At 64.6% G+C, this 53,616-nt stretch carries 65 protein-coding genes (1 of these 65 only partly in view); 46 read left to right on the plus strand and 19 right to left on the minus strand.

The window, feature by feature from the left end:
• The 13 genes from rplF to VGD10_RS05655 form a co-directional block, all read left to right on the plus strand.
• Window positions 1-412 (plus strand): 50S ribosomal protein L6 (gene rplF / locus VGD10_RS05595; RefSeq protein ID WP_331039818.1); only part of this gene is annotated, 412 nt, incomplete at its 5' end.
• A gap of 3 nt (window positions 413-415) precedes the next feature.
• Window positions 416-769 (plus strand): 50S ribosomal protein L18, encoded by a 354-nt coding sequence (gene rplR, locus VGD10_RS05600; protein WP_331039819.1) that lies wholly within the window; start codon window positions 416-418, stop codon window positions 767-769.
• 3 nt (window positions 770-772) lie between these two features.
• Window positions 773-1,540 carry a 30S ribosomal protein S5 gene (rpsE, locus tag VGD10_RS05605; RefSeq protein WP_331039820.1) on the plus strand — a complete coding sequence of 256 codons (768 nt, stop codon included), beginning with the start codon at window positions 773-775 and terminating at the stop codon, window positions 1,538-1,540.
• A gap of 5 nt (window positions 1,541-1,545) precedes the next feature.
• A complete protein-coding gene (rpmD, locus tag VGD10_RS05610; protein ID WP_331039821.1) occupies window positions 1,546-1,722 on the plus strand; it encodes a 50S ribosomal protein L30 in 177 nt (58 codons plus the stop codon).
• 74 nt (window positions 1,723-1,796) lie between these two features.
• A complete protein-coding gene (gene rplO, locus VGD10_RS05615; protein WP_331039822.1) occupies window positions 1,797-2,327 on the plus strand; it encodes a 50S ribosomal protein L15 in 531 nt (176 codons plus the stop codon).
• 105 nt (window positions 2,328-2,432) lie between these two features.
• A complete protein-coding gene (secY, locus tag VGD10_RS05620; RefSeq protein ID WP_331039823.1) occupies window positions 2,433-3,797 on the plus strand; it encodes a preprotein translocase subunit SecY in 1,365 nt (454 codons plus the stop codon).
• A 32-nt stretch (window positions 3,798-3,829) separates the two neighbouring features.
• Window positions 3,830-4,486: an adenylate kinase gene (locus VGD10_RS05625; RefSeq protein WP_331039824.1), complete on the plus strand. Its 657-nt coding sequence runs from the start codon at window positions 3,830-3,832 to the stop codon at window positions 4,484-4,486.
• A 37-nt stretch (window positions 4,487-4,523) separates the two neighbouring features.
• On the plus strand, window positions 4,524-5,045 hold the full coding sequence (locus VGD10_RS05630; protein WP_331039825.1) for an SRPBCC family protein: 522 nt from the start codon (window positions 4,524-4,526) through the stop codon (window positions 5,043-5,045).
• 21 nt (window positions 5,046-5,066) lie between these two features.
• The gene (locus tag VGD10_RS05635) at window positions 5,067-5,285 is read left to right on the plus strand and encodes a hypothetical protein (RefSeq protein WP_331039826.1); all 219 of its coding nucleotides are present in this window, start codon (window positions 5,067-5,069) and stop codon (window positions 5,283-5,285) included.
• A 178-nt stretch (window positions 5,286-5,463) separates the two neighbouring features.
• Window positions 5,464-5,832 carry a 30S ribosomal protein S13 gene (gene rpsM, locus VGD10_RS05640; RefSeq protein ID WP_331039827.1) on the plus strand — a complete coding sequence of 123 codons (369 nt, stop codon included), beginning with the start codon at window positions 5,464-5,466 and terminating at the stop codon, window positions 5,830-5,832.
• An 84-nt stretch (window positions 5,833-5,916) separates the two neighbouring features.
• Window positions 5,917-6,306: a 30S ribosomal protein S11 gene (gene rpsK / locus VGD10_RS05645; RefSeq protein ID WP_167104510.1), complete on the plus strand. Its 390-nt coding sequence runs from the start codon at window positions 5,917-5,919 to the stop codon at window positions 6,304-6,306.
• 94 nt (window positions 6,307-6,400) lie between these two features.
• Window positions 6,401-7,462 carry a DNA-directed RNA polymerase subunit alpha gene (locus VGD10_RS05650; protein ID WP_331039828.1) on the plus strand — a complete coding sequence of 354 codons (1,062 nt, stop codon included), beginning with the start codon at window positions 6,401-6,403 and terminating at the stop codon, window positions 7,460-7,462.
• 195 nt (window positions 7,463-7,657) lie between these two features.
• Window positions 7,658-8,257 carry a hypothetical protein gene (locus VGD10_RS05655; protein ID WP_331039829.1) on the plus strand — a complete coding sequence of 200 codons (600 nt, stop codon included), beginning with the start codon at window positions 7,658-7,660 and terminating at the stop codon, window positions 8,255-8,257.
• A gap of 54 nt (window positions 8,258-8,311) precedes the next feature.
• Here the strand turns inward: VGD10_RS05655 and VGD10_RS05660 are convergent, their stop codons facing one another.
• Together VGD10_RS05660 and VGD10_RS05665 are read right to left on the minus strand one after the other, a co-directional pair.
• Window positions 8,312-8,725 (minus strand): SEL1-like repeat protein, encoded by a 414-nt coding sequence (locus VGD10_RS05660; protein WP_331039830.1) that lies wholly within the window; start codon window positions 8,723-8,725, stop codon window positions 8,312-8,314.
• Between the two features lie 75 nt (window positions 8,726-8,800).
• Entirely contained in the window at window positions 8,801-9,172 is a 372-nt protein-coding gene (locus VGD10_RS05665) for a hypothetical protein (RefSeq protein ID WP_331039831.1), read from the minus strand.
• A gap of 463 nt (window positions 9,173-9,635) precedes the next feature.
• On the opposite strand from VGD10_RS05665, the gene VGD10_RS13350 reads away from it, so the two are divergent.
• The 4 genes from VGD10_RS13350 to VGD10_RS05680 all read left to right on the plus strand — a co-directional run bounded on the left by VGD10_RS13350 (window position 9,636) and on the right by VGD10_RS05680 (window position 12,023).
• Window positions 9,636-10,235 carry a Rid family hydrolase gene (locus VGD10_RS13350; RefSeq protein WP_414639505.1) on the plus strand — a complete coding sequence of 200 codons (600 nt, stop codon included), beginning with the start codon at window positions 9,636-9,638 and terminating at the stop codon, window positions 10,233-10,235.
• Between the two features lie 243 nt (window positions 10,236-10,478).
• On the plus strand, window positions 10,479-10,751 hold the full coding sequence (locus VGD10_RS05670; protein WP_331039832.1) for a LytTR family DNA-binding domain-containing protein: 273 nt from the start codon (window positions 10,479-10,481) through the stop codon (window positions 10,749-10,751).
• A 352-nt stretch (window positions 10,752-11,103) separates the two neighbouring features.
• On the plus strand, window positions 11,104-11,715 hold the full coding sequence (locus VGD10_RS05675) for a murein L,D-transpeptidase catalytic domain family protein (RefSeq protein ID WP_331039833.1): 612 nt from the start codon (window positions 11,104-11,106) through the stop codon (window positions 11,713-11,715).
• An 80-nt stretch (window positions 11,716-11,795) separates the two neighbouring features.
• Window positions 11,796-12,023 carry a hypothetical protein gene (locus tag VGD10_RS05680; RefSeq protein WP_331039834.1) on the plus strand — a complete coding sequence of 76 codons (228 nt, stop codon included), beginning with the start codon at window positions 11,796-11,798 and terminating at the stop codon, window positions 12,021-12,023.
• On the opposite strand, the gene VGD10_RS05685 is transcribed toward VGD10_RS05680, so the two are convergent.
• The gene (locus VGD10_RS05685) at window positions 12,020-13,321 is read right to left on the minus strand and encodes an MFS transporter (protein WP_331039835.1); all 1,302 of its coding nucleotides are present in this window, start codon (window positions 13,319-13,321) and stop codon (window positions 12,020-12,022) included. The two genes, VGD10_RS05680 and VGD10_RS05685, sit on opposite strands and share 4 nt — an antisense overlap.
• A gap of 28 nt (window positions 13,322-13,349) precedes the next feature.
• Window positions 13,350-14,924, minus strand: a complete 1,575-nt coding sequence (locus tag VGD10_RS05690; RefSeq protein WP_331039836.1) for a leucyl aminopeptidase — start codon at window positions 14,922-14,924, stop codon at window positions 13,350-13,352.
• Window positions 14,925-15,043: 119 nt separating this feature from the next.
• Here VGD10_RS05690 and pgsA point away from each other — a divergent pair, with 119 nt between their 5' ends.
• Genes pgsA through VGD10_RS05705 form a run of 3 tightly spaced genes read left to right on the plus strand, consistent with a single transcriptional unit; the run spans window position 15,044 to window position 16,277 of the window.
• A complete protein-coding gene (gene pgsA / locus VGD10_RS05695) occupies window positions 15,044-15,610 on the plus strand; it encodes a CDP-diacylglycerol--glycerol-3-phosphate 3-phosphatidyltransferase (protein ID WP_331039837.1) in 567 nt (188 codons plus the stop codon).
• A 2-nt stretch (window positions 15,611-15,612) separates the two neighbouring features.
• Entirely contained in the window at window positions 15,613-15,879 is a 267-nt protein-coding gene (locus VGD10_RS05700; protein WP_331039838.1) for a MoaD/ThiS family protein, read from the plus strand.
• Entirely contained in the window at window positions 15,876-16,277 is a 402-nt protein-coding gene (locus tag VGD10_RS05705; protein WP_331039839.1) for a molybdenum cofactor biosynthesis protein MoaE, read from the plus strand. Before VGD10_RS05700 ends, VGD10_RS05705 begins: the two co-directional genes overlap by 4 nt.
• Here the strand turns inward: VGD10_RS05705 and VGD10_RS05710 are convergent.
• Together VGD10_RS05710 and VGD10_RS05715 are read right to left on the minus strand one after the other, a co-directional pair.
• A complete protein-coding gene (locus VGD10_RS05710) occupies window positions 16,242-17,192 on the minus strand; it encodes a retroviral-like aspartic protease family protein (RefSeq protein WP_331039840.1) in 951 nt (316 codons plus the stop codon). The genes VGD10_RS05705 and VGD10_RS05710 overlap by 36 nt on opposite strands.
• Window positions 17,193-17,255: 63 nt before the next feature.
• Window positions 17,256-18,161: a hydrogen peroxide-inducible genes activator gene (locus tag VGD10_RS05715; protein ID WP_331039841.1), complete on the minus strand. Its 906-nt coding sequence runs from the start codon at window positions 18,159-18,161 to the stop codon at window positions 17,256-17,258.
• 111 nt (window positions 18,162-18,272) lie between these two features.
• On the opposite strand from VGD10_RS05715, the gene VGD10_RS05720 reads away from it, so the two are divergent.
• Both VGD10_RS05720 and VGD10_RS05725 read left to right on the plus strand, forming a co-directional pair.
• A complete protein-coding gene (locus tag VGD10_RS05720; RefSeq protein ID WP_331039842.1) occupies window positions 18,273-18,812 on the plus strand; it encodes a peroxiredoxin in 540 nt (179 codons plus the stop codon).
• 79 nt (window positions 18,813-18,891) lie between these two features.
• Window positions 18,892-19,410 (plus strand): carboxymuconolactone decarboxylase family protein, encoded by a 519-nt coding sequence (locus VGD10_RS05725; protein WP_331039843.1) that lies wholly within the window; start codon window positions 18,892-18,894, stop codon window positions 19,408-19,410.
• Window positions 19,411-19,419: 9 nt separating this feature from the next.
• On the opposite strand, the gene VGD10_RS05730 is transcribed toward VGD10_RS05725, so the two are convergent.
• Entirely contained in the window at window positions 19,420-20,349 is a 930-nt protein-coding gene (locus VGD10_RS05730) for a serine hydrolase (protein ID WP_331039844.1), read from the minus strand.
• Window positions 20,350-20,575: 226 nt separating this feature from the next.
• On the opposite strand from VGD10_RS05730, the gene VGD10_RS05735 reads away from it, so the two are divergent.
• Window positions 20,576-21,019 (plus strand): DUF2382 domain-containing protein, encoded by a 444-nt coding sequence (locus VGD10_RS05735; protein ID WP_331039845.1) that lies wholly within the window; start codon window positions 20,576-20,578, stop codon window positions 21,017-21,019.
• A 3-nt stretch (window positions 21,020-21,022) separates the two neighbouring features.
• On the plus strand, window positions 21,023-21,733 hold the full coding sequence (locus VGD10_RS05740; protein ID WP_331039846.1) for a YsnF/AvaK domain-containing protein: 711 nt from the start codon (window positions 21,023-21,025) through the stop codon (window positions 21,731-21,733).
• Window positions 21,734-21,749: 16 nt separating this feature from the next.
• Here VGD10_RS05740 and VGD10_RS05745 read toward each other — a convergent pair whose 3' ends face one another.
• Entirely contained in the window at window positions 21,750-22,076 is a 327-nt protein-coding gene (locus VGD10_RS05745; RefSeq protein WP_331039847.1) for a hypothetical protein, read from the minus strand.
• A 196-nt stretch (window positions 22,077-22,272) separates the two neighbouring features.
• On the opposite strand from VGD10_RS05745, the gene VGD10_RS05750 reads away from it, so the two are divergent.
• Window positions 22,273-24,189: a PAS domain S-box protein gene (locus VGD10_RS05750; protein ID WP_331039848.1), complete on the plus strand. Its 1,917-nt coding sequence runs from the start codon at window positions 22,273-22,275 to the stop codon at window positions 24,187-24,189.
• Here VGD10_RS05750 and VGD10_RS05755 read toward each other — a convergent pair.
• Window positions 24,184-24,555 carry a hypothetical protein gene (locus VGD10_RS05755; RefSeq protein WP_331039849.1) on the minus strand — a complete coding sequence of 124 codons (372 nt, stop codon included), beginning with the start codon at window positions 24,553-24,555 and terminating at the stop codon, window positions 24,184-24,186. The two genes, VGD10_RS05750 and VGD10_RS05755, sit on opposite strands and share 6 nt — an antisense overlap.
• A 123-nt stretch (window positions 24,556-24,678) precedes the next feature.
• Window positions 24,679-25,254 carry a hypothetical protein gene (locus tag VGD10_RS05760; protein WP_331039850.1) on the minus strand — a complete coding sequence of 192 codons (576 nt, stop codon included), beginning with the start codon at window positions 25,252-25,254 and terminating at the stop codon, window positions 24,679-24,681.
• Between the two features lie 231 nt (window positions 25,255-25,485).
• On the opposite strand from VGD10_RS05760, the gene VGD10_RS05765 reads away from it, so the two are divergent.
• A complete protein-coding gene (locus VGD10_RS05765) occupies window positions 25,486-26,694 on the plus strand; it encodes a hypothetical protein (protein WP_331039851.1) in 1,209 nt (402 codons plus the stop codon).
• 11 nt (window positions 26,695-26,705) lie between these two features.
• Window positions 26,706-27,515: a glycoside hydrolase gene (locus VGD10_RS05770; protein ID WP_331039852.1), complete on the plus strand. Its 810-nt coding sequence runs from the start codon at window positions 26,706-26,708 to the stop codon at window positions 27,513-27,515.
• 217 nt (window positions 27,516-27,732) lie between these two features.
• Here the strand turns inward: VGD10_RS05770 and VGD10_RS05775 are convergent, their stop codons facing one another.
• Together VGD10_RS05775 and VGD10_RS05780 are read right to left on the minus strand one after the other, a co-directional pair.
• Complete coding sequence (locus VGD10_RS05775) at window positions 27,733-28,272, minus strand: CAP domain-containing protein (RefSeq protein ID WP_331039853.1); 540 nt, start codon at window positions 28,270-28,272, stop codon at window positions 27,733-27,735.
• 29 nt (window positions 28,273-28,301) lie between these two features.
• Window positions 28,302-28,667, minus strand: a complete 366-nt coding sequence (locus tag VGD10_RS05780; RefSeq protein ID WP_331039854.1) for a hypothetical protein — start codon at window positions 28,665-28,667, stop codon at window positions 28,302-28,304.
• A gap of 149 nt (window positions 28,668-28,816) precedes the next feature.
• Between VGD10_RS05780 and VGD10_RS05785 the strand changes: the two genes are divergently transcribed.
• The 5 genes from VGD10_RS05785 (at window position 28,817) to VGD10_RS05805 (ending at window position 33,089) form a co-directional block, all read left to right on the plus strand.
• Window positions 28,817-29,164: an ArsC family reductase gene (locus VGD10_RS05785; protein WP_331039855.1), complete on the plus strand. Its 348-nt coding sequence runs from the start codon at window positions 28,817-28,819 to the stop codon at window positions 29,162-29,164.
• Between the two features lie 62 nt (window positions 29,165-29,226).
• Complete coding sequence (locus tag VGD10_RS05790; protein WP_331039856.1) at window positions 29,227-30,021, plus strand: DMT family transporter; 795 nt, start codon at window positions 29,227-29,229, stop codon at window positions 30,019-30,021.
• Window positions 30,022-30,057: 36 nt separating this feature from the next.
• Window positions 30,058-30,915 (plus strand): 3-methyl-2-oxobutanoate hydroxymethyltransferase, encoded by an 858-nt coding sequence (panB, locus tag VGD10_RS05795; RefSeq protein WP_331039857.1) that lies wholly within the window; start codon window positions 30,058-30,060, stop codon window positions 30,913-30,915.
• A gap of 84 nt (window positions 30,916-30,999) precedes the next feature.
• A complete protein-coding gene (locus VGD10_RS05800; protein WP_331039858.1) occupies window positions 31,000-31,725 on the plus strand; it encodes a tetratricopeptide repeat protein in 726 nt (241 codons plus the stop codon).
• Entirely contained in the window at window positions 31,725-33,089 is a 1,365-nt protein-coding gene (locus VGD10_RS05805) for a PQQ-binding-like beta-propeller repeat protein (protein ID WP_331039859.1), read from the plus strand. Before VGD10_RS05800 ends, VGD10_RS05805 begins: the two co-directional genes overlap by 1 nt.
• A gap of 47 nt (window positions 33,090-33,136) precedes the next feature.
• Here the strand turns inward: VGD10_RS05805 and VGD10_RS05810 are convergent, their stop codons facing one another.
• Together VGD10_RS05810 and VGD10_RS05815 are read right to left on the minus strand one after the other, a co-directional pair.
• Window positions 33,137-34,117: a TerC family protein gene (locus VGD10_RS05810; protein WP_331039860.1), complete on the minus strand. Its 981-nt coding sequence runs from the start codon at window positions 34,115-34,117 to the stop codon at window positions 33,137-33,139.
• A 122-nt stretch (window positions 34,118-34,239) separates the two neighbouring features.
• A complete protein-coding gene (locus VGD10_RS05815; RefSeq protein WP_331039861.1) occupies window positions 34,240-34,413 on the minus strand; it encodes a DUF465 domain-containing protein in 174 nt (57 codons plus the stop codon).
• Window positions 34,414-34,646: 233 nt separating this feature from the next.
• On the opposite strand from VGD10_RS05815, the gene der reads away from it, so the two are divergent.
• Both der and VGD10_RS05825 read left to right on the plus strand, forming a co-directional pair.
• Window positions 34,647-36,002 (plus strand): ribosome biogenesis GTPase Der, encoded by a 1,356-nt coding sequence (gene der / locus VGD10_RS05820; protein WP_331039862.1) that lies wholly within the window; start codon window positions 34,647-34,649, stop codon window positions 36,000-36,002.
• Window positions 36,003-36,066: 64 nt separating this feature from the next.
• A complete protein-coding gene (locus VGD10_RS05825) occupies window positions 36,067-36,504 on the plus strand; it encodes an Hpt domain-containing protein (protein WP_414639504.1) in 438 nt (145 codons plus the stop codon).
• Here VGD10_RS05825 and VGD10_RS05830 read toward each other — a convergent pair.
• The 5 genes from VGD10_RS05830 to VGD10_RS05850 form a co-directional block, all read right to left on the minus strand.
• Window positions 36,501-37,754 carry a DUF418 domain-containing protein gene (locus VGD10_RS05830; RefSeq protein WP_331039863.1) on the minus strand — a complete coding sequence of 418 codons (1,254 nt, stop codon included), beginning with the start codon at window positions 37,752-37,754 and terminating at the stop codon, window positions 36,501-36,503. The genes VGD10_RS05825 and VGD10_RS05830 overlap by 4 nt on opposite strands.
• A 59-nt stretch (window positions 37,755-37,813) precedes the next feature.
• The gene (bfr, locus tag VGD10_RS05835; RefSeq protein WP_331039864.1) at window positions 37,814-38,293 is read right to left on the minus strand and encodes a bacterioferritin; all 480 of its coding nucleotides are present in this window, start codon (window positions 38,291-38,293) and stop codon (window positions 37,814-37,816) included.
• Between the two features lie 93 nt (window positions 38,294-38,386).
• Window positions 38,387-38,557, minus strand: a complete 171-nt coding sequence (locus VGD10_RS05840; RefSeq protein WP_331039865.1) for a (2Fe-2S)-binding protein — start codon at window positions 38,555-38,557, stop codon at window positions 38,387-38,389.
• 62 nt (window positions 38,558-38,619) lie between these two features.
• Window positions 38,620-40,866: a phosphoribosylformylglycinamidine synthase subunit PurL gene (gene purL / locus VGD10_RS05845; protein ID WP_331039866.1), complete on the minus strand. Its 2,247-nt coding sequence runs from the start codon at window positions 40,864-40,866 to the stop codon at window positions 38,620-38,622.
• Between the two features lie 117 nt (window positions 40,867-40,983).
• Complete coding sequence (locus tag VGD10_RS05850) at window positions 40,984-41,367, minus strand: hypothetical protein (protein WP_331039867.1); 384 nt, start codon at window positions 41,365-41,367, stop codon at window positions 40,984-40,986.
• A gap of 117 nt (window positions 41,368-41,484) precedes the next feature.
• On the opposite strand from VGD10_RS05850, the gene VGD10_RS05855 reads away from it, so the two are divergent.
• The 12 genes from VGD10_RS05855 to murG all read left to right on the plus strand — a co-directional run.
• On the plus strand, window positions 41,485-41,751 hold the full coding sequence (locus VGD10_RS05855; RefSeq protein ID WP_331039868.1) for a hypothetical protein: 267 nt from the start codon (window positions 41,485-41,487) through the stop codon (window positions 41,749-41,751).
• A complete protein-coding gene (locus VGD10_RS05860) occupies window positions 41,714-43,015 on the plus strand; it encodes a Gldg family protein (RefSeq protein WP_331039869.1) in 1,302 nt (433 codons plus the stop codon). The genes VGD10_RS05855 and VGD10_RS05860 overlap by 38 nt, the downstream gene beginning before the upstream one ends.
• Window positions 43,016-43,282: 267 nt before the next feature.
• Window positions 43,283-43,768: a division/cell wall cluster transcriptional repressor MraZ gene (locus VGD10_RS05865; RefSeq protein ID WP_331039870.1), complete on the plus strand. Its 486-nt coding sequence runs from the start codon at window positions 43,283-43,285 to the stop codon at window positions 43,766-43,768.
• The gene (gene rsmH / locus VGD10_RS05870) at window positions 43,765-44,724 is read left to right on the plus strand and encodes a 16S rRNA (cytosine(1402)-N(4))-methyltransferase RsmH (protein ID WP_331039871.1); all 960 of its coding nucleotides are present in this window, start codon (window positions 43,765-43,767) and stop codon (window positions 44,722-44,724) included. Before VGD10_RS05865 ends, rsmH begins: the two co-directional genes overlap by 4 nt.
• Window positions 44,721-45,449 (plus strand): hypothetical protein, encoded by a 729-nt coding sequence (locus VGD10_RS05875; RefSeq protein WP_331039872.1) that lies wholly within the window; start codon window positions 44,721-44,723, stop codon window positions 45,447-45,449. The genes rsmH and VGD10_RS05875 overlap by 4 nt, the downstream gene beginning before the upstream one ends.
• The gene (locus VGD10_RS05880) at window positions 45,449-47,140 is read left to right on the plus strand and encodes a penicillin-binding protein 2 (RefSeq protein WP_331039873.1); all 1,692 of its coding nucleotides are present in this window, start codon (window positions 45,449-45,451) and stop codon (window positions 47,138-47,140) included. Before VGD10_RS05875 ends, VGD10_RS05880 begins: the two co-directional genes overlap by 1 nt.
• The gene (locus VGD10_RS05885; protein ID WP_331039874.1) at window positions 47,140-48,555 is read left to right on the plus strand and encodes a UDP-N-acetylmuramoyl-L-alanyl-D-glutamate--2,6-diaminopimelate ligase; all 1,416 of its coding nucleotides are present in this window, start codon (window positions 47,140-47,142) and stop codon (window positions 48,553-48,555) included. Before VGD10_RS05880 ends, VGD10_RS05885 begins: the two co-directional genes overlap by 1 nt.
• Window positions 48,552-49,931: a UDP-N-acetylmuramoyl-tripeptide--D-alanyl-D-alanine ligase gene (locus VGD10_RS05890; RefSeq protein WP_331039875.1), complete on the plus strand. Its 1,380-nt coding sequence runs from the start codon at window positions 48,552-48,554 to the stop codon at window positions 49,929-49,931. Before VGD10_RS05885 ends, VGD10_RS05890 begins: the two co-directional genes overlap by 4 nt.
• Window positions 49,932-51,002: a phospho-N-acetylmuramoyl-pentapeptide-transferase gene (gene mraY, locus VGD10_RS05895; RefSeq protein WP_331039876.1), complete on the plus strand. Its 1,071-nt coding sequence runs from the start codon at window positions 49,932-49,934 to the stop codon at window positions 51,000-51,002.
• Complete coding sequence (gene murD / locus VGD10_RS05900) at window positions 50,999-52,279, plus strand: UDP-N-acetylmuramoyl-L-alanine--D-glutamate ligase (RefSeq protein ID WP_331039877.1); 1,281 nt, start codon at window positions 50,999-51,001, stop codon at window positions 52,277-52,279. Before mraY ends, murD begins: the two co-directional genes overlap by 4 nt.
• A complete protein-coding gene (locus VGD10_RS05905) occupies window positions 52,276-53,469 on the plus strand; it encodes a putative peptidoglycan glycosyltransferase FtsW (protein ID WP_331039878.1) in 1,194 nt (397 codons plus the stop codon). The genes murD and VGD10_RS05905 overlap by 4 nt, the downstream gene beginning before the upstream one ends.
• Window positions 53,466-53,616, plus strand: the start of a protein-coding gene (gene murG / locus VGD10_RS05910) for an undecaprenyldiphospho-muramoylpentapeptide beta-N-acetylglucosaminyltransferase (protein ID WP_331039879.1). It continues 1,013 nt past the right edge of the window; the window shows 151 of its 1,164 coding nt (coding positions 1-151); it begins with the start codon at window positions 53,466-53,468; its stop codon lies beyond the right edge, outside the window. Before VGD10_RS05905 ends, murG begins: the two co-directional genes overlap by 4 nt.

Here is a 53,616-nt window from a genome sequence, read left to right on the forward strand (position 1 = left end):
CCGCTACGACATTGGCGAGGACGGCATTTCGGTGCAGCCCGCCAACGAGACGAAGCGCGCCCGTTCCTTCTGGGGCATGCAGCGCACTCTGGTGCAGAACCTCGTGACAGGCGTCACCGAGGGCTTCACCAAGACGCTGGAAATTACCGGCGTAGGCTATCGCGCCGCGGCTCAGGGCAAGAACCTGCGCCTGCAGCTCGGCTACAGCCACGACGTCAACATCCCGGTGCCGGAAGGTCTCGAGGTGAAGACGCCGGATCCGACCACGGTCGAGATTTCGGGCACGGACCGGCAGCGCGTCGGTCAGCTTGCCGCGGAAATCCGCCGCTGGCGCAAGCCGGAGCCTTACAAGGGCAAGGGCATCAAATATCGCGGCGAGTATATCTTCCGCAAAGAAGGCAAGAAGAAGTAAGCCATGGCGAAACTCTCTCTCTTCGATCGGCGCCGTCGGCGCGTCCGCACCTCGCTCCGCAAGGTTGCTGGCGAACGCCCCCGGCTGTCCGTCCATCGTTCGGGCCGTCACATCTACGCCCAGATCATCAACGACGTGGAAGGCCGCACCGTCGCCTCCGCCTCGACGCTCGACAAGGACGTCAAGGGCAAGGCCGGTGCTTCGGTGGAATCCGCGCAGGATGTGGGCCGGCGTATCGCCGAGCGCGCCAAGGCTGCGGGCGTGACCCGCGTTGTGTTCGACCGTGGCGGTTTCCTGTTCCACGGCCGCGTGAAGGCGCTTGCTGACGCCGCGCGCGAAGGCGGATTGGAGTTTTAAGTAATGGCTGACGAAAACAACCAGGGCGCCGAAGTGCAGGACGGTCCGGTCCAGGAAAGCCAGGTGCAGGAAGCTGCTCCGGCTGCTGCCGAAGAAGGCGCTCCCGCTCCCGAAGGCCGCCGCGAACGCGGTGCTCGTGGCGGACGCGGCGGCGGCCGTGACAATCGCGGCGGCGGCAATCGCGGCCGTCGTGACGATCGCCGCGGCGGTCGTGGCCAGGACGAGGAAGGCGGCGAGGAACTCGTCGAGAAGCTCGTTCACATCAACCGCGTCTCAAAGACGGTGAAGGGCGGTAAGCGCTTCGGCTTCGCCGCGCTCGTCGTCGTCGGCGACGGCAAGGGCCGTGCTGGCTTCGGCCACGGCAAGGCCCGCGAAGTGCCGGAGGCGATCTCCAAGGCGACCGCAGCCGCCAAGAAGGCGATGGTCCGCGTGCCGATGCGCGAGGGTCGTACGCTTCACCACGACGGCATGGGCCATTTCGGCGCCGGCCGCGTCTACGTCCGTTCGGCGCCTCCGGGCACCGGCATCATCGCGGGCGGTCCGATGCGGGCCGTGTTCGAAAGCCTTGGCGTTGCCGATGTGGTGACCAAGTCGGTCGGCACCTCCAACCCCTACAACATGATCCGGGCGACCTTCGAGGCGCTTCGCGATCAGTCCAGCCCGAAGGCTGTTGCGCAGCGCCGCGGCAAGAAGATTGCCGACCTGATGGCGCGCCGTGCAGGCACCTCGGGCGCCGACGCCGCGGCGGAAGCCGAGGCGGTCACGGAGTAAAGTAGATGGCCACCATCAAAATCACCCAGACGGGTTCGCCCATCCGCCGTACGCCCGATCAGAAGAAGACCCTGATCGGCCTCGGCCTCAACAAGATGCACAAGACGGTCGAGCTCACCGACACCCCCGAGGTGCGTGGCATGATCCGCAAGGTGCAGCATATGGTGAATGTCGAAGGCTGAGTTCACACTGTTTTGGTGTGACCTTAGTGTGACCTTTCAATAGCGCGACAAAAGCGAAAGCGAGTGCAAAGACAATGAAACTGAACGATCTCCGCGACAATCCCGGTGCCCGCAAGTCACGCGTCCGCGTTGGCCGCGGTATCGGTTCGGGCCTCGGCAAGACCGGCGGCCGCGGCCAGAAGGGCCAGAAGAGCCGCTCCGGCGTCTCCGTATTCGGCTTCGAAGGCGGTCAGATGCCGCTCCACATGCGGATTCCGAAGCGCGGCTTCAACAATCCGTTCGCCAAGGATTATGCCGAGGTGAATTTGGGTCAAATCCAGAAGCTGGTCGATGCCGGCAAGCTCAGCACCGACGGCACGATCGACCACGCGGCTCTCAAGGCCGCCGGCGTCGCCCGGGGCGGCAAGGACGGCGTCCGCCTGCTCGGCAAGGGCCAGTTCTCGGCCAAGCTCAGCTTCCGTGTCGCCGGTGCTTCGGCCGGTGCGCGTCAGGCCGTCGAAGCGGCGGGCGGTTCGGTCGAGGTGATCGAAGTCGTTCCGGCGTCCGAAAAGGCAGCGGCCAAGAAGGGCACGACCCGCGCCGCCGCCAAGAAGGCCAAGGCCTGACTGATTTCCGGTTGAAGGCTGACAAGCCGCAGCCACACACTATATGAGGCGGCGGGGGTTTTGAAATCTTCCGCCGCCTTTGTCCTTTTCGGGATCGAATAACCTATGGCATCGCAAGCCGAACAACTGGCCTCCAACATCAATCTGGCGAACTTCGCCAAGGCCACCGATCTCAAGAAGCGCCTGTGGTTCACGCTCGGCGCCCTCATTCTCTTCCGCCTGCTGAGCTTCATCCCGCTTCCAGGCATCGATCCCCGCGCGCTCGGCACGTTGTTCGACACAACCCGCGGCACCGTCCTCGACTTCTTTAACACCTTCTCGGGCGGCAGCCTTGAGCGCATGAGCCTCATCGCGCTCGGCGTCATGCCCTACATCACCGCCTCGATCGTGGTGCAGCTCGCGACCTCGATGTCGCCGCATCTCGCCGCGCTCAAGAAAGAGGGCGAGACGGGCCGGAAGAAGATCAACCAATATACGCGCTACGGCACCGTCTTCCTCTGCGCACTTCAGGGCTATTTCATCGCCGTCGGCCTCGAGGGCTGGGGCGCCGGCACGACCGGCTCCGCAGTGCTCAATCCCGGCTGGGTCTTCCGCGCCACCGTCGTGGTCAGCCTTATCGGCGGCACCATGTTCCTGATGTGGCTTGGCGAGCAGATTACCAGCCGCGGCATCGGCAACGGCGTCAGCCTCATCATCATGGCGGGCATCGTTGCCCAGCTTCCGACGGCGCTCGCCCAAGTTTTCGAAGGCGGCCGCACCGGCTCACTGTCGCCGATCGCGATCATTGGCGTTCTCCTCCTCGCCGCAGCGCTCATCCTCGGCATCTGCTTCATGGAGCGGGCGCAGCGCCGCGTCCTTATCCAATATCCGAAGCGGCAGACGGCGCGGGGCGCCATGCAGGCTGAAAAGTCGCACCTTCCGCTGAAGATCAACACCGCAGGCGTGATCCCGCCGATCTTCGCTTCCTCGCTCCTCCTGATGCCGCTGACGATTGCGCAGTTTGCCGGCAACCGCACGGAGGGCGAGAGCGCCTGGGGCGATTTCATCATCACGGTAACGACCGCGCTCCAGCACGGCAACCCGCTCTACATGGCGCTCTATGCGTTCGGTATCATCTTCTTCTGCTTCTTCTACACGTCCGTGGTGTTCAATCCGGAAGAGACTGCCGATAACCTCAAGCGCTACGGCGGCTTCATCCCCGGCATCCGCCCCGGTAAGCGGACCGAAGAATATCTCGATTACGTCCTCACCCGCATCACCGTGGTGGGCGCGGCCTACCTCACCATCATCTGCCTGGTGCCAGAGTTCCTGATCGCGCGGGCGGGCATTCCCTTCTACCTCGGCGGCACCAGCCTCCTCATCGTCGTCAATGTGACGATGGACACGGTGACGCAGATCCAGAGCCACCTCATTGCCCATCAATATGGCGACCTCATCAAGAAGGCGAAGCTGAAGGGCAGGGGCCGCTAAGGCCCCGTTGCAGGTCGAGCAGGGGACCGGCGATGAACATCATCCTCTTGGGGCCTCCGGGCGCCGGCAAGGGAACCCAGGCGACTCGCCTCGTTCATGAGCGCGGCCTCGTCCAGGTGTCGACCGGGGACATGCTCCGCGCCGCGGTGAATGCGGGAACCGAAATCGGCCGCATGGCGGACGAGATCATGAAGGCGGGCAAGCTGTTCCCAGATGACCTCATGAGTCAAATCCTCGGCGCGCGGCTCGACGAGCCCGATACCGCGAACGGCGTCATCTTCGATGGCTATCCGCGCACGCAGGCGCAGGCCGAGGCCTTGGACCGCCTGCTGGCTGAGCGGGGTCGCACGCTGGATCATGTGATCGAGCTTGACGTGGACGAGGAGGCTCTGGTCGATCGTATCACCGGCCGCTTCTCCTGCGCCAAGTGCGGCGAGGGCTATCATGACCGCTACAAGCTGCCGAAGGTGCCGACCCTCTGCGACGTCTGCGGCTCGGAGAACCAGTTCAAGCGACGTCCGGACGACAATGCAGAAACCGTCCGCAACCGTCTCGCCGAATATCGCGCCAAGACGGCGCCGATCCTTCCATACTACGAGGCGAAAGGTCTCGTTGCCCGCGTCGACGGCATGGCGCCCATTGCCGAGGTAAACGCGGCGATCGAGCGGATACTCGACGGCAGCCGATAATCCTCTATTCTTCCTCCGGAAATTGCGGAGGAATTCGATGAAGAAGATCGCCCTCGTCGTCGCTGCCGCCCTGTCGCCCGCTTCCGCCGCAGCCGAGGTGAAATCCTCCTCTCTCACCCATTTTGAGGTCGAAAGCAGCGCCACCGTCGCCGCAACGCCCGCCGAAGCCTATGCCATGCTCGGCCGCATCGGCGAGTGGTGGAACAAGGATCATACCTATTCCGGCGATGCCGCCAATCTGAGCCTGGAGCTTCGGGCCGGCGGCTGCTTCTGCGAGCGCCTGCCGAAGGAGAATGGCGTCATCGAGCACCTCCGCGTCGTTTCCGCCCGTCCGGGTCAGCTCCTCCGGCTCCAGGGCGGCCTCGGGCCGCTCCAGGCCGAGGCCGTCGCCGGCACCTTCACCTGGACGCTAAAAGCCGCGCCAGGCGGCACGATCGTCACGCAGAACTATGCCGTCGCGGGCCGGGTGCGTATGGGCATGGAAAAGCTGGCGCCGCTCGTCGATCAGGTCCTCGTGGAGCAACTTTCCGGCCTCCAGAAGCGTCTATCCGGAAAGTAACCATTCCGAGGACTTGCCCCCGTGGCTGACGACGTGACCGTCACCATCTATATGCCGCTCACCGATCAGCCCGGTGAGTATCGCCCCGTAAAGGCGGTTCGGCAGCGGGAGGACATCTACTGCGTAGTGGGCCCGGTCGGCCCGGGTGAGCAGTGGAAATATCCCCCTGGCACCATGGTTCGCCGCAAGTCGCGCATCCTCCCCAACGGTAAGGAGGAAATGGTCGCGATGGAGGCGTGAAAAGCCGCTCCGGCGCTTGACTTCCTCTCCTTCGAGACCTATCTGCCGCTCATCCCGTTCAACCGGTCGTCCGGCGGCGCATCTTTGCGCGCGTCGGCTATGTCTGTTTTACCGGGATATCAAAGCGCTGAGATGGGGCGGTCAGCCAGCCGTCCTGTGGAGCAGGAGAAAAGTTCACATGGCACGTATTGCGGGTGTCAACATCCCGACCAACAAGCGCGTGGAGATCGCGCTTACCTACATCCACGGCATTGGGCGGACCAAGGCCAAGGAGATCACCGCCAAGCTCGGCATCACGCCGGAACGCCGCGTCCAGGACCTTACCGATCAGGAAGTGCTCCAGATCCGCGAGACGATCGACGCCGATTACACGGTCGAGGGCGACCTCCGCCGCGAAGTCGCGATGAACATCAAACGTCTGATGGACCTCGCTTCCTATCGCGGCCTTCGCCACCGCAAGGGCCTTCCGGTCCGCGGCCAGCGCACGCACACCAACGCGCGCACCCGCAAGGGCAAGGCCAAGCCGATCGCCGGCAAGAAGAAGTAAGCGCGGGGCGCTTACTTCTCCGCCGGAGGCAGGCACCAGCCCGCACCGGCGTCCAGCAACGAGATTTAGGTAGGTAGAACAAATATGGCACGCGAACCTCAGCGCATCAGACGGCGCGAGCGCAAGAACATCACCGCCGGCGTCGCGCACGTGAACGCCAGCTTCAACAACACGATGATCACCATCACCGACGCCCAGGGCAACGCAATCGCGTGGAGCTCGGCCGGAATGATGGGCTTCAAGGGCAGCCGGAAATCGACGCCCTACGCAGCGCAGGTCGCCGCGGAAGATGCGGGCAAGAAGGCCGCCGAGCACGGCGTCCGCACGCTCGAGGTCGAAGTGAAGGGTCCGGGTTCGGGCCGCGAGAGCGCGCTCCGCGCCCTCCAGGCGGTCGGCTTCCAGATCACGTCCATCCGCGACGTGACGCCGATCCCGCACAACGGCGTCCGCCCGTCCAAGCGTCGCCGCGTTTAACCCGTTTCGGCCGAAGTGGTACTTCGGCCGAGGGGAAGAAGATTAGAAATTCCGGGAGCGGCCGATCCGCTTCCGAGGAAACATAGGGAAGATCATGGCCGTCAACGCGAAAAACTGGCAGGAAATGAAGAAGCCCAACGCCCTCGAGAAGAAGTCCGCCGGCGACAGCCGCCGCAGGGCCACCTTCGTCGCGGAGCCGCTTGAGCGCGGGTTCGGTCTCACGCTCGGCAACTCGCTGCGCCGCGTGCTTCTTTCTTCGCTCCAGGGCGCGGCCGTCACCTCGATGAAGATCGAGGGCGTGCTGCACGAATTCTCGTCGCTCGCGGGCGTCCGCGAGGACGTGACCGACATCGTCCTTAACGTGAAGCAGATCGCGCTCCGTATGGAAGGCGACGCCGCCAAGCGCCTGCAGCTCAGCGCCACTGGCCCCGGCGAAGTCACCGCCGGCCAGATCGCGACCAGCGGCGACATCGAGGTGATGAACCCCGATCTCGTCATCTGCCACCTCGACGAAGGCGCCACGCTCAATATGGAGCTCACCGCCGAGACGGGTAAGGGCTATGTCCCCGCGGCCAACAATCGCCCCGCGGACGCGCCGATCGGCCTCGTGCCGGTGGACGCGCTCTACAGCCCGGTTCGTCAGGTCAGCTACAAGGTCGAGAATACCCGCGTCGGCCAGGAGCTCGACTATGACAAGCTTACCCTGACGGTCGAGACGGACGGCACGATCACGCCGGACGATGCGCTCGCCTACGCCGCGCGCATCCTTCAGGACCAGCTGCAGCTCTTCGTCCACTTTGACGACAGCATGGTTTCCGTGCCGACCATGGCCGGCATCGCCGCCGCGCCGTCCACCGACACGGAAAGCGACACCAACCAGCTCAATCGCTACCTCCTCAAGAAGGTCGACGAACTGGAGCTTTCGGTGCGCAGCGCCAACTGTCTCAAGAACGACAACATCATCTACATCGGCGACCTCGTCCAGAAGACCGAGGCCGAGATGCTCCGCACGCCGAATTTCGGCCGCAAGAGCCTCAACGAGATCAAGGAAGTGCTGTCCAGCATGGGCCTCCGCCTCGGCATGGACATCCCCGGCTGGCCGCCGGAGAATATCGAAGAAATGGCCAAGAAGCTGGAGCAGGAACTGCTTGGCTAACAGCCACTGCCACCCTGTCCGGGGGACAGGGTGGAGCAATTCCCTTCTCGGCTAAGCCGTTCGTCTCGAAGTGGTACTTCGAGCGGGTTGAAGAACAGGAAGGGCCGCCATTTGGCGGCCCATTTGTCTGCCCTCAACTCCATTACGCAGAGGATCCCTATTGCACTCCTCGCTCCTCTGCGCATGCATGCAAATATGAAGCTTGTGTCCGGCTCCATCTTCGCCGCAATCTTCCTTTTGGCTGCCCCAGCGTCTGCCGACGCATGCATGGCCGGCAGGAGTCCGGAATATGCCGTCACCGAGTTCGCACATATCGTGGCCATATATGAGGTGACCGAAGTCCGGCGCGATGCGGAGGGCGGGGAGGGGAATGGCTGGACGGCAAAAGCCAGGTTGAGCCGCGAAGTGATAGGAAGTGCGCCGAAGACGGTGGAGATCAACTCCCCCTATTGGGGCAGCTGCCATAATGTCATGCCACAACCTGACGCTGGGGAGCCATGGGCCATCTATTGGGCCGGCCCGCCCGAAACGAGCGGAGCGGTTGAATTTCCACTTGGCGTGATGGAGCAGATTGACCCTCGTGTCCGCGGCTTCGGTCTGCCCCAATGGCGCCAGCAGCTCGCTGCTTCCATCACTGGTGGCGGCAGCACGTGGTTCCTTACCCTATTCCTTGGATCGATCCTGCTCGGCCTCCTAACCGGCGCGTTGACGATTGCGCTTTTCCTAAGGCGCCGTCACGGCGGCTTCACAAACAGTACTCGGCCTCAGGGCTCCGGAAGCCACGACGTCCCATAAGTTCGACACGTCCGTTTACTGCCGGCTGCTTTCGTTGAAGCCTTCGGCTCCCGCCTACTTGCGGCGCGCCCGCAGGGCCTCCAGCCGCCGTTTGGCTTCGGGAAGTCCTTTGCCTCCTGCTTGCACGAAGAATTGCGGAGGGGCTGCCGCTCCCTTGCTGCCGGGCGCGAAATAGGAACCGCGGGTGTTCATGGCGGCCAGTCCATAGAGCTGTTCGGCAAGCTTCAGATTGACGGGCACGCCGCGTCCTTCCTCATACCGGATGCCGAGTTCCAATTGGGCATATTTGTCCTGACGATGGACGCGGCGGACGAGATCCTGCAGCTGCGGGTCGGCAGCGCCCGGCTCAAGCGAGATGCCCGGCAGGGAATAGAGTTTCCGCAGCCCCGGCAGCCGATCCGGCGCGCAGGCAGATAATGAGAGCGGCACCAGCATCAGTGTGAGGGAGGCGAGACCGTACTTGCGCAATGTAGGTGCTCCTGTGAACGAGTCGCACACTTATTGCCGAAAAAGGTTTCGTATCTCAAACGAGATTGGCAGGCGTCAGCCTTCGCCAATATTGGGCGTTCCCCGCGCCTCATAGAGGCCGGAGCAGGAGCATTCGACAAAGATGAGGGTATTGTCGCGTGTTCGAACGGTGACGATGTTCGGAAGGTCGCCCTCGGCCCGAACGATCGTCCCGCCTTCGCTGAGAAGCCGCGCCACGCGCCGATTGGCCACGGTGAGGCATGCTTGCTGGTTGGCGTAAGCTTTCGGGAGGCTTCGTGGCTGATGATATTCCACGCCGGAACTCGTGAAGCTGAGGTCGCGGCACGCTCGTTCCGAAAGCGCCGGCGCAGCGCATGCCGACACGAGAAGAAGCATGGCAGGGAAGCCAGACTTTGAATATTTTTTGGCTTCCAAGATGTGAGACATTGGCCGCGCTCCTTAAGTTCAGGACAAAGCGCTGACGTTGGAAGTGTTCCTCTGATGACGCCGTGGGCGGCCATAGCCGGACCCGACCGCCGTCTGGACATGCCACTCACGGGATAACCGGAGATCCGTCCCTTAGTCACCCGGTTCGTCCCTTCCTCCCAGGCCGTTCGTCCCACGCGCCGATCCTCGATAGCTTCTTCGAAACATTCGGGAGATCTTTCATGCTGCTCTTTCGCCTCACCATTTCCGCTGCCGCCTTAGGCTTGGCCGTGCCCGCTTCCACACAGACAGCTACGTCTCAGCCACCAGCGCCCGCGCAATTTCCAGAACCGGTGCTACTCGATCCCCCATTGCGTATCCCGGCTCCGGGCGGTGAGGTCGTGATCGCAACCGAGGGAGAAAAAAGGCAGTATGACGAGATCAAGTTCGCAGCGGCGCGGCGCGCGGGCGACTTCGTCACACGATCGAGAGCTATAAACAGGTTGTCCGCCGCCTTTTTCAAACAGCGGGCAGGCTACTGAAAGCCTCGGGCGCAGACTTCAAGGACGTGGTGATGATGCACAGCTTCCATGTCGCCAGGCCAGCCACCGCGGGTCCAGATGCGAAGCTGGATCAGTTCAGGGCCTTCGTGGCCGTGAAGGACGAATTCATGCCGCCGCCGCACCCAGCTTGGACCGCCGTAGGAGTGTCGGCATTGATCCCGGATTCGGCGCTGACGGAGTCGAGTTCATGGCCTACGCGCCCCAGCGGCGCTAGCTCGCCGCTAAGGGACGCAATTCGAAGCGCCTTGCATCACGAGACGGACGTCGACACATTGATCCCGGTCGATCCCCGACCGGGTATCTGCAGCCATGCTCACGCCGACACTGCCGCTCGCAAACTTCCTCTTCCAGCCGGCAAAAGCCCGGCACGTTGGTGCGGGCGCGATAGCGGTGACTTTGGCGGGAGCAGCTTATTGCGCCGGACTGGTTGCGGTCGGCATGGGCGTTACCGCCTGGCAGTTGGTTACATTGTGGCCCCTTGCAACCGTGCTGCCATGGTACCTTGCCCTCGAAGCCAATAAGCACGTCCTTCGGCTGCGAGCGCGGCCGCTTACAGAGCTTTTGTCGATCATTCTTGTCCTGGCGGCGACGCTGACGGCTTGCGGAGCCGCCGACTGGGGCATTGCGACTGCCTTCGGTTATGATCGGGGGATGCCCCTTGCCGTGCACGTCTTCCGGCATCTGCCGGAGACGATGGTAATTGCCTTCCTGACCGTTACGGCCTCCTTGCCGCGCAGCCGGAAGCGAAGACGGAAGGTGAAAAAATGGACGCGTTGCCGTTCCTGCCCGACCAGATCCAGTTGGTGCGGGGCGCCGGCAATTATGTCGAGCTGGAGGTGCATGACAGAACCATCCCTCATCGCGCAACGCTCAAGCAGGTCAAGCTCTTACTCGCCCCACATGGCTTTGTGAGAGTAAGCCGCTCGATCATGGTTCCGAAAAGGCGGATCGATAAGCTTACGCGGCACGGAGGGCGCCGCGTCGTGCGGCTGTCGGACGGCGCGGAGTATCGGGTGGGGAGCACTTTCTCCGCTTAACTTTAACGATCATCCTCGAGGAGGCGCGGGCGTGACTTTGCGGGTGCGGCTGGTTCATGTGGCGGAGGGGAAGGTAGCGGGGGTGGGGCCGATCGCGGCCTCGTTCGAGAGCCGCTTTCAGAGCCTGACGACGAGCTTACGGGACTCAGCTGGAACGGCACTATGAGGGGGCGGGTGGTCGCCAGACTGCGCCGACGCGATGGTGTGGGCGATCGCGAACTGATGCTGAAGCTCAAGCAGGAAATGCGGATAAGCACCTTATAGCAGATCCTCTAACATACTGAGCAACAAAGTAATTCCTCGTTAACCATATTTGTGTTAGGCGGAAGATTGAGCGGAGGGGCTTCGATACATGCTGACACGCAGGAATGTGATTCAGGGCGCGGCTGCGGCTGCGATTTTGCCGGCGGCGGAGCCGCTGCTTGCGGCCTATCCGGCTATTCCCGCCTATCCCGGGCTCAACCCGCAGCTGCTTGCGCGGGCGCGGTGGGCGCTTCAGCAGAAGCGAGGTCTCCTACTCTATACCGACCGGTTCGCCATCGCGGACTTTTCTCAGCCGTCGGGGGAGGCGCGCTTCCACCTCATCAATGCGCTGAACGGGCAGGTTTCGAGCTTTCACGTATCGCACGGGCGCGGATCGGATCCCGCGCATAGCGGCTTCGTCCACCATTTCTCCGACCAGCCGGGATCGAAGGCGTCCTCGGCCGGCGCCTATGTCACCGGCCATTATTATTACGGCAAATATGGCCGCTCGCTGAGCCTCAAAGGGCTCGACTACAGCAACCGCCATGCGGAGGCGCGGGCGATCGTCATCCATTCCGCGCCCTATGCGGAGCCCGGCATCCTCCGCCAGTACGGCAAGCTGGGGCGGAGCGAAGGCTGCTTCGCCTTTTCCAAGGCGAGCCACCGCGAAGTGATAGACCGGCTGGGGCCGGGGCGGCTTCTCTACTGCGACAAGGTCTGATCGACGGCGGCTGAGGCCGCGCGTCTCCTTAAAAATCGAACGCGCCGGCGCGATCTGTCCCGATATGGGACAGTTCCGCGATGGTTAACGATTTCCTGTTGGAACTGGTAAACAAGTCGTTAATTATTGCCGGCATGAAGAGCCTTTCGCTCCATGCCGGGCGCCGCGCGCGCCAGATCGCTCCGTCGCTGGCCGCGCAAGCGGTGGCGGTGGCGGCCGCGCAGCCGTCGCTGGTCTCGGACGATGTGCGGCTGTTCCTGACGACCCTGTCCGGCGGGCTGGTCTTCTTCGGCACTTATCTCGCTTAAGCCGCGCAAGCCTCTTCGTCGTCGCAGGCGAGGTGGAGCTTCCAGGCGATCCATGCGGCGACCGGACTGGTGACCGCGACCAGCAGCAATGTGCCTTCGACCGACACCCCCACCTGTACGAGCAGGGTCAGCATCAGCGCCGAAAGAACCATCGCGCCGGAATTGACGATATTGTTGGCAGCAACCGTGCGGGCGGTCTCGGACTTCTGCACCGTGGTGGTGAGGAAGGCGTACAGCGGCACGACGAAGACGCCGCCCGCGACGGCGACTCCGAACAGATCGAACATGATCCATTCGGCCTGGCCGATCATTACGAAGGTCTTGAAGTCGAGGAGAGGGCCGTCCGTCACCGGCCAGCCGAGGCAGTTCCAGTAGAGATGGAGGACGAAGAGACCCATCACGATCGCGGCGGCGGGCGAATATTTGGCGAGGACGCGGCCCTTCAGCAGCCGGTTGATGAGGATCGAGCCGACCGCGACGCCGACCGAGAAGATGGCGAGGAAGAGCGTCGCCACCTGCTCGTTGGCATGAAGCACGTTCTTGACTAGCGGCGGAAATTGCGCGGCGAGGATCGCGCCCTGCGCCCAGAAGAAGCTGATCGCGGCGATGGCGAGGAAAAGGCGCGGGATGTGAAGCGTCGCATTCACCAGCCGGATCGAGGCGCGGATGATGTGCCAGTCCATCTTGAGCGGCGGCGCGTCCGCTTCTGGGGGGGCGGGGGGGACGTAGCTTCCGGTGATGCGGCCGATCAGCGCCACGAACAGAACGCCCGCCGCCGCATAGGCTTCATAGCTGCGGCCGAGAAGGCCGCCGGCGATGGTGCCGAGCAGGATGGCGCCGTAAGTGCCCGCTTCGACGAGGCCGGTGCCACCGAGCACTTCGTCCCGCTTCAGATGCTGGGGCAGGATTGCGTATTTGATCGGGCCGAAGAAGCTCGAGTGAACGCCCATCGCGAACAAAGCCGCGAGCAGGAGCGGGATGTTGTGGAGGAGAAGGCCCGCCGCGCCGGCGATCATGATGAAGATCTCGGCCGTCTTCACGAAGCGGATGATCCGCGCCTTGTCCATCGAATCGGCAAGCTGCCCGGCCAGCGCCGAGAAGAGGAAGAAGGGCAGGATGAAGAGGCCGCCGGCGATGGCGTTGAAGGTCGCCTCCTTCGTCTCGTCATTATAGACGGCGTAGGTGACGAGGATCACCATCGCCGACTTGTAGAGATTGTCGTTGAACGCGCCCAGGAACTGGGTGGCGAACAACGGCAGGAAGCGGCGCTTGCCGAGCAGGCTGAGGGAGGGCGTCATTCCCGGCGCTCGTTAGAGCGAGCGCGTTCTATTTACTACCCTGCGCATTCCCCGCAGCTACCGGGCGGAAATTGCGGACGAACCCGTCGAGCAGGCGGACGCCGTAGCCGGTGGCGCCGGAGGAGGGCACGGTCGGGCTCCAGCTCGTCCCCATCTCGTTCCCGGCGATGTCGAGATGCGCCCAGGGCGTGGCTTCGGTGACGAATGAGCCGATGAAGTGCGCACCCAGGCTCGCGCCCGGGCCGCCGCCTTCGACCACATTCTTGATGTCCGCGACGTCCGAGGTCATGTCCTTGGCGTAATTTGCATGGAGCGGCAGGCGCCAGACCAGTTCGCCCGTAGCCTCGCCGGCGGCGAGAAGCTGCGCGGCAAGGGAATCGCTGCGGGAGAAGAGGCCGGCATATTCGTCGCCGAGCGCGGTCACCTTGGCGCCGGTCAGGGTCGCGACGTCGATGATGGCGGCGGGCCTGAAGGTTCGTTCGGCATAAGCAACGGCGTCGGCGAGGACGAGGCGCCCTTCCGCGTCCGTGTTGAGGATCTCGATCGTCTTGCCGTTCATCGCCTTCACGATGTCGCCGGGGCGGGTTGCGCTTCCGCCAGGCATGTTTTCGGCCAGGGCGGCAATGGCGACGACATTGACAGGCGCCTGGGCGCGGGCGAGCGAGAGGGCGGTTCCGACCACGGCCGCGGCGCCCGACATGTCGCCCTTCATCTCCCACATGCCGGAGCCGGGCTTCAGCGAAATGCCGCCGGAATCGAAGGTGATGCCCTTGCCGGCCAGCGCTACCGGCTGGCCACCTGCGCCGCGATAATGGACGATCAGCATCCGGGGCGGCCTCGCCGAGCCTTTGCCGACGCTGAGGATCGAACCCATGCCGAGCCGCTCCATCGCCGGCACGTCGAGCACCTGTATGTCGACGTTGCGGACTCCCCGGAACGCCTCGTGCGTGCGATCGACGAAGGTTTCGGGGTAGATGACGTTGGCAGGTTCGTTGATGAGGTCGCGGACGAAGGAGACTGCGTCCACCATACCCTGTCCCTGGCCGCGGAAGCTCGCCTCCGCCCGCGCCGGATCGGCGGTGACGATCGTGAGCGGATCGTTGCGGCCGGCCGGCTGGATCGCCGCGGGATCGACGAACTTGTACTTGTCGAAAACATACGCCGCGAGGCCGGTGCCGATTGCGAGTTGGGCGGCCGCGTCGGGGCCTGCCGAGGGGAAGGTCTGCGTCAGCACCGCGACCGGGCCGATGTCGCTTTCGGTCTCATTGGAGGCGACGCCGCCGATATCCTGCACCAAGGTCGCATCGAACGGCGTCTCGCCGGTGCCGATCACAAGAATTTTTGACCAGGAGCCGATGCCGCGAAGGGTGAGCGTGCTGGCGCGGCTGAAATCGAAGGCCGCCGAGGTCAGCGCCCGCGCCACGGCGTCGCGGCTTGCCGCATCGAGCATAGACGCGTGGGCGAGATGGTCCGCATTGCGGAGCGGAAGAACGAGAGTGCCGCCCTGCGGAGCCGTGGCGGCGAAGCGGATGGGACGGCCGGCATCGGCGGGCGAGGAAAGGCCGGTAGCGGCAAGCAGGGCGAAAGCGGCAAGAAAGCGCATCTGGGGAAACTCCGGGGAGCAGAAAAGGAACGGCAGCTTCTTGGCCCGCGGCGCCGGCGTGTGCAAGCGGAAGCCTTGCACTCCCATTTGCCGCGGCAACAGGTTAAGGGGGCGATCAGATGCTGACTTTGCCCAACATCCTGACCCTGTCGCGCATCCTCGCCGTGCCGGTGCTGGTGTTCCTGCTGTGGAAGCCGAGCTGGTTCGATTACGCCATCACCTTCATCCTCTACTGCCTGGTCGGCATCACCGATTATTTCGACGGCTATCTGGCGCGGGCGCAGAAGACGGTGTCGCGGCTCGGCGTCTTTCTCGATCCGATTGCCGACAAGATCATGGTGGCGGCGGTGATCATCATGCTTGTGTCGACGCGCAATTCGAGCGGCGAGCCAATCATCCACAGCTTCCATATCATTCCGGCGGGCGTAATCCTGCTTCGGGAGATTATCGTATCGGGGCTTCGGGAGTTTCTGGCGGGGCTGCAGGTGTCGGTGCCGGTAAGCCAGCTCGCCAAGTGGAAGACGACGTTCCAGCTCGTGTCACTGGGTGCGCTGATCCTGGCGGGCGCGGTGCCGCAATGGCCGTGGGTGCATCAGGTGGGGATCGGCACGCTCTGGGCCGCTGCGGCACTGACCCTCGTCACCGGCTGGGATTATCTCCGCGTCGGCCTGAAGCATATGGATTGAGCATGGCGCTAGGCTTCCTCGACATCCTTTATTTCGGCAGCTTTCGCGAGGCGTTCGGCCGCGACTGCGAGCGCGTCGATCCGCCAAGCCATGTGCTGACCGTCGCCGACCTCATCGAATGGCTGGCGGTGCAGGGCGAGCCCTACGCCTCGGTGTTCGGCGACAGGAGCCGGGTCCGGGCAGCGGTGGAAGGCGTATCGGCAGCGCCGGGCGACAGCGTATTCGGCGCGCGCGAAGTGGCTTTGTTCCCGCCAGGGGGCGTGCTGTGATCGACGTTCGTATCCAATCGGCGGACTTCGATCCCGGACGGCAGCTGAAGCGGCTCGAGGAGCTGCACAGCGGCGCGGTGGCGAGCTTTACCGGCGCCGTGTCGATGGGCGCAGAAATTGAGGCGGTGCAGGTCGAACACTATGCCGCGCTCGCGAAGACTGAATTAGCCCGCATTGCCGAGGAGGCGCAGGAGCGCTTTTCGCTGTCGGGTGTGATCCTCATCCACCGCTATGGCAGCTTCAAACTCGGTGACCGGCTTCTGTTTGCCGCGGCGGCGTGCGCAGACGCGGGCAATGCGCAGCACGCCTGCTCTTTCCTGATAGATGCGCTCCGGGCGCGGGCGCCGTTCTGGCGCAAGGACCTAACGAGCGGCGGAGCGGCTCGCTGGTTCAAGTGAAGCAAGACGCGTGTCGGGGCGGCGCGCCGAAAAATCAGGCATGTCGAACTTGACGCTACGGTTGGCAAAATCGATCGAAACCCGGTCGAACATAGCAAGCGAATCCATGCCGAGCAGGAGCGCAGGCCGAGAGATCAAATCTAGCTTCCTGAACGGGTAAGCATCCGCGAAGGCGATCGGCATGTTCCGCAATTCCACGCCGCCGACCCGCAGCTCATTCACCTGCGCATAATCCGCCGTTAGCTTGCCACCCGTCACACTGACTACCTCCACCCGGTCAAGCCAGCGAAGCTTTCGATGCTTGGCAAGTTTGCGCCGCAGCGCCTCGTTGCCGATGCTCACCTGCGAACCGGTGTCAATGATGACGAAAACTTTCTGGCCGTCGACGTGCGCGTCGGCGAGGATCAGATGGCCGAACTTGCTCCGCGCTCGAACGATAATGGTGTCGTTTTCCATCCGCACTTCAGGCCGCGAACTCGACGGCGAAACCCACATCGTGTCGCGTTCGAAGTCGAACAGGACGCGCTGGGACTTCAGGCTGTCGACGCCCAGCATCCCGTCCGCCCCTAAATCGCGCCTTGCCAGCGCCGGAGCGTTAATGGCCCGAACCGTATTCCTGCTAACGGTAAGATCGGGGATGATAACCGTGCCGACGCTCTGAACTTCGGTGATGCTGTGGACGCGGGCAGATCTGCCTTCGCTCAGCCTCAACCGCTGCGCCAATTCTTCTGAGATCACGGTGCGCTCGGCACCGGTATCGACGATGAAGTTATAAGGTCCGCCGCCGTTGATGGTGACGGGAACCGTCATGCGCTGGGTAGTGTCCCGGTCGAAGTCGATATTTTCTCCCTTAGAGGAGGAGGCGCCCGGCATGGCCGGGGCAGGCGACTGCAGGAAAATAGCGGCCGCAAACAAAGCTAAGAGCGACATGGCGAACTCCTCAGCGGCAAATTAGTCCATCCCTGTCCCGGCTTCCAGCTAATTTAGGCCGCCCGCCTTAAGCGCCTGGCCTAGCAGGCGAAATTCCTTCTCCCGAGGTGAATTCTTGCGCCAGATGAGGGCGATGCTGCGGGAGGGATGGGTCGCTTCGAGCGGGCGGGCGACGACGTCGGTCCCGTCCAAGATGCCGGCTTCTATCGCCATCTCCGGCACCATGGTGAGGCCGAGCCCGTTATCGACCATTTGGATGAGGGTGTGGAGCGAGGTGCCGAGCATGGTCGCGCCGGCGCGAAGCTCGGGCCGGTTACAGGCGCTGAGCGCATGGTCCTTGAGGCAGTGGCCGTCCTCTAAGAGCAGCAATTTGTCTTCGTCGATTGCGGCTGGGGTGACGGTGGCGGGTACGTCCTTCGCCATCGAAGGTGGAAAGGCGACGTAGAAGCGATCTTCGAACAGCTCGTCGGTATCGACATCGCCGCAGCCATAGGGAAGGGCGAGGAGCACACAGTCGAGTTGGCCGCGGTGGAGGCTGTCGCAGGCGGCCTGGCTGGTTTCCTCGCGAAGGTAGAGCTTGAGATCCGGCCAGTCCTTACGCAGCTTCGGCAGCAGGCTGGGGAGGAGAAAGGGGGCAATCGTCGGAATGACGCCCATGCGGAGCTCGCCCGACAGTGGCTTTCCCGCCGCCCGCGCCATATCGGCGAGCTCTTCGGCTTCGCGGAGGATGCGCTGCGCCTTCTCGGCAATGCGGAGGCCCAGTGGGGTAAAGCGGACTACGCGGCGGGTGCGCTCAACGAGAGTAACGCCGATCAGTGTTTCAAGCTCGCGAAGTCCCGCCGACAGCGTCGACTGCGTTACGAAGCAGCTTTCGGCCGCTTTGCCGAAATGGCCGTGATCTTTGAGTGCCACGAGATACTGGAGCTGCTTCAGCGTCGGCAGGTAGGCGCTCATCGGCTCCCTCGATCAATTAAGGCGATCTAATCAATTTGATCGATGGACACCAGTGCCTATATAGCGCGCTCAGAATTCATCCAGCTGGCATCATAAAACAGGAGACACAGCATGCTGACCGTAGGCGACAAGCTTCCCGCACTCACCGTTCCCGTGCAGCAGGGCAGCGCCCTTCCCGCGGGCGAGACGATCAACCTCGCCGAGACGAACGGCAAGTGGAAGGTGCTCTTCTACTGGCCGAAGGATTTCACCTTCGTCTGCCCCACCGAGATTATCGGCTATGGCGACCTTGCGCAGGATTTTGCCGACCGCGACGCAGTGCTCATCGGTGCGTCGACCGACACCGACTTTGTCCACCACGCCTGGCGGAAGGCCGACGAGCGGCTCGCCGCCGCCGACTTCCCGTGGATCGCCGACAACAAGAAGGAGCTGGCGAACGCACTCGGCATCGTCGCCCCTGATGCGGGAGTCGCCTTCCGCGCCACCTTCATCGTCGACCCGGACAGTGTCATCCAGCACGTTACCGTGAACGGCCTCAATGTCGGCCGTAATCCGCAGGAGACGCTTCGCATCCTCGACGCGCTTCAGACGGACGAGCTTTGCCCGTGCAACTGGCAGGAAGGCCAGGAGCCTCTGCGTCCGGCCGCCTAAGCCCCTGGGCGACTGACGCATCTGAGGGGCGCGGAAATTGCGGTTTCCGCGCCCCTTTTCTGTTCAAAGGAGTTCATCAATGTCCCTCAAGGAATTCGCCGACACCCTTCCCGATTATGCGAAGGACCTTCGGCTCAACATTTCATCAATGTTGAGCGACCAGATGCTGGGCGATCAGCGGAAATACGGGCTTCTGCTCGCCTGCGCCCACGGCACCGGCTACCGGCCGATCGTCGCTGCGACCGAGGCGGAAGTGGAAGGGAAGCTGTCGCCGGAAGCGGCGAACGCCGCGCGGGCCGCGGCGGCGATCATGGCGATGAACAACGTCTATTACCGCTTCGTTCACCTCGCGTCGAATCCCGAATATGGCAAGCTTCCGGCGAAGCTCCGCATGAACGTGATCGGCAATCCCGGCATCGAGAAGGACGATTTTGAGCTGTTCAGCCTCGCCGTCAGCGCCATGAACGGCTGCGGCATGTGCATCGACAGCCACGAGCGCGTGCTTCAGCAGCACGGCGTCGGCGCGGAAGTCATCCAGGCCGCGGCCCGTATCGGCGCGGTGGTGAAGGCGGTGGCGACGGTTCACGCCACGCTTTGAACGAGATAATTAATGGCGTTCGGTAGACGCCCGAACTGCAAATCCTGCTGAAGCAGTGGTGGGAGCGGCAGTCTGTGGGACCAATGCCGGAGCCGTCGTGGTCACGCCGGCCTTTGCGCCGAAGGGCGTCTTCACCCAGCGGAGGAAGCCGTCGTAAACGGTGCGCGCGGTCTCAGCGATCGTACGGGGGCGATCGGTGCCGTGGCGGGCGAAGAAGGCGACGGCAAGGCGGCGTCCGTCGGGAAGGGTGATGAAGCCGACGTCGGTCGTGAGGCCGTTGAGCGTGCCGGTCTTGTTCTGGACCTGCGTTCCGAAGGGCAGCATGCCGCGGATCCGGTTCTTCCCGGTCTTGCAGCGCTCCATCAGCGACAGAAGGTGGAAGCGGCTCCAGGGCTGGAGCAGATTGCCCTTATCGAGCTGTCCGAGCAGGTTCACCATCGCGCGCGGCGTTGAGGAGTCGCGGACGTCATAGAGGTCGCGGCGGGCGCGGAGCAGCTGATCGATGGTGCGGTCGACGCGGAGGCCGTAGATGTTCTTCTGGTGCAGCCAGCGCTGCGTTGCCGCGGGGCCGCCGAGGTTCATCAGCAGAAGGTCGGTGGCGTGATTGTCGCTGGTGATGATCATCGCATCCATCAGGCTCGCCGCGCTCCTCCCGGCGATGATGTCGTTCATCGAACGGCGTCCGGCTTCGACCTCGGCAAGGTAGTGGGCGGCGATTGCGATCTTGACGGTGCTTGCCATTGGGAAGGGTTCGTCCGCCGCCACTCCGACGATCTCGCCGGTGGCAAGGTCGAGCGCGGCGACACCATGGTCGCCGGACTTGGAGGCGAGGATAAGGGAAAGCTGCTGCTCGAGCGACTTCAGCTCCGGCGCGGACGCGGCAAAGGCCGGCTGCGCCGTGAAAGCAAGGAGCCAAAACAGAATCGCGGTCAAGCGCATGTCATCATCTCCACCTGGCTGCGACGGCTCATGCCATGCAAATCCTTAACAAAGCAGAGCCTTAGGGCCATTACGGCGGCTCAATCACTCACCTGAAGCGGAATAAGGCGGCGAGCGGTTGCGTTTTCAGGTTCAGCCGAGTCTCGGCCACAAGGACCCGCGGGTCAGCCGGAACGGCAGAGGTTTCCGAAGGTTATCCGGGCTTCATATTCACACGAGAGGCCCGATGACCGAACAGGAGCTCAGCAACAGGAGGGCGGCCGCTGGCGCGGAAGCCGACGTGGCGACGATCCCGCTGCTCGAGGAGCAACTGGTGGTCGGCAAGAAGGAAGTGGAAAGCGGCCGCATCAGGATCCTCGTCGACGTTGACGAGCGCGAGGAGCGGGTTGTTCAGGACCTGGTCCGGGACGAGGTGGAGATCGAGCGGGTCGCGCGCAACGAGCGTGTCAGCGAGATGCCGCATGTGCGGCTGGAGGGGGATGTGACCGTCATCCCCGTCGTGGAAGAGGTGCTGGTCGTCGAAAAGGCACTGATGCTCGTCGAGGAAGTGCGGGTACGGCGGCGCCCCGGCGTCGAGCGGAGGGAGATACCGGTGAGGCTCCGGACCGAAAGGGCTTCTGTGGAGCGGGCGAACCTCGACGGCGTCGTGGGCGCAGAGGAGCGGAGATAGAATATGGCACGCACCATCAATGCCCTCTACGACAGCCGCGCCGAAGCCGAGGTCGCGCGGGCACGCCTCGTGTCGGAGGCGGGGGCCGACAATGTCCGGATCATCGCGAAAACGTCGGCGGCAGAGCTGGACAGGCTCGACCTGTCGGATTCGGACCGCAAGACCTATGCGGACGGAATTGCGCGCGGCGCGAGCCTGGTCACGGTCAGGCCGGGGCGCGGAGTGGATGACGAGCGCATCATAGCTATCCTGAAGGGCACGGCGCCCGGCGCTCCGTCTGTTGCGTCTGGAGCGGAAGGGCGGCTGGTTGGCGAAGAACGCATTCCGATCGTCGAGGAAGAGCTTCGCGTCGGCAAGCGCGAGGTGACGCGCGGCGGCGCGCGGGTGCATTCCGAAATCCGCGAAGTGCCCGCCGAGGCTTCGGTCAACCTGAAGCAGGAGCGGCTCGATGTGGAGCGGCGCCCGGGCGAGCGCTTCCTTTCGGATGCCGAGGTCTATGCAGGTGGCCTTCTCAAGCGGCGCGTCATCGAGCTCAGCGAAATGCGCGAGGAGCCGGTGATCGAGAAGCGTGCGTTCGTGCGCGAGGAACTGGTCGTCAGGAAGACGGTCGAGGAACGGACGGAGACGGTGCGCGACACGGTGCGCCGAACCGAAGTCGATGTCGAGGAAATCCGGCCCGCCTTCACGCAGCTACGGGACGGAAAGCGGGATTAACGCCCCCGAGCGTGGCCTAGCGGTCGAAGTCGATGATGCGGCCATCGTTGCGGAAGGTGCAGCCGAAGCTGCGCGTGCCGTTCGTATATTGGATCGTGCCATGAACGCGCGCGGTCGTCTGGCTGAGCAGTTGAACGCTGTCGATGCTCATGAAGCGCCCGTACCGATAGGCTTCGCTTCGGCAGGCTTCGCTCGCGGCTTTCGGTAGCTCATCGGCGGTATAGACATATTGGTTGCGGCCGCTGGCGACGATGTCGGCGACGGCGGGCGCGAGCGGCAGATAGGCGCAGCCGGCAAGCGGCGCGGTGGCAGCGATGAGGAGCGGCAAGGTCGCTATACGCATGCGCTTCTTTCCATTCGGTTCGCGCCTAGATGGCGCTACCTCCGAAAAAACGAGTGCGATCAAGCACATGTTCCACCGGCGTCAAAGCCGCGCACGCGTTGGCCGAAGTTCACTTGATCGAAAGCAATTTATAACTATCAAGCACTTCGGGTGGGTGATCAGCGGCGCGAAGGCTCCGCCGTTGCGCAGGACGTTCATGGCCGACCACTCGCGTCTCGAAAATCATGCGGCCGACCAGCGCTTTCAGCTGCTGGTGAACTCCGTCACTGACTATGCCATCTACATGTTGGATGCGGGCGGACACGTAGCCACGTGGAACCCGGGCGCGCGCCGCTTCAAGGGCTATGAGGCCGAGGAGATAATCGGCCAGCATTTCTCCCGCTTCTATACCGACGAGGATCGGGCAATCGACTTTCCCCGGCGGGCGCTCGCAATAGCCGCGGAAGAAGGACGGTTCGAGGCCGAGGGATGGCGCGTCCGCAAGGACGGAAGCCGGTTCTGGGCGCATGTCGTGATCGACCCCATACGCAACGATAAGGGCGATCTGGTCGGATATGCGAAGATCACCCGCGACATTACCGAGAAGCGGGAAGCGGAGCGGGAGCTCTACGAAAGTGAGCAGCGCTTCCGACTGCTCGTGCAGGGCGTACGAGACTACGCCATCTACATGCTGGATACGGAAGGCCGAGTCAGCAACTGGAATCCGGGCGCGGCGGCGATCAAGGGCTATAGCGCCGAGGAGATTATCGGACAGCATTTCTCCCGTTTCTATACCGAAGAAGACCGCGCCGCCGGCGTGCCGCAGCGCGCACTTCAAGCCGCTTTACGGGAAGGGAAATACGAGAACGAAGCGCGCCGGGTGCGGAAGGACGGGTCGCATTTCTGGGCCCATGTCGTCATCGACCCGATCCATGACGAGAATGGCAAGCATGTAGGCTTTGCAAAGATCACGCGCGACGTCACCGAGCGGAGGGAGGCGCAGGAGGAGCTCGAGGAGGCCCGGGCTGCGCTCTTCCAGTCCCAGAAGCTGCAGGCGCTGGGCGAGCTGACCGGCGGGATTGCGCACGACTTCAACAACCTGATGACTGTGATCCGGGGTTCCGCGGAGCTGCTGAGGCGTGAGGACCTGCCGCCTGAAAAGAGGCGGCGCTATCTTGAAGCGATCATGGAGACCGCGGACCGGGCGACGACGCTTACGAGCCACCTTCTCGCTTTCGGGCGCCGCCAGCCTCTGAAGCCCGAGGTGATCGACCTCAACATACGGCTCGATGCGCTTGCCGAGGTCCTGTCGCGCACGCTCGGCAGCCAGGTCGAAATCGAGATGAACCTGCGACCCTCCCTCGGGAAAGTTGAGGTCGATCCGACGCAGCTCGAAACCGCGCTGCTGAACGCCGCCATCAATGCGCGCGACGCCATGCCGGGCGGCGGGCGCTTGACCATCTCCACCGCAAATTGCGCCAGAGAAGGCCAGGAGATGGTGTGCATTGACCTCGCAGATACGGGGGCAGGCATGCCGAAGGAGGTGATCGACCGTGCCTTCGAGCCCTTCTTCACGACCAAGCCCGTGGGCAAGGGAACCGGTCTCGGCCTGTCCCAAATCCACGGGTTCGCGGCCCAGGCGGGGGGGCTGGCCGAGATAGAGTCCCAAGAAGGGTTGGGCACGACTATCCGGCTTTGCCTGCCACGCTCCCGAAAAGCGCTGACGGCCGACGAGGATACAGGCTCCGCCGGCGCGAACGTGCCGCCGGGGCTGCGCGTGCTCCTCGTCGAGGATAACGAGCATGTACGGAGCTTCGCCGAACATCTGCTGGAAGAATTCCAAGCTGTCGTGACCAGCGCGGCGGACGGCCATGAAGCGCTGGCAGGGCTGGAGCAGGGCGAGTTCGACATCGTCTTTTCGGACGTGGTGATGCCCGGTCTTAGCGGCATCGAGCTGGCCCGGCGGATCAAGGAGAAGCATCCGCAGCTGCCGGTGCTTCTCGCCAGCGGCTATAGCGAAGAAGTCGTTCAGGGCGGCGTGGCGGAATTCCCGATCGTGCGGAAGCCCTATGGCGCCGAGGCGCTCAGCGAAGCCATCGCCGGGGCGCTGGCTTCGCTTAAATCCACATTATAGCAAAGTCAGCCGCACCGCGGTGCCGCGTTCGCTGGTGAGGTTGACCGGTGTGTTGCGGCGCCAGAGGCCCTGATAGGGCCAGCAGTCGCGGAAGCCGCCCCAGGTGAAGCAGATGCGGCCGGGTTCCACCGCCCAGTCGCCGGTGAGGGTGCGGCCGTTAAAATTGGCGTCAACCTTCCCGCCCGGCCTGAAGGTCATGATTGAGGTGCGACCGCCGCTTTCGACGCGGATGCTGCGGCCGTAAAGTTCGGACCCTGCGACCACGGCCGGCCCGGGCGCGGGACCTGGGCCCGGCGGGACCACTGACGAGCAGGCGCCGAGCAAGGTGAAGCCTGCCAAGGCTGAAGCGAGAAACCCCTTCTTCATCGCAAAATCCTCCTGATCCTGCCCATACCATCAGCAAGAGCCGTGGTTCCACATCTGCGGCAGGCAAAAGAAAAGCGCCCGGCATACAATGGACGCCGGGCGCTTTCCCGAGGAGTTCAGGCCTTAGCCGCGCTCGCCGCTGCGGACGGGCGTGGACTCGTAGGTGGTCGGGGCACCCTGATAATAACGGCCCTCACGGACATAGCCGTCCACGCAGCCGTCATTGTTCTGGTCGGCCCAGATCGCGCCGGCAATGCCGCCGACGACCGCACCGGCAATCGCACCTTCAAGCGGGCTCACGCCGCCGACGAGAGCACCGACGCCCGCACCGCCGGCCGCGCCGACAGCCGCACCGGTGGCAGCGCCGCCGAGCGTGGTCGGGCAGGCACGGCCAGTGGCCGGATTGTAGCCGGCGGGAGCGCCGGAATAGTACTGACCTTCACGGATATAGCCGTCGGCCCGGCCGTCACGGTCCTGGTCGGCCCAGATCGCGCCGCCGATACCGCCGACAGCAGCGCCGATGGCGGCGCCTTCGATCGGGCTGAGGCCGCCGACAACGGCGCCGAGGCCCGCACCAGCGGCAGCGCCGATGGCGGCACCCGTGCCCGCACCGGCGAGCGTGTCATCATCATACGTGCTGGCGCAGGCGCCGAGCGAGAGCGAGCCGGCCATAAGGACAGCAACCAGAGACTTCTTCATAACGCATCCTCCTTCGAAACAAGCGGGGCTGACGGGGTAACCTTACCCCGCCGAATGGGGGCACCCGCTAAACTTGCACCCGCGTAACGAGGAAGGTTCAGAAGCGTTCCGTGTCAGGAACGAACTCTAATCCAGATTAGGCCGGCTCGGCGACAGACATGCACGGTCTATCGCAGAGGGCGGTCAGCGGCCGTCAATGTGGCGCTTGCTAGCGGAAGCGATGAGAGCAGGATGAGCATGGCCGGTTTCTTCAGATGGACATTCGCAGCCTTGCTTCTGGTGCTTCCGGCAGGCGCGCTCGCGCAGCTCCCGCGCGTCCAGACGGAGGCGGAGGCGCTGGCGCAGGACGCCGGGGAATATGCCAAGGCGCAGGGCGTCAGCCTGGAGGAGGCGATGCGGCGGCTCCGGGCGCAGCAGGAGAGCGTTGCCGCGACGGACCGTATCCAGCAGCGCTTCAAAGACAGGCTTGCCGGGCTCGTCATCGAGCATCGGCCGGAATACCGGATCGTAGTGCTGCTGACCGGCGACGAGCCGGTGGCCGATGAAGTGATCGCGGCTGGCGGGATGCAAGTGCCCGTGGTCTTCCGCACCGGGGCCAGGGCGACGCGGGACGAGATCGTCGAGGCGATGAAGCGGCGCCAGGCGGCGATCCGGGCGGCCTTCCCGAACCTGTCGGGCATGGGCCCGGACCAGCGGACGGGTGAGCTGGTGGTGATGGTCCGTGAGAGCGCCGCCGCCCGCTACGGCACCGATGCGATGCGCGCGAAGCTCGAGGAGATTACGGGCGTGCCCGTGCGGCTCCGCCTGATCGACCGGGACGATGTGAACAGCGATATCGAAGGCGGTGCGCGGGTGGTCGGCGTCGATCCCGCGAACGGCAAGCGTTACGCCTGCACGACCGGCTTCGTGGTGACGGACGGCGCGCAGACGGGGGTGGTGACGGCGGCGCACTGCCCCGACACGCTGACCTATCTGGATCCGGGCGGCGGCGAGATCCCGCTCGCCTTCGGCGGCCAGTGGGGATGGAGCTATCAGGACGTGCAGCTCCATGTCAGCGAGCGGGCGCAGAAACCTCTTTTCTATGCGGATACGGCGAAGAAGACGGTGCGGGAGGTCGCGACCTGGCGGAACCGCGTCAGCGTCCGCCCGGGCGACATCGTCTGCAGGCGCGGCGAGACGACCGGCTACAGCTGCTCCGAAGTCGAGCTGGTGGATTACGCGCCGCCGGGCGACCTTTGCGGCGGCCCGTGCGCACCAACCTGGGTGAGCGTCACCGGCCCTAGCTGCAAGGCGGGAGACAGCGGCGGGCCGGTGTTCAGCCGCACCGTCGCCTTCGGCATCGTCAAGGGCGGCAATTACAATCGTGACGGCAGCTGCAATTATTATTACTTCATGTCGACCGATTACCTGCCGGCCGGCTGGACATTGCTGCACCGGTAACGGCGATGTGGATGCCGTTCTTCCTTGCCGCGGCGGCGATTGGAGGCGCCTCCGCCTTCTACACGAAGGGGGTGGACGCCGGCGGCATTCCCATCGTGGGTTCCGCGCGGGTGCCGGATGCGGCGCTGAGGACCGGGAGCGAGATCGTGCGCGCGATGCTGGCGGGTCGGCCGGATATCAGGCGCGACATGGCGCGGCAGCGGGTGCGGGTGGCGATGCTTGCGCGGCAGGAAGGCATTATGGATCTGCCCGAGCATCGGCATTGGCAGAAGCCGCGGCCGGACGATCCGCGCCTGACGCAGTGCGAGCGGGACGAATATCAGGTGCGGATAGCGCCGCTCAGTCATTCGGCTTACTGGAATGCGAGGGCGCGGGGGATCGGCGGAACTCTGACGGCGGTGGGCGCGGAGAATGTGTTGGCGGAGCCCGGCACGCGCTATTTCGGCGAGAATATTCTGGTCCACGAATTCGCGCACCCGATCCTTGCCTCCATTCAGCGGGTGGATCCGAAGCTGTATGCCGAGGTTGAGCGGGCTTATTCGGTGGCGATAACGGCAGGGAAGTGGAAGGGCGATTACGCGGCCGTGACGGTTCAGGAATATTGGGCCGAGGGCACCCAATTCTGGTTCAATTCGAACATGATCTCGCGGCTCGACGACGGCACGATCCTGTCGCACGAGGATCTGAGGCGCTATGATCCCGCGCTCTACAAGGCGCTGGGGAAGGTGTACGGACCCAGGCACCGGATCGTCGCCGACCGCTTCCACAAACATGCGGCGCGGCTGAATGTGGCGCCCGGACGGAAGAGCGCCGACTGCTGAGGCTTCAGCCGAAGGCTACAAGCAGAGCCAGCGCGGCCATCGACAAAGCGCCGAGGATCGGGATGGGCGCCGATAGGGTGTCGATCAGATCGACCGGCTCGTGAGGATGGTCCATCAAGCAGCTCCTTCTCCCGGGCCGCCCCGCGCCGCTCACCTAGTGCGGCGGATCAGCCCTTGCCAGCGGGATCGGCTGAAATGCTGGAGTCTTGCGACGAAGTCAGGGAACGCGGCGGCCGTCGACGTTCCCGGGCGGGCTGTAGCGGCAGATCAGGTAATCCATGCGCGCGTCGCTGTGGACCGCGCAGCCGACGTTGGTCGTCGTCCGCCAGATCATCTGCGTATAGTGCGAGACATCGAGCCAATTGCCAGTGCTGCTGACGTTCGGAAAGGTGCCGGGGCGGAACCATTGCCGCTCTGATGCCCAGCTGCCGACCATCTGTTCGGGCGAATAGCGGCCTCGGCTTCCCATCCAGAGGTTCTCGCGCTGCCCGGGGCGGCTGGCGCGGGCGGAATGTTCGAGGCGGCCGAGACGGGATAGGGTGGGGCCGTAAGCCGCTGCTGCGGCGGCAAGCGCCGCATCCCAGCGGAGCGGCGGAGCGCCGACCCGCGCCCGCTCGATATTGTGAGCGGCGAGGAGGCGGCTGGTGAGGTTGGCGGATGCAGGCGCGGGCGCGGCCCTTTGGAAAGGCCCACCCTGCGCGTAGGTGACTGGAGCGGGCGCGGCGCAACCGAAGGTCGACGCCGCAAGAAGCAGCACTGCCGAAGGTCGCCGCGCCCGCATTGGTCTTAGTCTACGTCGAAGTCCGTGATCCGGCCGTCGCTCCGGAAGCTGCAGGCGAAACTGCGGCGATCATAATTATTGTTGATCGTGCCGTAGACGCGGAGCGTGCTGCTGCTCTGCTGACGGACGTCGTTGATGCCGACCTGGCCATAGCGCGAAGCTTCGTTCCCGCAGGCGTTCACCGCGGCTTGCTGGAAGTTCTGGTTGCCGTAGCCGTAGCCGCTGTTGGTCGCGCCGCCGAGCACGCTGCCGAGCACTGCGCCGACTGGATCATACGGGCCGCCGAGACCGCCGAGACCGCCAAGCGGGCTTGCGCAGGCGCCGAGCGCTAGGGTGGAACCGAGGACGAGGGGTAAAAGTGACTTACGCATAGAGCATCTCCGTGCATTAGAGTGTGAGCAACGGCCGCTCTTCCGCGCTTTGACCCTCACAACACCTTCAGCGCGGGGCCGTTCCAATCCCTTGTTTCCACTGCGATACGATGCCTAAGGGATGCGACGAGCGAACGGGGAGGGTGCGCGTGACGGCGACGATGTACGGCATCAGGAATTGCGACACGATCAAGAAGGCCCGGTCGTGGCTGGACGCGAACGGCGTGGCTTACGAGTTCCACGATTATAAGAGTGCGGGCGTGGACGAGGCGCGGCTTCGGCGGTGGATCGGCGAGGCTGGCTGGGAAAAGCTGCTGAACAGATCCGGCACCACGTTCCGCAAGCTGCCGGACGCCGAGAAGGCCGACCTGGATGCGGACAAGGCGGCGGCGCTGATGCTGGCGCAGCCGTCGATGATAAAACGGCCGGTGCTGGAGGCGAACGGCCAATTGCTGATCGGCTTCGATCCGGAGCGGTACCGGGCGGCCCTCCTCTGAGCGGCACCGCCCTCGCGATAGGTCTCGGCCTGTTCTCCGCCGTGACGCTCGCGGCGGCGAATATGTCGGTGAAGATGGGCACCGACATCCTGGTCGGGCGGGCGATCCTGTCGGTAAGCTCGGCCTTGCTGGTGTTGCCCTTCGTGCCGTTCGTGCCGTTGCCTGACGCGGAGACCTGGCAGGCTCTGGCGATCACGCTGCCGGCGCACTTCTTCTACCAGATGTGCCTGGTACGTGCGATGAGCCGGGGCGACCTGTCGCTGGTCTTTCCGGTGATGCGCGGCGCGGCGCCTTTGCTGACGGCGTTCACGGCGCTTCTTTTCCTGAAGGAGGCGTTGGCGCCGCTTGCCTGGATCGGCCTGTTCGTGGCGACGGCGGCCGTCATCACCTTCGCGCTGCCGCCGCAGGGGGTGCGGATGCGCGACCATCCCGACAAAGCGGCACTCGGCTGGGCGCTGGCAACAGCGGTCGGCATCGCGCTCTATAATGTGGCGGACGCGCGCGGCGTCCGCATCGCGCCAGACCCGCTCACCTTCATCGTCTGGCTGTTCCTTTTGGACCCGATCGGCGTCACCACCACCGCGCTGCTGAGGCGGCGCAACGCGCTTGCCGAAGCGGTCGCCATGAAGTGGCGCTACGGCGTCGCGGCGAGCGCACTGTCGCTGCTCTCCTTTGGCTCCGCGCTTTACGCCTTCAGCCTCATGGAGACCGCCAAGGTCTCGGCGCTGCGCGAAACGTCGGTCGTGTTCGGAGCGCTGATGGGAAGCCTGTTCCTCGGCGAAAGCTTCGGAAGGCGGCGGCTGATCGCGGCGCTGATCCTCGCCGCGGGCCTCATCATTATGCAGTTCGGCGGCTGATTGGCCAAAGCCGGGAGGCACGCTAAAAGGGCCTCCATGTCCGTCACCCATTCGCTCGATACGGCGACTAGCCGCGCCAATCCGCTGCCTTCGCCGATGAAGCGGCTGACCGTGCCTAAGGTCCAGAAGATGAAGGGCGGCGAGCCCATCGTGATGCTGACCGCCTATACGGCGCGAATGGCGCAGCTTCTCGATCCGCATTGCGACGTTCTGCTGGTTGGCGACAGTCTGGGGCAGGTGATTTACGGGCTTCCGTCGACGGTGCCGGTGACGCTGGAGATGATGTGCGCGCATGGGGCGGCGGTGGTGCGCGGATCCTATCATGCAGTGGTCGCGATCGACATGCCGTTCGGTTCCTATGAGGCGAGCCCGGCACAGGCATTCGAAAGCGCGTCCCGCATCCTGAAGGAAACGGGCGCTGCGGCGGTGAAGCTGGAAGGCGGCGAGGCGATGGCGGAGACGGTCGCCTTCCTCACCAAACGCGGCATCCCGGTGATCGGCCATGTCGGCCTGACGCCGCAAGCGGTGAATGCGCTCGGCGGCTATGGCGCGCGTGGGAAGAGCGATGCCGAAGCGAAGAAGATTCTGGCCGACGCCAAGGCTGTGGCGGAGGCGGGCTGCTTCCTGCTCGTGCTGGAAGGCGTGATGGAGGAGATTGCGATCGAGGCGACCAAGGCGGTTGCTTGCCCCACCATCGGCATCGGCGCCTCGGCGGAATGCGACGGGCAGGTGCTGGTCACCGAGGACATGCTCGGCCTGTTCGAGCGGACGCCGCGCTTCGTGAAGAAATATGACGACATGGCCGGACGGATCGAAGCCGCGGCTCAGGCCTTTGCCGGCGAAGTGCGTAAACGGGCCTTCCCGACGGCAGATCAAACCTACCGAAAGGCGTAGAGGGAAGAGGCTTTCGTTCGCCGCTTTTCGCCGGTAGAGGTGCGGCGGGGCACCATCCGGCGCACGCTTCCTGGAGAGACATAATTGGCGATCAAGCCCAAAGACAATGAAGCTTTCTATCGCGAGGTCGACGAGGAGCTTCGGAAGGAACAGCTGACCAGTTGGTGGACCCGCTATGGGAAGCTCGCCATCGCCGGGATCGTCCTGCTGCTGGCCGCAATCGGCGGCGCCATTTGGTGGCAGGAGCAGCGGCAGGCGAAAGCGGGCGAACGGTCCGAGCAGATCCTCAAGACTTTCGATGACGTGCAGGCGGGCCGGACCAAGGGCGTCGAAGCACGGCTCGACACGATCGCCAAGGAAGGCTCCGACGGGCACCGCGCTGCGGCGCTGATGACCAAGGCGGCGGTCTTCGTCCAGAACAACAATCAGGGCGCGGCCATCGCTGCCTACAAGCAGGTGGCGGAGGACGGCGACCTTCCGGAGCCCTATCGCAATGCGGCGCTCATCCGGCAGACCCAGCTCGAATATGACCGGTTGCCGCCGCAGCAAGTGATCCAGCGGCTGCAGCCGCTCGCCCAGGCCGGCAATCCCTGGTTCGGAACGGCCGGCGAGATGGTGGCGATCGCTTATCTGAAAGCCAACCAGCCGCAGCGGGCGGCGCCGATCTTCGCGGCGATCGCCAAGGAGCAGGGTGTCCCCGAGACGACCCGTTCGCGTGCCGTTCAGATGGCCGGTGCTCTTGGAGTGGATGCAGTTGTAGAAGCGCCCGCCGCAGAGGCGGCTCCGGGCGCAGCGAAGGAAGCCAATTGATGAAGCGTATCCTGTTTGCCGTGACCGCCATGACGCTCGTGAGCGGCTGCGGCCTCCTCAATCGCGGGGAGAAGCCGACGACGCCGACGGTCGGCCAGCGCATTGCGGTACTGACCGGCGAAGCGTCGGTGGAAGTCGATCCCGCCCTCGCCGACGTCGCGGTGACGCTTCCGGGCATCACGGCCAATGCCGATTGGGCGCAGCCTGGCGGCAATGCGACCAAGTCGATGGGGCATCTGGCGCTCGGCACCACGCTTGCCGAAGCCTGGTCGGTCGATGCGGGCGAGGGCAGCCATCCGCGTTCGCGCCTCGCCTCGGCGCCGGTGGTCGGCGGCGGTCGCGTCTATGCAGTCGACACGCTGGCGCGGCTTCGCGCCTTCGACGTGCGCACCGGTGCACGCGTCTGGGAAGCGGGCGTCGGGCGTGAGGAGGATCTTCGCGGCGGCCGCAGCTGGTGGAACGGCGAGTTCACCGGCAATCGCGGCCTGCTGTTCGGCGGCGGCGTCAGCTACGACAATGGCCGCGTTTATGCGACCAACGGCCTTGGCGACGTGGTCGCGTTCGATGCTGCGACTGGCAATCAGCTTTGGCGCGTGCGTCCGAGCGGGCCGCTCCGCGGCGCGCCGACGATCGCGCTCGACACCGTTTATGTGGTGACGCAGGATAACCAGCTTCACGCGCTCAACACCGCCGACGGAACGCTTCGCTGGACCGGCACAGGCACGCTCGAGCTTGCCAACGTGCTCGGCGCGGCTGCTCCCGCGGTCGCGCAGGGCACCGTCGTTGCCGGCTTCTCGTCGGGCGAGCTTTCCGCTTATCGTTACGAGAATGGCCGCGTCGTCTGGCAGGACGCGCTTGCCCGCACCAGCATCTCGACGGCGGTCGCTTCGCTGTCCGACATCGATGCCGAGCCGGTGATCGATCAGGGCCGCGTCTATGCGATCGGCCAGGGTGGCCGGATGGTCGCGCTCGAACTGGTGACCGGCCAGCGCATCTGGGAAATCAATGCCGCCGGCATTTCGACGCCGTGGGTGGCGGGCGATTGGATCTTCGTGCTGACCGACCAGTCGCAGCTTCTCGCCGTCGCGCGCACCACCGGCCGCATCCGTTGGATGAGCCAGCTTCCGCGCTGGCGCGACGAAGAAGACAAGAAGGGCCCGATCAGTTGGGTCGGCCCGGTACTCGCCGGCGGCCGTCTGATCGTGGCGAGCTCGCAGGGGCATATCGTCAACGTGTCGCCCACCGACGGCGCGGTGCAGTCGACGATACAGAACCGCAAGCGTTCGTTCCTGCTGCCCCCGGTGGTTGCGGAAAACACGTTCTTCCTGATGAGCGACGACGGGCGCCTTACCGCCTGGCGCTAATGGAATGAGGGGAGGAGCCGGCCCGTAACGGCTCCTCCCGCCCACCCTCAGGCGCGGGCCTCTACGGGCCGCGCCGTCCTCACCAGCGAATAAGCGACGCCGCCGGCAAGGATCGCGAAGGTGACGCCGAGCGACACGGCCGGCGGTATCTTCGCAAGGCCGAGCGCGTCGGCGACAAAGATCTTCGAGCCGATGAACACCAGCAGCAGCGACAGCGCATATTTGAGGTAGTGGAAGCGGTCGACCATCGCTGCGAGCGCGAAATAGAGCGCGCGGAGGCCGAGGATTGCGAAGATGTTCGACGTGTAGACGATGAACGGATCGGTGGTGATGGCGAAGATCGCCGGCACCGAGTCCACCGCGAACACGACGTCTACGAACTCCACCATGATGAGCGCCAGGAAGAGCGGCGTCATGAAGAGCGCGGCCTTGCCCGTCTTCGGGTCGGGAAGCCTTACCCAGAAACGCTCGCCGTGGAGATCGTCCGTTACCCGGAAGCGCCGGCGCACCCATTTCAGCACCGGCGACCCGCCGACATCATATTCCTTGTCGGCCATTGCCCACATCCTGATGCCGGTGAAGATCAGGAAGGCAGCGAAGAAATAGAGCAGCCAGCTCCACTGCTGGACCGCAGCGGCGCCGAAGCCGATCATGATGGCCCGGAGCAGGATCACGCCCAAAATGCCCCAGAACAGCACCCTGTGCTGGTGAAGGCGGGGAATACCGAAATAAGCGAAGATCATCGCGATGACGAAGACGTTGTCCATCGCCAGGCTCTTTTCGACGACGAAACCGGTGACGTAGTTGATCGCCGGAGTCTCGCCCATCTGCCACCAGACCCAGCCGCCGAAGCCGAGGCCGAGCGCGATATAGAAAGCGGACATGGCGAGGCTTTCGCGGACGCCGATCTCCCGCTCCTTCCGGTGAAGGACGCCGAGGTCGAGCGTGAGCAGGACGGCGACCAGAGCCATGAAGCCCAGCCACATCCACATGGGCGTGCCGAGCCAGAGAGTATCGAGAAAGTCCATTGGGCTCCTCCTTTGATGAGGTGCGGTCCGACATCGCGATCACCTGATCGCCAGAGGGGCCCGGTACCGCTTGATGTCTGAAAAAGAGCGAGCGCAGCGGAGCGCCGCGCCCGCCGATAGGATCAAATGCGGATGCTTCTCCGCTGGATGCGAAACAACCGGTCCTTGATCGCAAGCTTCAGCTTCTTCATCCGAAGCAGCTTGATGCTGTCGGGGAAGCGCCGCTTCATCTCGCGCCGGATTTCCTCGTCAAGTTTCCGGTGAATTCGGGTCAGACGGTACATCACTGCATTCATGCCTCTCTCCATCGTTCGATTGGTGATGGATCGGGTCAGCCGATGCAGAGACAGGGGCACGTGAACTGCACCGGGCTAACCCGATGCGGTCCGACATCACGGTCGTTCGAGGAGAACTGCCGCCAGAGGGGCCCGGTCCGCAAAAAAGATAATAATCGCAAGCCGGGTCGGTTGCAAGTGCCTGCCCCGTTGCGGTTGACCGGCGGCCATGAAGGGGGCAGGGCAGCCGCCTTATGGCCAAGCTTCCAACCGTCGCGATCGTCGGCCGTCCGAATGTGGGCAAATCGACCCTTTTCAACCGGCTGGTGGGGAAGAAACTGGCTCTGGTCGACGACCGGCCGGGCGTGACGCGCGACCGGCGCGAGGGCGATGCGACCCTGCTCGGCCTCGAATTCCGGGTGATCGACACGGCCGGTTACGAAGACGAGGATCCGGAGACGCTGCCGGGCCGGATGCGCGCGCAGACGGTGGCGGCGGTGCAGGAAGCCGATGTCGCCCTGTTCCTGGTAGACGCGCGGGCGGGGGTCACTCCGCTCGACGAAGAAATCGGGCGCTGGCTTCGGAGCGAAACGACGTCGGTGGTGCTTGCCGCCAACAAGGCTGAGGGCCGCGCGGGCGAAGCGGGGATCATGGAGGCCTATTCGCTCGGCTTCGGCGAGCCGATCGCGATGAGCGCCGAACATGGCGAGGGCGTGGTCGACCTGTTCGAGCATATCCGGCCCTATGTGGAGCGGGACGAGGACGACGATGAGGAAGAAGAGGGCGAAGGCCCGCTGAAGCTCGCCATCGTCGGCCGCCCGAATGCGGGCAAGTCGACCCTGATCAATCGCATCCTGGAGCAGGAGCGGCTCATCACCGGCCCGGAAGCGGGGATTACCCGCGATTCCATCGCCATTGACTGGGAATGGAAGGCGCCGGACGGGGAGGTGCGGCCGGTGCGCCTGATCGACACGGCCGGCATGCGGAAGAAGGCGAAGGTCGAGGACAAGCTCGAAAAGCTTTCGGTGGCGGATGCGCGGCGGGCGGTGGACTTCGCCGAGGTTGTCGTCCTGCTGCTTGATGGAACGCGTGGGCTGGAGGCGCAGGATCTCCGCATTGCCGATAATGTGATCCAGGAGGGCCGCGCGCTCATCATCGCGATCAACAAGTGGGACGTGGCGGAAAATGCCAGCTCGCTGTTCAACGGCATCAAGGCTGCGCTGGATGAGGGACTGGCGCAGGCGCGGGGCGTGCCGCTGCTCACCGTTTCGGGCAAGACCGGCAAGGGGATCGACCAGCTGCTCGGCGCGGCCTTCGAAGTGCGGGAAATCTGGTCGAAGCGCGTGTCGACGGGGCAGCTCAACCGCTGGTTCGAGGACGCCGTCGAGCGCAACCCGCCGCCCGCGCCCGGCGGCAAGCGGATCAAGCTCCGCTACATCACGCAGGTCGGCACGCGGCCGCCTCGGTTCGTGCTGTTCGGAACGCGCACCGATCAACTTCCGGATTCCTATCTTCGCTACTTGGTCAACGGGATGCGGAAGGAATTGGGCTTCGGTGCGGTGCCGGTGCGGCTGGCGGTGCGGGCCTCGAAAAACCCGTTCGACCGCTAGAGCGTCAACCGGCTGTTTACCCTGTGCGGCTAGAAGGTGCCGGAGTAACCTTAAGGATCCTGTTTTGATCGACGAGAGCGGCGCCGTTATCGACTGGGCCATGTTCACGCGCACCCGCACCCAACTGGGCGCAGGGTTCGTGAAGATCGTCGGCTATTTCCTCGAGGACGGCGAGAAGTCCCTCGCCAAGATCGAGGACGCTATGCAGCGGCGGGACACGACCGCGCTCGTCATTCCTGCTCATACGCTGAAGAGCGAGGCGCGGCAGTTCGGTGCCAACATGCTTGGCTCTATGGCGGAGGAAATCGAGTTCGCCGCCCGCCGCGCAGTCGAAATGCGGCTGTTCCCGGACGAGCTGATTCCGACCGTCGCGCGGCTTCGCCCGCTCTATCAGCAGACGATTGAGCTCTTGCAGCGGGAGATCAATCCGCTGGTACAGCGCCCGTCGCGGCCCGTGTTCGGCCGCGCGCCCGCGCACAATCAGAATTTCGGCCGGCTCTAAACGCTAAGCGGCCGCCGCATCGGCTGCCATTCCCAGCGCGACAGGCTCCGCCAGAGCCATTCGAACGGTCCGTAGCGGTTGCGGTCGAGCCATGGCTTGGACCAAAGCAGCATCACCGCCCACATCGGGATCACGACGAGCCACAATTCGGCGCGGCTGAGGCTGCCCCAAAGACCTGCGCCCCAGCCGTAGAAAAGGGCCGTCATCAGGATGCTGGTGCCGAGATAGTTGGTGAAAGCGGCACGTCCTGCCGCGGCGATCCGGCCGACCAGCGCGCCTCCGCGGCGGGTGAGCAGGATGATGAGCGCCGCAGTCGCCACCACCATGAGCGGACGGAAGGGAACGGTCGCGGCCATCGAGATCGAAAAGATCATCGGCACGGTGAAGTCGTCCCGGACGAGCGTCCAAGCAAGCAGAGCGTAAGCCGGGATGCCGATGCCGAAGCCGATCAGGGCTGCGCGGCGGTAGCGCGCATTCTCCCACGCGCCGGTCAGGAAGCCGGTTTTCAGCGCCGCCATTCCGAACAGCATGTAGGCAAGTGTTTCCCAGCCGAAGATAAGCAGCGCAATGAACGGGTCGAGGCTGTTCTGCGAGAATTGGTGATTGGCGATCCCGGCAAAGCCGCCGCTGAAAAGCGCGGTCTTGTTCGCCAGCAACTCGCTGCTTGGAACCGCGAAATCGACCTTCATTTGGCTCCACGCCTGTGCCGCTTCGGCGGAAGCGCCGGGTGCGGACGCGGCGGCGCTGGCGGCGTGAAACGCACCCGCGAGCAGCGCGAACAGAGTGATCTGTATGAAGACGAGAACGACGCCCCAAATGATGAGACTACGCGGCGCCTTGTTCCGGAAGAACCAGGCGATCATGCCGACCATGGCATAGCCCGACAGGATGTCGCCGAACCAGATGAAGTAGAAGTGCAGGAGACCAAAGACGAGAAGCCAGAGCATGCGGCGATAATGGACGGAGGCAGGGTTCTGCCCGGACGCTGCCGCCCGCTCGATAACGATGAGCATGCTGGCGCCGAAGAGGAAGGAGAAGAGGCCCCGCATCTTTCCGTCGACGAGAATGAAGTTGAACGCCCAGGAGGCGAGATCGGCGTCCGTCTCCAACCCGTAAGCATAAGGGTTCATGTAAGCCTGAAACGGCATTGCGAAGGCGACGATGTTCATCGCCAATATCCCCATCACCGCCACGCCGCGAACGATGTCGAGCGTCTCGATACGTGGACCCGGTTCCGTTGCTGCAGTCATCCGGCTCTCCCCCATCCCGAAGGAGCGGAGCCTATAGGAAGTGAGCGGCGCTTCCTAGTTCAGTCCTCGGCCGGCTTCGACTGGAGCTGGATATAGTTCTGGAGGCCCATCTGGGCGATCATCTGGAACTGCTTTTCCAGATTGTCGACATGCTCTTCCTCATTCTTGAGGATGTCGGCGAAGAGGTCGCGGCTCACATAGTCGCGATTCTCCTCGCAATAGGCGATAGCGCCGCGAAGCTGGACAAGCGCTTCCTGTTCGAGCGCGAGGTCCGCCTTCAGCACTTCTTCGACATTTTCCCCGATGCGGAGGCGGCCGAGCATCTGGAAATTGGGAAGGCCGTCGAGGAAGAGGATGCGTTCGGATAGACGATCCGCATGCTTCATCTCGTCGATCGATTCCTCGCGTTCGTAGTCCGCGAGGCGCTGCACGCCCCAATTGTCGAGCATGCGGTAGTGGAGCCAATATTGGTTGACGGCGGTAAGCTCGTTCTTGAGCGCTTCGTTCAAGAGTTCGATGACGCGTGCGTCGCCCTTCATAACGGTCTCCCTGGTTAAGGGTCCGATACTCTCAACGGCGGCAGAAATAAACGTGGAAAATGGCGGAAAACTGCGGAAAATCAGCTGCTTTTGCTAGGCAGTCGCACGCTCCGCTGTGATGATCTCCCGTGCGAATGAGAAGCATTGCCCGCACCGCGGCTTTCGGCCCAATGTTTTGTAGGCGGTGGTGGGGCAGGAAGCGCCGTCCCGCGCCGCCCTCCGCACATCGTCTTCACGCAAAGCGTTGCAGATGCACACGATCATGAGCTGGCGTATAGCGATAATGCGAATTGTTCGCAATAGCTATGTCACTGATGGAGACGCAATCAGGCGACCGTGGGCTCTCCGCCCATGAGAGCAGGGAAGAAGCCTTCGTGGGCGCGGCGGAGTTCAGCCAGGGGAACGGAGCTCGGGCCGCCGCGGTCGATCAGGTCGAAAGTGATGGCGTCGCCGCCGGTTCTGCCGAGCGGGATCGCATTCAGCCCAGCCTGCTCGATACGCGCGCTGACCGTCGCCGGATCGGTGCAGGTGAGGATGTAGCGGCCCTGATCCTCGCCGAACAGAATCGCGCCCGGATTCGGGATCTGCGGCACCACTGGAACCGTCACGCCGATATTGCCGGCAAGCGCCATTTCCGCCAGCGCAACGGCCGCGCCGCCGTCGGAGCAATCGTGAACGGCAGTGACCAATTCTTCCGCGATCAAGGCGCGGACCAGCTCGCCCGCGCGCCGCTCCGCATTGAGGTCGACGGCCGGAGGAGGGCCGTCTTCGCGGCCATGGATTTCGCGAAGCCAGAGCGACTGCCCGACATGGCTGTTGCTGTGGCAGATGAGGACGATCGCTTCGCCCTCGGCCTTGAAGGCGATGGTAGCGTTCTTCCGCCAGTCGGCGAGCAGGCCGATGCCGCCGATGGCGGGGGTGGGGAGGATGGCGCTGCCGCCGCCTGTCGCCTTTGACTCATTATAGAGGCTGACGTTGCCGGAGACGATTGGGAAGTCGAGCGCGCGGCAGGCGTCCGCCATGCCTTCGAGGCAGCCGACGATCTGCGCCATGATCTCTGGCCGCTGCGGATTGGCGAAGTTGAGGCAGTTGGTGATGGCGAGCGGCGTTGCGCCCACCGCCGACAGGTTGCGGTAGCATTCGGCGACCGCCTGCCTGCCGCCCTCGACTGGATCAGCGAAGCAGTAACGGGGCGTTACGTCGGTGCTGATCGCAAGCGCCTTCTCGGTGCCGTGAACGCGGACGACGGCGGCATCGCCGCCCGGGCGCTGGACCGTATCGGCCATGACCATGTGGTCGTACTGCTCCCAAATCCAGCGGCGACTGGCGAGATCGGGGGAGGCCATCAGCTTCAGGAGATCGGCGGCGGGGTCGGTGCTTTCGGGAAGAGCGTCGAGCGGCTTCACCTTTGCCCAAGCCTTATATTCTTCCTGCGACACATAGGGGCGCTCGTAGAGCGGCGCTTCGTCGGCGAGCGGCGCGAGCGGGATGTCGGCGGCGACTTCGCCGTTCCACTTCAACACCATATGGCCGGTGTCAGTGACGCGGCCGATGACGGCGAAATCGAGTTCCCATTTCCGGAAGATGGCTTCAGCCTCGGCCTCGCGGCCGGGCTTCAGGACCATCAACATCCGTTCCTGACTCTCGGAGAGCATCATCTCGTAGGGCGTCATGCCCTCTTCGCGGCAGGGTACGGCGTTCATGTCGAGTTCAATGCCGACGCCGCCCTTGGACGCCATTTCGACGCTCGAGGAGGTCAGGCCGGCGGCGCCCATGTCCTGGATGGCAACGATGGCGTCGGAGGCCATCAGTTCGAGGCAGGCCTCGATCAGCAGCTTTTCGGTGAAGGGGTCGCCGACCTGGACCGTGGGGCGCTTCTCTTCGCTGTCCTCGCCGAAATCGGCGGAGGCCATGGTTGCGCCGTGAATGCCGTCGCGGCCGGTCTTTGAGCCGACATAGACGATCGGATTGCCGACGCCGGAAGCGGCCGAATAGAAAATCTTGTCGGTGTCGGCGAGGCCGACCGTCATCGCATTGACGAGGATGTTGCCGTCATAGGCAGGGTGGAAATTGACCTCGCCGCCCACCGTTGGGACGCCGACGCAGTTGCCGTAGCCACCGATGCCGCGAACGACGCCGGCGATGAGGTGCCGCATCTTGGGATGATCGGGCCGGCCGAAGCGAAGCGCGTTCATGTTGGCGATCGGCCGCGCCCCCATGGTGAAGACGTCGCGCAGGATGCCGCCGACGCCGGTCGCAGCGCCCTGGTACGGCTCGATGTAGGAGGGATGGTTGTGGCTCTCCATCTTGAAGATGGCGGCCTGACCGTCGCCGATATCGACTACGCCCGCATTCTCGCCTGGGCCGCAAATCACCTGCGGGCCCGTGGTCGGCAGCTTCTTCAGGTGCACGCGGGAGGATTTGTAGGAGCAATGCTCCGACCACATGACCGAGAAGATGCCGAGCTCGGTGAGGTTCGGCTCGCGGCCCATGGCGTGGAGGACGCGCTCATATTCTTCGGGGGAGAGGCCGTGCTCGGCGACGATTTCGGGGGTGATCCGGGATTCGCTCATGGCGGCCTCCTAACGGCAAGCGCGGCGCTGTCCAAGCCGCGCGTAAGGGGCATGAAAAAGGCCGGGCGGCCCCCCTTTCGTCCACCCGGCCCCGATTGCCTTTTTAGAGGTTGAAGATCAGGCCTTGCAGCTCTGTGAACCCTTGCCGGGTGAGGAGAAGGTGACATTGGTGCCGCTGCCGCTCAGCGAATAGCCTTCGGCCGTATAGGCCTGTCCGGCTGCCGGAGCAGTCAGCTGCGTCGGCATTTCCTCGCGGCTGCCGAGACGAACGTTCGCCGTATTGTTGGTGTAGAAGTCCACGTAGACGAGGCTGTTGTCCTTACAGCGATAGGTGTGGCTGGTCTGGATCGCCGGCGGAAGCTCGACCGGCTTCGCTTTGGCGAGCTCGGCCGCCTGCGGATCGTTCACGTTGGACGCGTCGATCGTCTCAGGCTCGCAGGCAGCGAGTGGAAGGAAAGCCAAAGCGGCGGCGACTGAAAGAATTTTTGGGGTATGGTTCATAGCGGCGCGGAACCTCGCGGGTGCAGCATCGCGCGTCAAGGACTTTGTTATCATCCTCTTTACCGTAGAAATTGGGGGGTTCGACAAGCCATTATAGCTGCGCTAGATTTCATTTCGATGAGAGTGGGTCGAAAAGAATATGACGGCACGCAGCGCGTGCGCATCGGCCTCACCGGGCTCGCCTTCGTCTTCATCCTCGTCCTCCTGGGCGCCATTTTTGCGAGTGCTAGCGAGGAAGAGCCGATCACGGCGAACATGATCGACAAGCAGATCGCCGACGGCGGCGCGGCCAAGGTGGAAGCGGAGCCCAAGGAACCGCTGGCCGAGCTGGGCGTCGCGCCGGGCAATGCCGAAAATAAGAGCGAAGCCGCAGCCGCTGAATAAGCCGACGCTGACGCCGTGGATGGTCGCGCTCGCCGCCTTGCTGGCGGCGCTGGAGATCGCGCCGCTGCTCCTGTCGGGCGGCTATTTCGAATGGGGGCGGGCGGAGGCTCTGCCGTTCATCAGCTTCAGGGCGTTCGTGCTGCTGCTTGGCGCGCTGATCGTCGCCTGGCGGCCGGTGCGGCAGCGGGCGGCATTCTATCTGCTTCTGCTGGTCTCGGCGGCGTCGTCGGAAACGTTGCTGGTGCTTGCTTTGGGTGCCGACAATCCGTGGCCGGAGATGCTGCGCGGGCTGCTGTTCGGCGCCTTGCTGGCGGTGCTGATCGATCTTGTGCTGCAGGCGGGGCGGAGGCTTTGGAAATCGGCGCCGGTGCCGCTTGCGGCGCTTATCTTCGCCTCCTTCCTGACGCCCTTCGTGATTGGGCCGTTGAGCGCGATTGTTACGCCGCCTCCGGAGCCGGTGAAGGAGCGGCCGGAGCTGATGCTGATGACGGCGCTGCCGATCATCTGGGGCGAGGGCGGCGCCTTTGACCCGGAGAGCAGGCCCGCGGCCTCCTATCAGGTGCTGGATCGATACTATCAGGTGCGGCCGCTCGACGTGCTGGACGAGACAAGCCTCCGGAACCGCAAGCTGCTGCTGCTCGCCCAGCCACGCGCGCTCAATCCCGAGGAGTTGGTGGCGCTGGACGCCTGGGTACGGGGCGGCGGCAGGGCTGTGATCCTCACCGACCCGGCTCTCGTCTGGCCGACGGAGCTGCCGCTCGGCGACATCCGCCGCCCGCCGCCGGTCGGGCTGCTGCAGCCGCTGCTGGATCATTGGGGGCTTGGCCTGGCGCCGCCGCTGCCGGAGCGGCGCGGGATCGTCGACGAGCGGGTGGGCGAGCGCAAGCTGAGGCTGGCGGCACCGGGGCGGTTTGAGAGCCGAGGCCGGGCTTGCAGCGTTGCGCAGGGAGGCCTGATCGCCGACTGCCGCATAGGTGAGGGTAGGGCACTACTCGTCGCCGACGCGGACCTGATGCATGACGAGACTTGGGTGCTTGGGGAGATGGCGTCCGACGATGGTCGCTTCGGGCGGGTTGCCGACAATGTTCTCGCGGTGGCGGATATGCTCGACAGGCTGTCCGGCACGGAGCGGACACCGCCGGGGGGGCTGGTTGAGTGGGCTGATCCAGACGCGGACCCGACCCTGGCGGTGCTGCTCGCGCTACTGCCGATCCTAGCCGGACTCGGAGTCGGGCTGGCGCTGGTTCTGAAGCGCCGCCGCTAAGCCTTTCACTTCTCCAACAAACTTATCCACAGGCACGTTCTGCAGAACAGTCGTTGAACATGAGTAAGAACAAACCATGAAAGCGCCTTCTATGGCATAAAATCCCCATATACGGCATGAAAACCCCTTCACGAGGCATGGCTTTCCTGTTATCCACGGCCTTCTAAAGATCAGGGGCAAATCCGGCTGGCAGGCAAAGCCACGCGGGCACAGCGATGTGCACCCGCGAACGGGGGAGCTCCGTCCGAGAGGAACGGCTGGGCGGACGTGGAACTGGAGCATCTCTTCAACGGAAGCGCGCTGAGCGCGGTGGACGCCAAGGGGCGTCTGTCCGTGCCGTCGTTCATCCGTGGGGTGATCGAGCGACGGTCCGATGCCAAGGCGGTCGTTATCGGCATGCATGAGGTGTCGCCCTGCCTCAATGCCTATGACCGCGGCTATGCCCGCATCCTTTATGCCGAGAATGAAAGGCGCCGCCTTTCTGAAGAGGCTGGCGGGGCGGACGTGGCTGCCCATCACGCCCGCGCCCGCCGCACCTTCGGCCTGACCGAGGACGTGCCCTACGATACGAGCGGCCGCATCATCCTTCCGCCGATGATGCGCCGGAAGGGTCAGATCGAGGATCTGGCACTGTTCGTCGGCATCGGCGGCACGTTCGAAATCTGGAATCCGCGCCTCGCGCTCGAAAGCGGCGACGAGGATCTGCGTGATCTCGCCGCCTACCGGCTCGAGGAAAAGGGGATTTCCCTGTGAGCGTCGCCCATGCCGCCCCGCATGTGCCGGTGCTCCTCGAAGAAGTGGTTGCGGCGCTCGACCCGAAAGACGGCGAGACCCATGTCGACGGCACCTTCGGCGCCGGCGGCTATACAAAGGCGATTATGGAACGCGGCGCGAAGGTCATCGCCTTCGACCGCGATCCCGACGCGATCCGCGAGGGGGCTTCCCTCGTAGCGGTGAGCGGGGAGCGCCTGACGCTTGTTCCGGAGCGTTTTTCCCGGATGCGTCAGGCGCTTCGCGACCGCGGAGTTGATGAAGTGGACGGCGTGACGCTCGATATCGGCGTCTCCTCGATGCAGCTCGACCGCGCCGAGCGCGGCTTTTCCTTCCAGGCGGACGGACCGCTCGACATGCGGATGGAGCAGGAAGGGCAGAGCGCCGCCGACTTCGTCAACAATGCCGACGAGGACGAAATTGCCGACGTGCTTTTCCATTATGGCGAGGAGCCGAAGTCGCGCCGTGTCGCCCGCGCCATTGTCGCCGCGCGCCCGATCAAGCGGACGAGCCAGCTTGCCGAAGTCGTACGAAAAGCGCTCGGCCATCATGCGGGGATGAAGAAGGATCCGGCGACCCGGACCTTTCAGGCGATCCGCATTCATCTCAATGAAGAGCTTCAGGAACTCGAAGGCGGGCTCGAAGCCGCCGAGCAGGTATTGAAGGAAGGCGGCCGGCTCGCCGTCGTCACCTTCCACAGCCTTGAGGACCGCGTTGTAAAGCGTTTCCTGCGCGAGCGCAGCGGATCGGTCCCCGCTGGCTCGCGCCATTTGCCCGCCACGGCGAACAAAGGGCCAAAGCCGACCTTCGAAGCGGTCGGCAAGGCCGTCCGTGCGGGCGAAGCCGAAATCAAAGCTAATCCGCGGGCGCGCTCCGCCACCTTAAGGGTCGCACGCCGCACATCAGCATCCCCCTGGAATGAAAGCATGAGCGCATGATCGCGAGAGGCTTCAAGCCCGTTGGCTGGGTTGCCGCCGTCGGCGGCGCCGCCCTTGGCTGCTATATGCTGTCGCTGAACGTCGCGTCCGAGCGCGCCGAGCTGGCGCAGATCGAGCGGCAGATCATTGCGGCGAAGCAGGATATCCGCCAGCTCCAGACGGAACTCGGCACGCGTGGCCGGCTGACCCAGCTCGAACACTGGAATGCCGAGGTGCTGGCCCTGTCGGCGCCCGGATCGCAGCAATTCCTGTCGGACGAGCTGCGGCTGGCGAGCTTTACCCAGCCGGTCCAGTCAACGGATCAGACGATATCGAACGTGCGCATGGCTTCGGCTGATGCCGCAGCGCCGGAAGCGAAGCTGAAGACGGCGGTCGGCATCGGCTTCGAGGCGCCGGAGGCGGCTCCGGCCAAGCCGATGCTGCGCCAGGCGAGCCTCGTCGCGACTGCGGCGCCGGCGGCTGAGAAGAGGCCGGCTTTCATCAAGGCTGCTGCAGTCGTGGAAACGCCGGTCGTCAAGAAGGCTGCTGCCAAGGCGCCGCTCGCCAAGACGGAGCCGGTCAAGAAAGCTGTCGAGGTCAAGAAACCTGCGGTCCAAAAGGCTGCCACGGTCCAGAAGACCGCCGCCGCGAAGCCCAAGAAGCCTGCGATGATCGACGACGATCTGATCGCCGCGGTCAGCGATGCCGCCAAGGCGGAGAAGAAAGCCGGAGGGGCGGGACGCTGATGACCGTCATAGCGGCGAACGCCCGGAAGCTTCAGGTCGAGGAACAGCGGAAGGAGCAGACGCTCGCCATCACCTACCAGCGGCTGATGCTGGTGATGCTGGTGTTTGCGGGCGTGATCGCGCTCATCGCGCTTCGCCTCGTCTACCTCCAGATCTTCACCGACCGGGTGCAGGTGTCCGTCGGCAACCCCCTGCTTCCGCCGCGCGGCGACATCGTTGACCGGAACGGCGTGCCGCTGGCGCGCACCATCGACGCCTGGTCTATCGGCGTCCATCCGAACAAATTGCTCGGCGACCCGGACGAGCTTGCAACGAAGCTCGCCGAGCTGATGCCGGAGAAGAGCGCTGCCGAATATAAGGCGCTGCTGACCTCGGGTAAGACCTTCGTGTACTTGAGCCGCCGCGCGATGCCGGAGCTGGTGTCGGCGGTGAACGCGCTCGGCGAGCCCGCCATTGCCTTTGACCGTGAGCCTGAGCGGCTCTACCCGCAGACCGCGCTTGCCGCTCACATCCTCGGCTGGACCGATTTCGAGGGTCAGGGCGTCACCGGCATGGAAAAGGTGCTGAACGACCGCCTCGGCAATCCCGACACGCGGGGGCAGGGCGTCGCGCTTTCGATCGATTCCCGCGTCCAGGCCGCGGTCGAGAGCGAGCTTGGCGCGGCGATGGCGAAGCACAGCGCCGAAGGCGGCACCGGCATCGTTCTGGACGTGCAGACCGGCGAGATCCTCGCCATGGCGTCCTTCCCCACCTTCAACCCCAATGCCGCCGGCAAATATGCGCCCAATTCGCAATATAACCGCGCGACCATGGGCGTGTACGAGCTCGGATCGACCTTCAAGCCGCTGACCGTCGCGACCGCGATCGATGCGGGCACCGTCACCTCCTTCGCCAAGCGCTACGATGCCGGCACGCCGCTCGCCATCGGGCGCTTCCGCATCTCCGACTACAAAGGCAAGAACCGGCCGCTGAACGTCGCCGAGGTGATCGCTTATTCCTCCAACATCGGCACTGCGCGGATTGCGGACGAAATGGGCGCGGAGCGGCTGCAGGCCTCGTTCCGCAAGCTGGGCTTCGATTCGGCGCCGCATATCGAGCTTGCCGAGAAGGCGAAGCCGCTCTGGCCCCGCGAGTGGAGCCGTGCGACCCTCCTCACCAGCTCCTTCGGTCACGGCGTGGCTATCACGCCGCTGCACCTCGCCACGGCTTATGCCGCTTTGGTGAATGGCGGCATCTGGCGCCCGTCCACCTTGCTCAAGGTCGATCCCTCGCGCGTTCCCGAAGGCCGCCGGGTGTTCGAGGCTGAGACCAGCCGCCGTGTCCGGCAGCTCCTTCGCCTCAACGTGCTTCATGGCGGCGGCAAGCGCGGCGAAGCCGCCGGATACCGCGTCGGCGGCAAGACCGGCACGGCGGAAAAGAGCGGCAGCGGCGGCTACTCCAAAAAAGTGAACGTCTCGACGTTCGCGGCGGCTTTCCCGATGGATAATCCGCGCTATGTGGTGATCGCCATGCTCGACGCCCCCAAAGCCACCGCCGACACGTTCGGCTACACCACCGCCGGATGGGTTTCCGCCCCGATCGTATCGAAGGTCATTGCCCGGACCGGCAGCCTGCTTGGAGTGATTCCCGACGAGCGCCGCGACATGGAGTTGTCGGAGGTGTTGCCGCTGGTCGACACGTCGGGCGACTGATGCGGCTCGGCACGCTGATCGGCACCGACAGCGGGGAAAGCGTCACCGGCTTCGCCATCGATCATCGGAAGGTGGCGCCGGGAACGGTGTTCGGCGCCTTCCAGGGCACGGCCTTCAACGGCGAGGATTTCATTCCCGCAGCGGTCGAGGCGGGCGCGATTGCCGTAGTGGCGCGGCCTGACGTTTCCGTCGAAGGTGCGGCACATGTTGCGGCGGAGGAGCCGCGCAGGGAATTTGCGAGCCTTGCCGCGCGCTTCTTCGCGCCCTTCCCGCAGACGGTGATCGCTGTCACCGGCACCAACGGCAAGACGTCAAACGTCGAGCTTTCGCGTCAGCTGTGGCGGATGGCGGGGCATCCTTCGGCCTCGATTGGTACGCTCGGCGTTACCACGGCCGACGAGCAGGTGACGACGGGGCTGACGACACCCGACATCGTGACCTTCCTGTCCAACATGGCGGGGCTCGAGCGGATGGGGATCACCCACGCCGCGTTCGAGGCGTCGAGCCATGGGCTTGCGCAACACCGGACCGAGGGGCTGCCGGTGCATGCCGCGGCTTTCACCAATTTCAGCCGCGATCATCTCGACTATCACGGCACGATGGAGGCCTATTTCGAGGCCAAGATGCGCCTGTTCCGCGAGGTGGTGGAGCCGAACGGGGCGGCGGTGATCTGGACCGACGATCCGAAATCCGACGAAGTGGAGGCCATTGCGCGCGAGCGGGGGCTCAGGGTGCTGACTGTGGGCAAGGCGGGCGAGACGCTGAGGCTCGTCGAGCGGCAGCCGAGCCAGCTTGGCCAGACTCTGATCATCGAGGCCGAGGGCAAGACCCACAAGGTCGCTTTGCCGCTGATCGGCGCCTACCAGGCCGCGAATGCGCTGACGGCGGCGGGGCTTGTGCTCGCGACCGGGGGCGAGCTTCAGCAGACCTTGACCAATCTTGCGCGGGTGCAGCCGGTGCGCGGGCGGCTCGAGCGGGCCGTCATCACCAAGGCCGGCGCGCCAATCTATGTCGATTATGCGCACACGCCGGACGCCATCCAATCGGCGATCGAGGCGCTTCGGCCGCATGCCAAGGGGCGGCTCATCACCGTGTTCGGCGCCGGCGGCGACCGCGACGTCGGCAAGCGGCCGGAAATGGGCGAAGTCGCCGCGCGCATGTCGGACATGGTCATCGTCACCGACGACAATCCGCGGAGCGAGGATCCGGCCGCGATCCGCCGCGACATCATGGCGGGCGCGGAAAGTGCGCGCGAGGTCCCGGGCCGCCGCGAGGCGATTGCCGCCGCCGTCGCCGAAGCGGGTGCGGACGACATCATCTTGCTGGCCGGCAAAGGCCATGAGCAGGGGCAGATCGTGGGAGACAAGGTGCTGCCGTTCGACGACGTAAGCGTAGCGCGGGAGTGCGCGGCATGAGCGCGCTCTGGACCTCCGAGGAAATTGCCGAGGCCGTTGGCGGCAAGGCGGACGGCCTGTTCGAGGTGGGCGGCGTCACGTTCGATAGCCGCGAGGTGGGAAAGGGCGACCTCTTCATCGCGATGAAGGGGGAGGCGACCGACGGGCATCGCTTCCTCGACAAGGCGTTCGGCGCGGGCGCGGCGGGCGCAATCGTCAGCGAGCCGATCCCGCAGCCGCATGTGCTGGTCGGCGATACGAACAAGGCGCTGAACGACCTCGGCCGGGCTTCGCGGGAGCGGAGCCATGCACGGATCGTCGGCGTGACGGGCTCAGCCGGAAAGACCGGGACCAAGGAGGCGCTGTACGCAGCGCTGGACTACGGCGCGCCCGGCAAGGCGCACCGGTCGGTCAAAAGCTACAACAACCATACGGGCGTGCCGCTGTCGCTCGCCCGCATGCCGCGCGAGAGTCGCTACGGCGTGTTCGAGATGGGCATGAACCATGCCGGGGAGCTTGCCGCGCTGACGCGGCTCGTCCGCCCGCATGTCGCCATCGTCACCACCATCGCTTCCGCGCACCGCGAATTCTTTTCGAGCGAGGAAGAGATTGCCGATGCCAAGGGCGAGATCTTCCAGGGGCTGGAGGAAGGCGGCACCGCTTTGGTGCCGTTCGACAGCCCGCACCGCGACCGGCTGATCGCCGCTGCCAAGCCTTATGCGGCGCGGATCTGGACCTTCGGCCTTGGCGAAGGTGCCGACATCCGCGCCCGCGACGTGATCTATGGCCAGCCGGGCGGGACGCTCGTTACGGCGCAGCTGCCGGACGCCGACCTCAACTTCACGCTTGCGCCGCCGGGCGAGCATTGGGTGTCTAATGCGATGGCGGTGCTCGGCGCTGTTGAGGCGCTTGGCGGCGACCTCGGCGCTGCGGGCCTCGCACTTGCGGAGCTTGCGGGCCTGAAAGGACGCGGCGAGCGGCATAGGATACGGGTGGGCGGCGGCGAGGCGTTGCTGATCGACGAGAGCTACAACGCCAATCCGTCATCGATGCGGGCTACTCTGAAGGTGCTTGGCAACGAGAATGTCTCAGGCCGGCGCATCGCGGTGCTTGGATCGATGAAGGAACTTGGCGAGGGATCGGACGGGTTCCATGCCGGCCTTGCCGAGCCGATCGAGGCTGCTCGTGTCGATTATGCCATATTGGTCGGACAAGAGATGGAAGCGCTCGCGAAAGCCCTTGGACAAAAGGTTAAAATCGCGCATGTGCCGGATGTGGCGTCGGCCGCCGAACTCGTCCGAAAAGAGGTGGGTCCGGGCGATGCTTTGCTGGTCAAGGGATCGAACTCCGTCGGATTGTCCGCCCTTGTCGAGGACCTGGCGCGCGGGGGAAGCTGAATGTTCTTGCTGATTGCAGAAGAGCTTGGATTTCCGGGCATCCTCAATCTCTTCCGCTACATCACATTCCGCGCGGGCGCCGCGACCGCGACCGCGCTCTTCATCGGACTGATCATCGGCCCAAAGTTCATCGGCTGGCTCCGGGTCCGCCAGGGCAAGGGGCAGCCGATCCGCGCCGATGGGCCCACGACCCACCTTTCGAAGCGGGGCACGCCGACCATGGGCGGCCTGATGATCCTCACATCGCTATCGATCGCGATGCTGCTCTGGATGGACTTCGCCAATCCCTATGTCTGGGCCTGCCTGTTCATCACGGTGGGCTTCGGCCTCATTGGCTTCATCGACGATTACGACAAGGTGACGAAGAGCAGCCACAAGGGCATTTCCGGGCGGACGCGGCTGCTTGCCGAGTTCCTGGTGGCGGGGGTAGGCTGCTGGGTGATCATCCAGGGCACCGGTACAGAGCTCTACATCCCGTTCTTCACCGGGCCGGTGGTCGATCTCGGGCCCTTCTACGTCATCTTCGCCGCGTTCGTCGTGGTGGGCGCGGGCAATGCGGTGAACCTGACCGACGGCCTCGACGGGCTTGCCACTATGCCGGTGATCATCGCCAGCCTCGCCTTCCTGCTGATCACCTATCTCGTCGGTAATGCGGTCTTCTCCGCCTATCTCGGCATTCCGCATGTGCTGGGCGTCGGCGACCTGACCGTGCTCTGCTCCGCCATTGTCGGCGCGGGGCTTGCCTTCCTCTGGTTCAACGCGCCGCCGGCTGCAGTCTTCATGGGCGACACCGGCAGCCTCGCCATGGGCGGCGCGCTCGGTGCGATCGCGGTCGCGACCCAGCACGAGATCGTGCTCGCCATCGTCGGCGGGTTGTTCGTGATGGAGGCGGCGTCGGTCATCCTCCAGGTTTTCTTCTACAAGCGCACCGGCAAGCGCATCTTCAAGATGGCGCCGATCCACCATCATTTCGAGCAGAAGGGCTGGTCCGAGCCAACCGTCGTGATCCGTTTCTGGATCATCAGCTTCGTGCTCGCGCTCGCCGGTCTTTCGACACTGAAGCTCAGATGATCGTCAGCAGCGCCTTCAAGGACAAGAGCTATGCGGTGCTGGGCCTCGCCCGCTCCGGCGTCGCGACCGTGGAGGCGCTCGTCGCCAGCGGCGCGACGGTGATGGCCTGGGACGAGAAGGCCGAGCCGCGGGACGCGGTGGCGGACAAGGCGCGGATCGCCGATCCGCTTGCCACCTCCATCTATGGCTTTTCGGGCGTGGTCGTGTCGCCGGGCGTGCCCATCAATCGCCATCCGATTGCCGAGCGGGCGCGGGCGGCGAAGGTGCCACTGATCGGCGACATCGAATTGTTCGCGCAGGCCCGGGCGGATCTGCCGCCGCATAAGGTGGTCGGCATTACCGGCACCAACGGCAAGTCGACGACGACGGCTTTGATCCACCATATCGTGAAGACCGCGGGCATTCCGTCGATGATGGGCGGCAATATCGGGCTGCCGATCCTGGCGCAGGAGCCGCTGCCGGAAGGCGGCGTCTATGTGCTGGAGCTTTCATCCTACCAGATCGACCTGACGCAGAGCCTCGATTGCGAGGTTTCGGTGCTTCTTAACGTCACGCCCGACCATCTCGACCGCTATGACGGAATGGACGATTATGCGGGGTCGAAGGCGCGCCTGTTCGCGATGCAGTCGTCGGATCATGTGGCGGTGGTGGCGACGGACGACGATTATACGCGCGCCATTGCCGGGCAGCTTACCGGCGAGCGCATCTTGGTTTCCATGGAAGATGTGAAGGACCAGTCCGCCTGGCCTTCGCTGCAGGGGCCGCACAATGGGCAGAACGTGGCGGCGGCGGTGGCGGCGACACGGGCGCTCGGCATTGACGACGATGTGATCGTCGAGGCGCTTGCCACCTATCCGGGCCTGCCGCACCGGATGGAACGGGTGGCGGAGAAGGGTGGCGTCCTGTTTGTCAACGACAGCAAGGCGACCAATCCCACCTCCACCGCGCCGGCGCTCGCCGCCTATCCGGCGGTGCACTGGATTTTGGGCGGGCTGCCCAAGTCCGACGATCTCGACGCCTGCGAGCCCTATTTCGGTCATGTCCGCGCCGCCTATACGATCGGCGAGGCGGGGCCGATGTTCGCGCGGCTGCTGTCGGGCAAGGGCAAAAAGGTCGAAGAAGCGGGGACGCTCGACAAGGCGGTGCAGAGCGCCGCATCGGCCGCCGAGCGGGGGGAGACGGTGCTGCTCTCGCCCGCCTGTGCCTCGTTCGATCAGTTCAAGGATTATGAGGCACGGGGCGAGGCATTCCGGGCCGCGGTGGAGGCTTTGGCATGAACGTGGCGCCGCAGAAGATCGCGGCGAACCGCCTGGGGCGTTCGGACCGGAGCGCTCTCGGCCGCTGGTTCTGGGAAATCGACCGGGTGCTGCTGCTGCTCGTCGCGGTGCTGATCTCGATCGGCCTTATTGCGGTTGCGGCGGCCTCGCCCGCGGCGGCGCAGCGTTATTCGGGCGGCGAGGTGAGCTTCGCGCCGCTTTATTATTTCTACCGGCAGATTGTCTGGATCTTCCTCGCCATCCCGGTGATGATCGGCGTGTCGATGCTGCCCAAGTCAAAGGCGCGGCGGCTCTGCCTTGCAGGCGCGGCCTTCTTCACGGTGCTGCTCGTGTTCGTGCCGCTGATCGGCCAGGAAGTGAACGGGGCCAAGCGCTGGATCGGCGTCGGCTTCACGCAATTCCAGCCGTCCGAGTTCCTGAAGCCGCTCTTCGTCGTAGCGCTCGCCTGGATATTGTCGCTGAAGGAAAAGGATCCGACGCTTCCCGTCGTGCCGGTGACGGGGCTCCTGACCGGCATCACCGCGCTCCTCCTGATGAAGCAGCCGAATTTCGGCGAGACCATCATCTTCGCCGCTGCCTGGGTGATGCTGCTGACGCTTTCCGGCGTGTCGATGCGCATCCTCGGCGGGCTCGGCGTGGGGGCGGTGCTGGGCGTCATCGCCGCCTATCTCTTCTACCCGGTGGCGACGAAGCGGATCGACGCCTTCCTGTTCGCGACGGGCGATACCGACACCTACCAGACAGACAGCGCGTTGCGCACATTGACCTCGGGCGGCTTTTTCGGTGCGGGGCCGGGCGCGGGGACGCGGAAGTTCAACCTGCCGGAGCCTCATACCGACTACATCTTCTCGGTGATCGGGGAGGAGTTCGGCCTCATCGCCTGCCTCGCCATCGCGATCCTCTATCTCCTCATCATCGCGCGCGTTCTGATCCGCCTGCTGCATGAGGAGGACATGTTCCTGGTGCTCGCGACGGCGGGGCTGGTGACGCAGTTCGGGCTGCAGGCTTTGATCAACATGGCTGTCAACGTGCAGCTCGCCCCGTCCAAGGGCATGACGCTTCCCTTCATCAGCTATGGCGGATCGTCGATGATAGCATTGGCGATCGGCATGGGGCTCCTCCTCGCCTTCACCCGGCGAAATCCCTATCTGCACCGCTCCCCTTATGTGGTGAAATGGAGCGGCCAATGATCGTGAAGCGCCATTTCATTCTCGCTGCGGGCGGCACCGGGGGGCATATGATCCCGGCGCATGCGCTCGCCGAGGAGCTGACCGGCCGCGGCCACGGCGTGTCGCTGATCACCGACGAGCGCGGCGCGAAGATCCCCGGCCTTTTCC

This window comes from Allosphingosinicella sp. (assembly GCF_036402135.1).
Lineage (GTDB): Bacteria > Pseudomonadota > Alphaproteobacteria > Sphingomonadales > Sphingomonadaceae > Allosphingosinicella.

Bases quoted from the DNA above. Each gene is read 5' to 3' on its own strand.
- rplR (WP_331039819.1), top strand. From the start codon at position 416: ATGGCGAAACTCTCTCTCTTCGATCGGCGCCGTCGGCGCGTCCGCACC.
- rpsE (WP_331039820.1), top strand. From the start codon at position 773: ATGGCTGACGAAAACAACCAGGGCGCCGAAGTGCAGGACGGTCCGGTC.
- rpmD (WP_331039821.1), top strand. From the start codon at position 1,546: ATGGCCACCATCAAAATCACCCAGACGGGTTCGCCCATCCGCCGTACG.
- rplO (WP_331039822.1), top strand. From the start codon at position 1,797: ATGAAACTGAACGATCTCCGCGACAATCCCGGTGCCCGCAAGTCACGC.
- secY (WP_331039823.1), top strand. From the start codon at position 2,433: ATGGCATCGCAAGCCGAACAACTGGCCTCCAACATCAATCTGGCGAAC.
- VGD10_RS05625 (WP_331039824.1), top strand. From the start codon at position 3,830: ATGAACATCATCCTCTTGGGGCCTCCGGGCGCCGGCAAGGGAACCCAG.
- VGD10_RS05630 (WP_331039825.1), top strand. From the start codon at position 4,524: ATGAAGAAGATCGCCCTCGTCGTCGCTGCCGCCCTGTCGCCCGCTTCC.
- rpsM (WP_331039827.1), top strand. From the start codon at position 5,464: ATGGCACGTATTGCGGGTGTCAACATCCCGACCAACAAGCGCGTGGAG.
- rpsK (WP_167104510.1), top strand. From the start codon at position 5,917: ATGGCACGCGAACCTCAGCGCATCAGACGGCGCGAGCGCAAGAACATC.
- VGD10_RS05650 (WP_331039828.1), top strand. From the start codon at position 6,401: ATGGCCGTCAACGCGAAAAACTGGCAGGAAATGAAGAAGCCCAACGCC.
- VGD10_RS05655 (WP_331039829.1), top strand. From the start codon at position 7,658: ATGAAGCTTGTGTCCGGCTCCATCTTCGCCGCAATCTTCCTTTTGGCT.
- VGD10_RS05665 (WP_331039831.1), bottom strand. From the start codon at position 9,172: ATGTCTCACATCTTGGAAGCCAAAAAATATTCAAAGTCTGGCTTCCCT.
- VGD10_RS05670 (WP_331039832.1), top strand. From the start codon at position 10,479: ATGGACGCGTTGCCGTTCCTGCCCGACCAGATCCAGTTGGTGCGGGGC.
- VGD10_RS05675 (WP_331039833.1), top strand. From the start codon at position 11,104: ATGCTGACACGCAGGAATGTGATTCAGGGCGCGGCTGCGGCTGCGATT.
- VGD10_RS05680 (WP_331039834.1), top strand. From the start codon at position 11,796: ATGGTTAACGATTTCCTGTTGGAACTGGTAAACAAGTCGTTAATTATT.
- VGD10_RS05685 (WP_331039835.1), bottom strand. From the start codon at position 13,321: ATGACGCCCTCCCTCAGCCTGCTCGGCAAGCGCCGCTTCCTGCCGTTG.
- VGD10_RS05690 (WP_331039836.1), bottom strand. From the start codon at position 14,924: ATGCGCTTTCTTGCCGCTTTCGCCCTGCTTGCCGCTACCGGCCTTTCC.
- pgsA (WP_331039837.1), top strand. From the start codon at position 15,044: ATGCTGACTTTGCCCAACATCCTGACCCTGTCGCGCATCCTCGCCGTG.
- VGD10_RS05700 (WP_331039838.1), top strand. From the start codon at position 15,613: ATGGCGCTAGGCTTCCTCGACATCCTTTATTTCGGCAGCTTTCGCGAG.
- VGD10_RS05715 (WP_331039841.1), bottom strand. From the start codon at position 18,161: ATGAGCGCCTACCTGCCGACGCTGAAGCAGCTCCAGTATCTCGTGGCA.
- VGD10_RS05720 (WP_331039842.1), top strand. From the start codon at position 18,273: ATGCTGACCGTAGGCGACAAGCTTCCCGCACTCACCGTTCCCGTGCAG.
- VGD10_RS05725 (WP_331039843.1), top strand. From the start codon at position 18,892: ATGTCCCTCAAGGAATTCGCCGACACCCTTCCCGATTATGCGAAGGAC.
- VGD10_RS05730 (WP_331039844.1), bottom strand. From the start codon at position 20,349: ATGCGCTTGACCGCGATTCTGTTTTGGCTCCTTGCTTTCACGGCGCAG.
- VGD10_RS05735 (WP_331039845.1), top strand. From the start codon at position 20,576: ATGACCGAACAGGAGCTCAGCAACAGGAGGGCGGCCGCTGGCGCGGAA.
- VGD10_RS05740 (WP_331039846.1), top strand. From the start codon at position 21,023: ATGGCACGCACCATCAATGCCCTCTACGACAGCCGCGCCGAAGCCGAG.
- VGD10_RS05745 (WP_331039847.1), bottom strand. From the start codon at position 22,076: ATGCGTATAGCGACCTTGCCGCTCCTCATCGCTGCCACCGCGCCGCTT.
- VGD10_RS05750 (WP_331039848.1), top strand. From the start codon at position 22,273: ATGGCCGACCACTCGCGTCTCGAAAATCATGCGGCCGACCAGCGCTTT.
- VGD10_RS05755 (WP_331039849.1), bottom strand. From the start codon at position 24,555: ATGAAGAAGGGGTTTCTCGCTTCAGCCTTGGCAGGCTTCACCTTGCTC.
- VGD10_RS05760 (WP_331039850.1), bottom strand. From the start codon at position 25,254: ATGAAGAAGTCTCTGGTTGCTGTCCTTATGGCCGGCTCGCTCTCGCTC.
- VGD10_RS05765 (WP_331039851.1), top strand. From the start codon at position 25,486: ATGAGCATGGCCGGTTTCTTCAGATGGACATTCGCAGCCTTGCTTCTG.
- VGD10_RS05770 (WP_331039852.1), top strand. From the start codon at position 26,706: ATGCCGTTCTTCCTTGCCGCGGCGGCGATTGGAGGCGCCTCCGCCTTC.
- VGD10_RS05780 (WP_331039854.1), bottom strand. From the start codon at position 28,667: ATGCGTAAGTCACTTTTACCCCTCGTCCTCGGTTCCACCCTAGCGCTC.
- VGD10_RS05790 (WP_331039856.1), top strand. From the start codon at position 29,227: ATGTCGGTGAAGATGGGCACCGACATCCTGGTCGGGCGGGCGATCCTG.
- panB (WP_331039857.1), top strand. From the start codon at position 30,058: ATGTCCGTCACCCATTCGCTCGATACGGCGACTAGCCGCGCCAATCCG.
- VGD10_RS05805 (WP_331039859.1), top strand. From the start codon at position 31,725: ATGAAGCGTATCCTGTTTGCCGTGACCGCCATGACGCTCGTGAGCGGC.
- VGD10_RS05810 (WP_331039860.1), bottom strand. From the start codon at position 34,117: ATGGACTTTCTCGATACTCTCTGGCTCGGCACGCCCATGTGGATGTGG.
- VGD10_RS05815 (WP_331039861.1), bottom strand. From the start codon at position 34,413: ATGAATGCAGTGATGTACCGTCTGACCCGAATTCACCGGAAACTTGAC.
- der (WP_331039862.1), top strand. From the start codon at position 34,647: ATGGCCAAGCTTCCAACCGTCGCGATCGTCGGCCGTCCGAATGTGGGC.
- VGD10_RS05830 (WP_331039863.1), bottom strand. From the start codon at position 37,754: ATGACTGCAGCAACGGAACCGGGTCCACGTATCGAGACGCTCGACATC.
- bfr (WP_331039864.1), bottom strand. From the start codon at position 38,293: ATGAAGGGCGACGCACGCGTCATCGAACTCTTGAACGAAGCGCTCAAG.
- VGD10_RS05840 (WP_331039865.1), bottom strand. From the start codon at position 38,557: ATGATCGTGTGCATCTGCAACGCTTTGCGTGAAGACGATGTGCGGAGG.
- purL (WP_331039866.1), bottom strand. From the start codon at position 40,866: ATGAGCGAATCCCGGATCACCCCCGAAATCGTCGCCGAGCACGGCCTC.
- VGD10_RS05850 (WP_331039867.1), bottom strand. From the start codon at position 41,367: ATGAACCATACCCCAAAAATTCTTTCAGTCGCCGCCGCTTTGGCTTTC.
- VGD10_RS05855 (WP_331039868.1), top strand. From the start codon at position 41,485: ATGAGAGTGGGTCGAAAAGAATATGACGGCACGCAGCGCGTGCGCATC.
- VGD10_RS05860 (WP_331039869.1), top strand. From the start codon at position 41,714: ATGCCGAAAATAAGAGCGAAGCCGCAGCCGCTGAATAAGCCGACGCTG.
- VGD10_RS05875 (WP_331039872.1), top strand. From the start codon at position 44,721: ATGATCGCGAGAGGCTTCAAGCCCGTTGGCTGGGTTGCCGCCGTCGGC.
- VGD10_RS05880 (WP_331039873.1), top strand. From the start codon at position 45,449: ATGACCGTCATAGCGGCGAACGCCCGGAAGCTTCAGGTCGAGGAACAG.
- VGD10_RS05885 (WP_331039874.1), top strand. From the start codon at position 47,140: ATGCGGCTCGGCACGCTGATCGGCACCGACAGCGGGGAAAGCGTCACC.
- VGD10_RS05890 (WP_331039875.1), top strand. From the start codon at position 48,552: ATGAGCGCGCTCTGGACCTCCGAGGAAATTGCCGAGGCCGTTGGCGGC.
- mraY (WP_331039876.1), top strand. From the start codon at position 49,932: ATGTTCTTGCTGATTGCAGAAGAGCTTGGATTTCCGGGCATCCTCAAT.
- murD (WP_331039877.1), top strand. From the start codon at position 50,999: ATGATCGTCAGCAGCGCCTTCAAGGACAAGAGCTATGCGGTGCTGGGC.
- VGD10_RS05905 (WP_331039878.1), top strand. From the start codon at position 52,276: ATGAACGTGGCGCCGCAGAAGATCGCGGCGAACCGCCTGGGGCGTTCG.